This window comes from Streptomyces fuscichromogenes (assembly GCF_014645815.1).
Taxonomy (GTDB): domain Bacteria; phylum Actinomycetota; class Actinomycetes; order Streptomycetales; family Streptomycetaceae; genus Streptomyces; species Streptomyces fuscichromogenes.
This window is the reverse complement of the sequence record NZ_BMML01000042.1, coordinates 1-55,139: the sequence shown is the minus strand read 5'-3', so window position 1 is coordinate 55,139 and position 55,139 is coordinate 1. Positions and strand designations below refer to the sequence as shown.

Genomic DNA, 55,139 nt, shown 5'->3' with positions numbered 1-55,139 from the left:
GACGCCACGGCGATACCGAGCTTCGCGGCCAGCTCGCGGAACGTGAGCGCCTGGGGGCCGCCCTCGTCGAGCAGGAGGAGGGCGGTCTCGGCGATGCGTTCCGGAGTCGCGCGATCGAGGGAGTCGGAGCGGCGGGGCATGCGAGCCATCGTACGGTACGTCGTACCGTACCGAGTACCCCACGGGGTGGCCGGTCGCTCGGAAGGGGTGCACGTGGGGGTGGAGGCGCCGATGGGCAGGAGGCGCGGCCGGCCGGGGAGGGGCGGCGGCCGGGCGGACTCAGTCGGCAACCGCGTCCGGTGGTTTCCGGGCGCCGATCGCCTCGCGGAGGCGTCGTCGGGCGTCGGCCGGGGCGGCCGCGGTGACCAGGGCCTCCGCCGCCGCGCCCGCGACCGGCGGCACGTCCAGGACACGGGGCCGGGCCAGCGGTGCCTCGGTGGCGAGCCGGGCCGCGATGTGGTCGCGCAGCAGCAGATGGTCGTTCTGCAGGGTGCCGCCGCCCAGGACCACCGGCGTCGGGGTGCGCAGCAGCCGCAGCCGGCGGAGCAGCGCGGTCACCATGGCGACGATCTCGTCGCCCAGGCGTTCCACGATGTCCCGCGCCACCGCGTCCCCGTCCTCGGCGGCGGCGAACACCAGCGGTGCCAGACCGTGCAGGGCGGTCACCGGGATCTCCCCGGCGCCGACCGCGAGCGCGACGGCCTCCACGCTGCCCAGGCCGAAGTGGACCGGCAGGTCCCGGCGCAGCCGGGTGGTCCGTCCCCGTCCGTCACCCGCGCGGACCGCGGCGCCCAGACCGGCCCGCGCCACCGCCAGGCCGCCGCCCCAGTCCCCGGTGATGTCGCCGAGGGAGAGGAAGCGGGCCGAGCGGCCCCCGGGATGGACGGCCGCGGCGTTGATGCCGGCGCCGGACACCACCGCCACCCCCCAGCCGCCCGGTGCCCCGGCCCGCAGGACCGCCAGGGTGTCGTTGCGTACGACGGTCCGTCCGGCCACCCCCAGCTCGGTCAGCTGCCGCAGGGCCAGCCGCTCCTGGGCCCGCTGGTCGACGTTGGCGAGGAAGTACGCGCCGGCCGAGACCGGGGCCGTCTGAGGCAGGCCCGCCTCGGCCAGCGCGAACCGGCCGAGCCGGGCGAGCCGTTCGGTGGTGGTCTCCATGCCCTCGGTGTGCGGGCGGGTACCCGCGCCGCGTACCCAGGACAGCAGCCGCCCCTCGGTGTCCGCGAGGACGAGGTCGGTCTTGGAGTTCCCCCCGTCGACGCCCACCACGAGGTCAGGCATCGACGGCCTCGTCGGCGAAGAACCGCGGCAGGTACCGGCGGTTGGCCGCGAGCAGCGCGTCGAGCAGGGCGTCCGCCGTCTCCCATTCGCGGACCAGCGGGTTGGCGACGAGGGCACGCCGGGCCACCGTACGGTCGCCGGTCAGCGCCGCCTCGACGGCCAGGGTCTCGTACGCCGTGACCGCCTGGACCAGGCCCAGCATCTCGGGCGGCAACGGCGGCACGGGCACGGGGCGCGGGCCGCCGGTGTCGACGTCGGCGGCCACCTCGACCACGGCCTCGTCCGGGAGGCCGGCCAGCACGCCGTCGTTGCGGACGTTGACATAGTGGTGGGCGCCGTCGCCGGTGAGCAGACTGGTGACCAGGGCGGCCGCCGCCTCGCTGTAGTACGCCCCGCCGCGCCGTTCGAGCAGCTCCGGCTTGCGGTCCAGCGCGGGGTCCGCGTACAGGTCGAGCAACTCCCGTTCGATGGCGAGAACCTGCTCGGCCCGGTGCGGTCCCTCCTGCTGGGCGCGGAGCTCCTGCCGGGTGCAGTAGAAGTAGTGGAGGTAGTACGAGGGGATCGCGCCGAGGTCGCGCAACGCCCCGGCGGGGATGCGGAGTTCGGCGGCGAGGCCGTCGAGGGCGTCACCGGTCAGGAGTTCCGGCAGCCGGTCCACGCCGTCCACGCAGACCGAGCGGATCCAGGAGAGGTGGTTGAGGCCGGCGTGGCCGAGGCGGACCCGGCCGGGGTCGGTGCCGAGGCGCGCGGCCAGCTGCCGCTGGAACTTGATCGCCACGTTGCACAGTCCGACCGCCCGGTGGCCGGCGTCCAGCAGGGCGCGGGTGACGATGCCGACCGGGTTGGTGAAGTCGACGATCCAGGCGCCGGGCCGGGCCCGGCGCCGTACCTCCTCGGCGATGCCGAGGACCACCGGGACCGTGCGCAGGGCCTTGGCGAAGCCGCCCGGACCGGTCGTCTCCTGGCCGAGCAGGCCGAACCGGTTCGGCAGGGTCTCGTCGACCAGCCGGGCGGCCTGGCCGCCCACGCGCAGCTGGACGAGGACCGCGTCGGCGCCGTCCACCGCCTGTGCCAGGTCGGTCGTGACGGTCAGCCGGCCCGGGAAGCCGTGCCGGGAAAGGATCCGGCGGGCCAGGCCGCCGATGACGGAGAGACGCTCCGCGTCGATGTCGTGCAGGACGAGTTCGCCGGCCGGCAGCAGATCCGCGCGCCGGGCGAAGCCCTCGATCAGTTCGGGTGTGTAGGTACTGCCACCGCCGACAACGGTGATCTTCACTCGTGCTCCCATGAGAGATGCGGGTTCGGACCCTGCGGGCGGTCTAGCCCTTGACGCCGGTGAGCGCGATGCCTTCGACGAAGACCTTCTGCGCCAGGAAGAACAGCACCAGGACGGGCAGCAGGAACATCAGCGAGGCCGCCATCTGGAGCTGGTAGGCGTTCTGGTGGCCGTTCTTGGCGAGCTGGCTGAGGGCGACCGCGAGGGTCTGGCCGGTGTCGCTGTTGCCGGTGTAGAGCAGCGGGTTGTAGAAGTCGTTCCACGCGTAGAGGAAGGCGAACAGGCCCACGGCGGCGATCGCCGGGCGGGCCATCGGGATCAGCACCCGCCACAGGATGCGCAGTTCGCCCGCGCCGTCCACCCGGGCCGCCTCGGTGAACTCCTCCGGGATGGTGAGGAAGAACTGGCGCAGCAGGAAGATGCTGAACGCGTCCCCGAAGAAGGACGGCACGATGAGCGGCTTCAGCGTGCCCACCCAGCCGGCGTGCGCGTACATGACGTACAGCGGCAGGCTGGTGACCTGGGCCGGGATCATCATCGCGGCGAGGACGACCAGGAAGACCGCCTCCCGGCCGCGCCACTTCAGCCGCGCCAGCGCGTAGGCCACCGGCACCGAGGAGACGACGACACCGATCGTGGACAGCCCGGCGTACAGCATGGTGTTGAGCAGGTCACGGCCGAACGGCATGGCCCTGAAGACCTCGCCGAAGTTGCCGAACTCCCAGGGCGAGGGCCACAGCGAGCCGGTGCCTGCCTGGTGCTGGGTCATGAAGGCGGTGAGGACGCCGATCGTCAGCGGCAGCAGGAAGCACAGCGCCACGGCGACGGCGGGCGCGTGCTCGGCGAGCACGTACAGCGCGCGCCGCCCGGCCCGCGGTTTCGTCAGCTGAACAGTGCTCACCGGCCACCGCCCGAGTAGTGCACGAAACGGCGGGAGGCGCGGATGAACACCACGGTCGCCGCGAAGATGACGAGGAACAGCAGCCAGGCCATCGCCGAGGCGTAGCCGGTCTTGAAGTAGCCGAAACCCTGCCGGTACAGCTCGGTCGAGTAGAACAGCAGCGAGTTGGCGGGGTAGCCGATCAGGTCGTTGCTGGAGGAGGTGGCGTTCGCGGAGCTGGAGGCGACGAACGCCTCCGTGAAGTACTGGAACGTGTAGATCATCCCGGTGAGCAGCGCGAAGAAGATCACCGGGGAGATCGCCGGAAGCGTCACACTGCGGAACTTCTGCAGCGTGCCCGCGCCGTCGAGTTCGGCCGCCTCGTACAGCTCGCGGGGCACGTCGAGCATGGCGGCGGAGAAGATGACCATCACGTTGCCGCTCGCCCACAGCGCCATCAGGACCAGGCTGGGCTTGGACCAGGCGGGGTCCGCGAACCAGCCCGGACCGTCGACGCCGACGAGACCCAGCAGCCGGTTCAGCGGGCCGACCGGGTTGAGCAGCACGATGAACGACAGGGCCGCGGCCACCACCGGCACCATCGACGGCAGGAAGAACAGCGTACGGTACACGGCCCGGCCGCGCCTGACCCGGATGATCACCCAGGCGGTGAACATGGCCCAGGCGGTGCGCAGCGGCACCATGACGACGACCATCCACAGGGTGTTGCGCACGGACACCCAGAAGGTGTCGGACTGTTCGAACAGGGCGCGGTAGTTGCGCAGCCCGACGAACTGCACCGGACGGTAGGAGCCGGCCTGGAAGTCGGTGAGCGAGTAGTAGAGCGTCGCCGCCACCGGGTAGAGCACGAAGACGCAGAACCCGACGGCGAACGGGGACAGGAAGGCCAGCACGACCCACCAGCGGGCCCGGCTCGGGCGGCGGCGCCCGCCCCGGGCAGGGCGCGTGCGCGCCGAGCCCGGGGCCTCGCCGACGGGGGCGAGGACGGTCGTCATGACTACTGCCCGCTCTCGGAGTTGAGGTCGTCGATCTTCTTGCCGACCCCCGCGAGACCGCTCGCGACGTCCGTCACCTTGCCCTGCTCGTAGTCGAGCAGGAAGGCCCGCCAGGTGTCCATGTCCTCGATGCCGGCCGGGGTGAGCGTCTTGTAGGTGGAGTTCTTGTTCTCGAAGACGTCGACGAACGGCTTCCAGTGCGGGTCGTCCCGCTGGTCCCAGGCCTTGAGCGCGGCGAACGTGGAGGGGACGTTGTAGACCGTGTCGGCCAGGGTGTTGAGGAACGTGGTGTCGGTGGTGAGCTGCTGGAGCGCGAAGAACGCCTCCTGCTTGTGCTGGGAGCCCGCCGACAGATAGGCGACGGTGCCGAGCGTGCTGCCCGCGCCGTAGGTGCCCGACGATCCGTCCAGGACCGGCATCGGCACCACGCCGTAGTCGAAGTCCTTCTTCTCGGTGGCTATTTCACCGACGTGCCACTCGCCGTCGAACTCCATGGCGGCGGCACCGGTCAGCAGCGGGTTGCCGGCGTCGTCCGCGTGCGGCTGGTAACGGCCCACGAACTTCTGGACATTGGCCGACCCGTAGTAGTCGATCAGGCCCTGGTCCCACTTCAGCAGCTGCTGCCACTTGGCGTCGGACGCGAAGGTGGTCCTGCCGTCCTTGCCGTAGAACTCGGTACCGCTGTGCGCGCCGGTGTAGAGGTACCGGTTGACGTCGTAGTCCGAACGCGGCACGAAGCCGTACGTCTTGATGGAGCCGTCGGAGTTCTTGACCGTCAGTTTCTTCGCGTCGGCGGTCAGTTCGGCGAGCGTCCTCGGCGGTTCGGTGATGCCGGCCGCCTTGAACATCTGCTTGTTGTAGTACAGCGCGAAGGCGTCGGTCAGCAGGGGCAGCGCGCACTGCTTGCCCTGGTAGCGGGTGTAGGCGAGGGTCGCGGCCGGGAAGGTCTTCGCCGCGTCGATCCTGGCCGAGGTCAGGTAGGGGCCGACGTCGGCGACCGTGCCGTTGTAACAGAACTTGGCCACGTTGTCCGGCACCGAGCTGACGAAGACGTCGGGCGGGTCGCCCGCGGCGACCGCCTTGGCGTAGGCGGCGTCGTCCTTGTTGGGCACGAACTTGACGGTCAGCCACGGGTACTTGCTGTGCAGCCGGTTCAGGGTCTCCTTGAACGCGGCCACCTCGTTGGGGAGATGGTTGAACGTCCAGACGGTGACCGTGGTGGCGGCGTGCGAGGCGCCGGGGGTGATGGCGGTGTCGGGCTGGGAGGAGGCGGGGCCGGTGGAGGTGCAGCCTGCCAGCAGCAGGACGCCGGCGGCCGTGACGGCCGCGGCTCCGGTGATAGGTTTGAACACTGATCGTCCTTCCTCGGAGACGGGATTCCCTGGGTGACGGATCGGTCGTCGGTCGACGGGCACGGCAATGCCCGGTGACCCGGAGCGGCGGCGCTGTCCGGCAGGACGGCGTCGCCGCGGTGTCTGTCAGGACAGAGCCGACGGCTCCGCCTGCGGGACGGGAGTGGTGGCGGCGGCGAAGGCGGCCTCCCGGGCCAGCTCCGCCGACATGGTGGTGGCTCCGGTGAGCACGGCGTCCTGGCCGAGGCCGGACGCCACGACCGGCGGGCGGAAGGTGCTGAAGTCGGCCAGATGACGGTCGACCGCCTCCAGCAGCAGATCGCCGTTGGCGCCGATGGCGCCGCCCAGCACGATGAGTGCCGGGTCGATGAGGGGGACCACGCAGGCCACCACGTAGGCGACGCTGCGGGCGGTGTCGTCCACGATCGCCAGCGCGCCGGGGTCGCCGGCGCGGGCGAGTCCGAAGACGGTACGCGGACTGCCGTCGCCGGGCAGGCCCAGCCGCCGCGCCTCGGCGCTGATGTAACGGGCGCCCAGGTGTTCCTGGACCAGGTCCCGGCGCTGCCCGGCCGGTGCGATCATCCGGTCGCTGGGCAGATAGCCGGCCTCACCGGCGACCCCCGTGGCGCCGCGCCGGACCCGTCCGTCCACCACCAGTCCGAGGCCGAGTCCGACCCCGAGGCTGACCAGCACGAAGTCGTCGGTGTCGGTGCCGCGGCCATGGGTGCGCTCGGCCAGCGCCGCGAGGTTGACGTCGTTCTCCAGGACCAGCGGCACCGGGACCGCCCGGCCGAACGCCTCGCCGAGGCCCGCCCCGGCGTCCGGCAGCCCGGCGGCGTACGACAACCGCCGTCCGTCCGGACCGACCGCGGCCGGCAGGCCCGCGACGACCTGGGTGATGTCCGAGAGCTCCCGGCCCACCTGTCCCGCCAGGTCCCCGCACATCTCCAGGACCTGCCCGACGAGGGCGCCGGCACCCTGGTCGCCGTGCTGCTCCGCCTCGGCGCGGGCCCGGACGCGGCCGGTGACGTCGGCAACCGCGGCGCGGATCCTGCGGTGGCCGACGTCGAGGCCGATGGCGAAGGCGCAGTCGGCGTTGACCTCGTACTGGGCGGGTGCCGGGCCCTTGCGGCCGGTCGCCGGACCCACCTCGGTGATCACGCCGCGCTCCAGCAGCAGTCCGACCGCGGCGGCCACGGTGGGCCGGGACAGGGGGATCCGCCCGGCCAGATCGGTGGTCGTGACCGGACCCTCCTCGTCGATCGCCTCCAGAACGGCACGGCCGTTGAGCGAACGCAGCAACCGCTGCGGACCTGCTGGATAACGACGGGTCACGGAGCCCTCGTCCCTCTGTAAGAAAGAAAGTTGCTTATTTATACGCGCGGGCCTGGCCGGAATCAACACCTCCGTGGGAGTACGCTGACCGAAGAGGAGTTTGAACTCTCAAACATTCGCTCGTCATACTCGCTCATCGGAGAACGTCATGCGCGTCGCGATCACCGGATCCACCGGGCTCATCGGTTCCGCCCTCACCCGTTCCCTCCTCGCCGACGGTCACCGGGTGCTGCGTCTGACCCGCGGCCGGACCCCGGCCCCGGCGGCGGACGGGAGCGAGTCGGCGCCCTGGGAGCCCGGTGCCCGGCTGGACCCGGCCGTCCTGGCCGGTGTCGACGCCGTGGTGCACCTCGCCGGTGCGGGGGTCGGCGACCGGCGCTGGACCGCCGCGTACAAGCAGGAGATCAGGCTCAGCCGCCTCCAGGGCACCCGGACCGTCGCCGAGGCCTGCGCCGAGGCCGGCCGGCCGCCCCGGGTGCTGATCTCGGCCTCGGCCACCGGCTACTACGGCGACACCGGCGACCGTGTCGTCACGGAGGCCGACCCGGCCGGCGACGACTTCCTGGCCTCCGTCTGCGTCGGCTGGGAGTCCGCCGCCGCGCCGGCCGAGCGGGCCGGCGTCCGGGTCGTCCACCCGCGTACCGGGCTCGTGGTCTCCGCCGACGGCGGCGCCTGGGGCAGGCTCTTCCCGCTCTTCCGGTTCGGCCTCGGCGGCCGGCTGGGCTCGGGTGACCAGTTCTGGCCGTTCATCTCGCTCCCCGACCACATCGCCGCCCTGCGGCATGCGATCGACCACGACGACATCGCCGGCCCCCTCAACTTCACCGCCCCCGAACCGCTGACGAACCGCGAGATCACCCGTGCGACGGGCCGGATCCTGCACCGGCCCACCGTTGCCGCCGTCCCCGCCTTCGCGCTGCGGGCCGTCCTCGGTGAGTTCTCCGAGGGCATCACGGGCAGCTGCCGTGCCGTTCCGGCCGCTCTGCTGAAATCCGGGTTCACGTTCCGGCAGCCCGGCATCGACGAAGCGCTGCGTGCCGCGCTGTCCCAGGGGCGGCACCTGGCCGCCGGCCCCGGTGGTCGCTCCGGCCTGCCGCGTTAACCTGTCGATATGTGCCCGAACCGTCCGGAAGGGGCCGAACCCGAGTCGCCCCCAGCCGTGGGGGCGTGGGCGAGGACAGTGGCGTTGGCCCTCCGGCAGGCGACGGCGGGCACCGGAGGGCAGGGCGCCCTCCTGCATCGATGGGATGCCGACGCGGGCCGGCTCAACCTGGTGGCGGCGTACGGTGTCGACGCCGAGACGGCACGGCCCTGGGCGGAGCTGCGCCAGGAACAGGACGCGCCGCCGTCCTGCGCACTGCGCCGCGGTGTCCTCGTCCAGATGGCCGAGGACGGCCTCGGGACCGGCGCGGCCGGCACGGTGGCGGTCCCCCTGACCGGGGCCGAGGGGCCCGTCGGCGCGCTCTCGGTGCTGGCGGCTCCCGGAACCGGCGGACCCGACGACGTACAGCTGTCCTTCCTGCACGCGGTGGCGGCCTGGACCGCCGAGTGTCTGGACCGCGCGGAAGGGAGGCCGCCGCACCGGGAGACCCCGGCCGGGCACGGGCGCACGGTCCGGACGGTGGAGCTGACCGCGACGCTCGCCGAGGCCGTGACCGTCCAGGACGTCGTACGGGCCGTCGCACAGCATGTCCTGTCCCCGTTCGGCGCCGCCGGACTGGTCGTCTCCGTGTTCGAGGACGGCAGGCTGACCAGGGTCGGCGAGGTCGGCTACCCGGCGGACTACCTGCGGCGGTTCGAGGGCCCGCTCACCGCCGGGATGCCCGTCGCCGACGTGCTGCGCACCCGCCGGCCGCAGTTCATGGAGTCGCCCGCCCAGATGTACGAGCGCTATCCCGCCGTCACGGACAAGATCATGATGGGGGCCTCGCCGAAGACGGCATGGGCGTTCCTGCCGCTGATCGCCTCCGGCCGCGCGATCGGGGTGTCGGTCCTGTCCTACGACCGGCCGCGCCGTTTCAGCGAGGAGGACCGCGCCCACCTGACCACGCTCAGCGCCCTGGTCGGCCAGGCGCTGGAAAGGGCCCGTCTGTACGACCTGGAGCACGCCCGCGCCGAGGAGCTGCAGAGCGCCCTGCTGCCCCGGACACTGCCGCGGCTGCCCGCCGTCGTCGCCGCCGCCCGGTATCTGCCGGCGGGCCGGGGCGAACAGGTGGGCGGCGACTGGTTCGACGTGATCCCGCTCTCCGGCGACCGGGTCGCCCTGGTGATCGGTGACGTGATGGGCCACGGCATCGCCGAGGCCGCCACCATGGGCCGGCTGCGCACCGCCGTACGCACCCTCGCCGACCTCGACATGGCCCCCGACGAACTGCTGGGCCACCTCAACGATCTGGTCAGCGAACTCGGGGAGGACTTCTACGCCACCTGCCTCTACGCCGTCTACGACCCGGTCGGCCGCACCTGCTGCTACTCCCTGGCCGGGCATCCGCCACCGGTGTTCGTGCATCCGGACGGCACCGTGCAGAGTCCCGTCGTCAGCCCCGATCCGCCGCTCGGCGCCGCCACCCCGCCGTTCGCCGTGCACGAACTCCCGCTCGCGGACGGGACCCTGGTCGTGCTGTGCACCGACGGGCTCATCGAATCCGGCGCCCGGGACGCCGAGGAAGGCCTGGCCGAGCTGTTGCGCGTGCTGGGCCGGGCCGCGGTCCGGCCGGCCCGCCTCACCGGCGCGGACCAGGAGGAGGACGCCCGGGGCCTGGCCGAGCTGTGCGACACGGTCGTCTCGGAGCTGCTGCCGGACCGGGAGCGGACCACCGACGACGCGGCCCTGCTCATCGCCCACACCCGGGCCATACCCGCCGCCGACATCGCCTCCTTCGGCCTGCCCGACGACCCCCGGGCGGCCGGCCAGGCCCGGGAACTCGTCCGCGGCCAGCTCTCCCGGTGGGGCCTGGACGACCTGTCGATGACCACCGAACTCCTGGTGAGCGAGCTGGTCGGCAACGTCGTCCGGCACGCCAAGGGCCCCATGCGGCTACGGCTGCTGCGCAGCCGCATCCTGACCTGCGAGGTCTATGACGGCAGCCTCAGCACCCCGCGCATCCGCCATGCCACCTACACCGACGAGGGCGGCCGCGGCCTCCAGCTGGTCGCCGCGCTGTCCCGGCGCTGGGGCGCCCGCTACCTCAGCGACGCCAAGTGCATCTGGACCGAACAGGACATCCCGAACGGCTCCCATGATCCATCACCGACAGGTCTGAACTGAGATGTCAGGTCCGATCTGTCAATGGTGTATCTACGATGGAATCATGAGTCTCCGCCATGCACTCCTCGGACTCCTCGTCGACCGGCCCGCCAGCGGCTACGACCTGCTGAAGCTGTTCGACACCTCGCTGGCCTTCGTCTGGCCGGCCACCCAGAGCCAGGTGTACGGGGAACTGAACCGCCTCGCGGAGGCCGGGCTGGTCGACGTGTCCGCCGAGGGCCCGCGCCGGCGCAAGGAGTACAGGGTCACGGACGAGGGACTCAGGGAACTGCGGGGGTGGCTGGTCGCCCCGACCCAGCAGCAGTCGCGCCGCAGCGAACTGCTGCTCAAGGTGTTCTTCTTCGACCTGGCGTCGGACGACCAGGCCCGCGCGGTCCTCGCCGAGCGGGCGGAGCTGGCCGGGGCCCACCACCAGCGGCTCGCGGAGCTGAGCACCGAACTTGAGCAGGACGAGGGGCCGTTGACCGCCCATGGCCGGATCGCCCTCGAATACGGCCTGCGCTGGGCCGAGATGGAGCGCGACTGGGCCCGCTGGGCCGCCGAACAGCTCGGCTGAACGCCGTCGGCGGCACACCGGCCGGGACCCGGGGCGGCGCCCTAGTTCACGAACCCCACATGGGCGAGGGCCTGCCGCAGCAGCACCCCGTGGCCGCCGGGCATCTCGCTCTGCAGGGCCTCGGAGACCGCCTCCTGCGGGCTGAACCACACCAGGTCCAGGGCGTCCTGCCGGGGCCGGCAGTCACCGGTGACCGGCACGATGTAGGCCAGCGACACCGCGTGCTGACGCGGGTCGTGGTACGGGGTGACGCCCAGCGTCGGGAAGTACTCGGCCACCGTGAACGGCTGGAGCGAGGCCGGCACCCGGGGCAGCGCCACCGGGCCGAGGTCCTTCTCCAGATGGCGCAGCAGGGCGTCGCGTACCCGCTCGTGGTGCAGGACCCGGCCGGAGACGAGGGTCCGGCTGACCGTTCCGTCCGGGCCGATTCTCAGCAGCAGCCCGATGCTGGTGACTTCGCCGCTGTCGTCGACGCGCACGGGCACGGCCTCCACGTACAGGATCGGCATGCGGGCGCGAGCCATCTCCAGCTCGTCGGAGGACAGCCAACCGGGCGTGGTTTCGGTCATGTCAGACATTGCTTGATCATACTTTCCGGGCGGGGCGCGCGGGTCAGTCGCGGCCGGGGTCGGATGCGGGAAGTCCGTAGAGGCGAAGGGCGTTGTCGCGTCCTGTCCAGGCGGCGATCCGCACCGCGTCGGTCGGGCTCAGTTCGTCTGCGTCCACCCGGTCCTGGAGCAATCCGGCCAGTCCCTGCCGGAAGGACAGTGCGCCGAGGTGGTGGAACTCGGCCACACCATAGGCGTCCGAGCTGTACAGCAGTTTGCGGAACGGAGTGATCTCCGTCGCCTCCGCCAGGACCGCCCCGGCCCGCGCCGGGCCCACGTGGTGCAGCGTGAGACCCACGTCGAGGTACACATGCTCGAACACCGCGGTCAGGTAGGCGGCTTGACGCTGGTAGGGCCAGCAGTGCAGCAGGAGCACCGGGACGGTGCCGACGGTCAGCCGCAGCCAGTCGGTGAGCAGGGCCGGGTCCGCGTGGTGCAGCCGCAGGTCCGAGTCCCCGAAACCGGCGTGGAGCTGGAGCGGCAGCCCCAGACCGACCGCGGTCCACAGCAGATGGCGCATCAGCACCGGGTCCGTCAGTCTGCCGCCCCGGGAGAACCACAGCGCGGCCGCGCGGGTCACCTCGGAGTACGTCGGCCGCGCCGGGTCCAGGGCGAAACCGGTGCGGTAGGCGGCCACCGACTTGACCGCGACCACACCCGGCCGCCGTACCGCCTCCTCGGCCGCCGCCCGGAAGGCGGCCGCGTACCCGGCCGCGTCGATGCCCTGTGCGGCCACCGCCTCGGCGATGCTCTCCAGACGCACCACCTCGTACGCCCGCGCGCCGGCCGCCGCCGCGAGTTCGGCGGGGGAGGTGACCGGGTGCGGGGCGTAGCCGGTGTCCACGCAGAACGTCTCCGTGTGCGCGGCCGTCAGGAACCGGCGGTTGACCTCCTGCCAGCCCAGCTCGGCCCGGCGCGCCAGGTAGTCGGCGGCGGGCGCGTGCCGGTCCAGCCCCAGCAGGGGCGCGCAGTGGCGTCGTACGGCGATGCCGGCCGGGGTGTCGAACGGCGAGACGCCCGGCCAGGCCTCGCCCTCGGTCAGCAGCGACGCGAACTCCGGCTCGGCGAGGTCGGCGGTGACCGCGCCGTGGCAGTGGTGGTCGACGAGGGGGAGCGCGTCGAGGGCTTCCCGGATCGCCCCCGGCATCAGTACTTCCAGCGGTAGGCCGCCGCCACCCCGGCGTCGTCGAGGCCGGCGACCGCCGCCGTCTCGCCTTCGCGGACGGCGATCACCGCGTCGGCGAGGACCGCGCCGAGCGCGGTGCGCAGCACCTCGTCCTCGCGGAACTCCTCGACCGCCTGGGGGAGCGAGGTCGGCAGCCGGCGCACGCCCCGGGCCACCGCCTCGTCCGGGACCAGCCGGGCCGGGTCGTCGGTGACCTCCGCGGGCAGCGACGCGGCCGAGGCGAGCCCGTCGAGTCCGGCGGCGATGGCGCAGCCGAGGGCCAGATACGGGTTGGCGGCCAGGTCGACCGGCTTGATCTCCAGGTTGGCGTCCTGGCTCTGGTGGCCGGCGGTGCCGGTGATGACCCGGATCCCGGTCTCGCGGGTCTCCCGGCCCCAGGCCGTGAACACACCCGCCCACTGCGCGGGCCGGAGCCGCAGATAGCTGGCCGGGCTCGGCGCGGTCACCGCCGTCAGCGCGGGCAGGTGCGCCAGCAGCCCGGCGATGAAGGACTCGGCCGCGGCCGTCATGCCGTACCGGCCGTCGCCCCCGGCGTGCAGGTTCACCCCGTGGCGCCAGAGGGAGAGATGCAGATGGCCGCCGTTGCCGACGCCCCGCTCGGCGACCGCCGGGGCGAAGCTGGCCCGCAGGCCGTGCTTGTGCGAGACCGCGCGGATGGTCTGCCGTACCAGCACGCTCTGGTCGGCCGCCGCCACCGGGTCCAGGGCGCCGGTGGAGAGCTCGAACTGGCCGGGCGCGTACTCGGGATGCAGCTGGGCGACCGGCACCTCCTGCCGCTCGAGGGCCGCGAGCAGGTCGGCGGTGTAGTCGCTCAGCTCGATCTGCCGGGCGGCGCCGTACGCCGGGCCGGAGGTGGCCGGCACGAACTCGTCGGCGGGTGCGGCGGCCCGGCCGAGGGACCACTCGATCTCGATGCCCGCCCGGAAGGTGACGCCGTGCCGCTCCTCCGCGTCGGCGACGACCCGGCGCAGGAAGGTGCGGCTGCACCCGGGGTGCCGGTCGCCCTCCTGGGTCACCCGGTCGACGGGCGCCCAGGCCCAGCCGGGCTGCCCGGCCAGCACCACGAGTCGGTCCAGGTCCGGGTAGAGGCGCAGATCGCCGTCGGGCGAACCGAGGACGTCGGTGCGCACGATCGCGTCGTTGGCCAGGAAGGTGTCGAACACCGGGGACATACCGACGCCCCAGGCCACCGCCGGTTGCAGCCCCTGCCAGGGGACCGTCTTGACCCTGCACACCCCGGCGGTGTCCACATAGGCCAGCACGATCCCGCGCACGCCCTGCGCGGACAGTTCGTGGGCGAGGGCATGGGCCCGGGCGAGATCGCCGGGGCTCCCGCCGGGCACGGGGTCGACCAGGGGTGGCATACGACGTCCTCCTCGACGGGCTCGGATGCACGCGTCCCGGCCAGGGTTTCACGGCGACCGCGCCGAACCGCGCTACCGGCGCGGGTCGGCTCGGCGCTGCCGGCGTGACGAGACGGCCCTGCTCCACCGGGGTGTGCCCCGAGCCGGCCGATCGGCGAGACGGCACTTACCGCATCGGGTTGTCCGGACATAGCATCGGTCCCCGCATGAACACGATGACGCTCTGGCACATATCCGGCTGGGAGTTCGCCGCCCTGGCACTCGCCGCTCTGCTCGTCGGCTTCTCCAAGACCGCCGTCAGCGGGGCCAACACCGTCAGCCTCGCCATCTTCGCCGCGGTCCTTCCGGCCCGCGCCTCCACCGGTGTCCTGCTCCCGTTGCTCATCGCGGGCGACGTGCTGGCCGTCGCGACCTATCGCAGGCACGCGCACTGGCCCACGCTGTGGCGGCTGTTCCCGGCCGTCGCGGGCGGCGTCGTGATCGGCACGCTGTTCCTGGTCTGGGCCGACGACAGCGTGGTACGGACCTCGATCGGCGCGATCCTGCTGCTGATGGCCGGGGTCACGCTGTGGCGGCGCCGCACGGCCGAGCCTCCCGAGGACCCGGACGCGGTCACCACCCGGGCGGGCCGGGTGAAGGCCGGTTCGTACGGCGTGCTCGGCGGCTTCACCACGATGGTCGCCAACGCGGGCGGCCCCGTGATGTCGCTGTACCTGCTGTCGGCAGGCTTCCGGAAACTCGGCTTCCTGGGCACCTCGGCGTTCTTCTTCCTGATCGTGAACCTCTCCAAGGTCCCCTTCAGCGCCGGCCTCGGCCTGATCGACGGCCACTCGCTGCTCCTCGACGCCGCGCTGGTGGCGTTCGTCGTCCCCGGCGCGCTCATCGGCAAGTGGGCCGTGCACCGGATCAACCAGCGGCTGTTCGAGCAGCTGGTCATCGCGGCGACCGTCGTGGGCGGCCTCCAGCTGCTCCTGCGCTGACCGGTCCCGGGCACCGCCGACCGGTCGGGCGGGCCGGGAATGCGACGGCGGGAGGCGTTGTTGGACCGGTCGTGAATGACATGCTCGGATCAAAGATACCGGGTGTGGGCGAAAGGAGGACCTCATGGCACGCAGCACCGCGCGTCCCGTCGTCAAACTGAAGTCGACGGCGGGGACCGGCGTCACCTACGTGACCCGCAAGAACCGCCGGAACGACCCCGACCGGCTGGTCCTGCGCAAGTACGACCCGGTGGCCGGCGCGCACGTCGACTTCCGCGAAGAGCGCTGAAGCCGGACACACCGCCGCCCCAGAGAGGAAACCCCATGAAGGCCCGCATTCATCCCGCGTCCCAGCTCGTGGTCTTCCGCGACCGCGCCGCCGACACGGCGTTCCTGACCCGCTCGACCGCCGGCTCGTCCCGGACGATCGAGTGGGAGGACGGCAACACCTACCCGCTGATCGACGTGGAGATCTCGTCCGCGTCGCACCCCTTCTACACCGGCCGGGCGCGGGTCCTGGACAGCGCCGGCCGAGTGGAGCGTTTCGAGCGCCGGTACGGCCGCACCGCCGCCGCCCGCGGCTGACCGGCCCGGCGACCGACCCGAGGAGAACAGCACGATGAAGGTCCGCAAGTCCCTGCGCTCGCTGAAGGCCAAGCCCGGCGCCCAGGTGGTCCGCCGACGTGGCGTGGTCTACGTGATCAACAAGAAGGACCCCCGCTTCAAGGCCCGCCAGGGCTGACAGAGGTCCCGTTTCACCGCGGCCGCCCGGCATCCCGCCGGGCGGCCGCGGCGCGTCCCGGCACGCCTGCCGCCGGAATCCGGAAGGTGCGAAGACCTCGGGGGGCTTGCGGACCTTGAGGAAACCCGGCCCGTGCGTGGGGCCCGGATGCCGGGCCCCAGGGCGCTGTCGCCCGGGGCGGCCCCGTACGCTCGCTGCATGTCCCCGCATGTCCTGATCCTCGGTGGTACCGCTGAGGCGCGCCGGCTCGCCGCCGAGCTGTCGGGGCGGTCCGGGATCCGTGTCACGACCTCGCTCGCGGGACGGGTCGCGCGGCCGGGCTCGTTGGCCGGTGAGGTGCGGATCGGTGGGTTCGGCGGGGCGGCCGGGCTCGGCGACTGGCTGTGCGAGCACCGCGTGGACGCGCTGGTGGACGCCACCCACCCCTTCGCCGAGACGATCACCGCGAACGCGGCCCGCGCCGCGCGGGCCACCGGCATCCCCTCCGTAGTCCTGCGCCGCCCCGGCTGGCGGCCAGGCCCCGGCGACGACTGGCACCCGGTCCCGTCCCTGGCCGCGGCCGCCGCCGCGCTGCCCCGCTTCGGCCCCCGCGTCTTCCTCACCACCGGCCGCCTGGGCCTGTCCGTCTTCGCCCACCTCGCGGACCGGCACTTCGTCGTACGGTCCGTGGAGCCCCCCGAGCCCCCCATGCCCCGGCGCACCGAGGTGCTGCTGGCGCGCGGGCCGTTCACCGTGGCCGACGAGACCGCGCTGCTGCGCGAGAACCTGATCGACGTCCTGGTCACGAAGGACAGCGGGGGAGCGGCCACGGCCGCCAAACTCACGGCCGCCCGGGAGCTGGCGCTGCCCGTGGTCGTCGTACGGCGGCCCCCGCTGCCGCAGGGGGCGACGGCGGTGCCGGATGTCGCCGGTGTACTGGAACGGCTGGGGCTGGGCCCCGCCTGACCGCCTCGGGCGTCAGGCCGCCCCGGCGGCGGACGTCAGGTCCGCGGCCCGTGCGGACAGCCCGCCGGCCGGGTCCTGGACCGGCAGCCGTCCGGGTACCGCTCAGCCCTCCTTCGGAACCTCCCGGTGGCGGCGCAGCAGATACGTGTCCATGATCCAGCCCTTGCGCTCGCGCGCCTCGGCCCGCAGCCGCTCGATGCGCGGACCGGCCTCGGCGATCGGACCCGAGACCAGGATCTCGTCCGGGGTACCGAGGTAGGCGCCCCAGTAGATGTCGATGTCCTGGTTCGCGTACCGGCGGAAGGCCTGGTGCGCGTCGAGCATCACCACCACGTCGTCCACCCCGTCCGGCAGCCCCTCGGCGAGCCGCCGTCCGGTGGTGATCTGCACCGGCCGGGCCACCCGGTTCAGCCCCGTCCGGTGCCGGGCCGCCAGCGCCGAGACACTGCTGATCCCGGGCACCACGTCGTACGCGAACCGCACCGCGCCCCGGGCCAGTACCTCCTCCAGGATCGCCAACGTGCTGTCGTACAACGACGGATCGCCCCACACCAGGAAGGCACCCGTCTGCTCGGCGCCCAGCTCCTCGCGGATCAGCCGCTCGTAGATGTCCGCACGGGCGGTGCGCCAGTCGCCGACGGCCGGTGAGTACGCCCCGCCGCCCGCGGCCCGGTCCCGCTCCGGGTCCCGCGCCTCGACCAGCCGGTAACCACCGTCCGGTATGTGCGTGTCGAGCATGTCCCGGCGCAGCCGGGTCAGGTCGCTCTTGACCTCGCCCTTGTCGAGGAGGAAGAACACGTCCGTGTCCTTCAGCGCCCGGACCGCCTGGAGGGTGAGCTGGTCGGGGTCGCCCGCGCCGATACCGATGACATGAATCTTTCGCACGCCCCCGAGTCTGCCGCATGCCACTGACAGCGGGTCACCCCGGTGCTACCGGGCGCCGCGCAACCGGGGTGCCTCGGCGACCGCACCGACGCTCCGGCCGCCGCCCTCCACCCGCCCGGCCAGCTCCCGCGCCCACCGCGCGAGCCCGTCGACGTCGATCCCGTACGGCCGCGGCCCGCCGCCTCCGGCCGCCCACTCCTCCACCGCGCCGGCGCCGCGCCGCAGCAGCCGCGCCCCGCCGGTCAGGTTCCCGCGGGCCGCGTGCGTGAGCCCCACCGCCAGCTGGGCCAGCCCCCGCCACAGCGTCCGCTCCGCCTCGGGCCCCGACTTCCAGGCGTCCTCGAACACCTCGTGCGCGTGAAAGGGCTTCCCCGCGTCCAGCAGCGCCTGTGCTTCGACGACCGTCTCCTCCGGGGTCCGTACGACCCCCTCGGGCTGCCGCTCGACGCCCGCCGCGCCGTACGGCAGCGGCCGCCCCAGCCCGTCACGCGGCCGGGCGTTGCGCGCCCGCCCCTCGGTGTCCCGGTCCCGTGCCCCTGTCCCCGCGTCTTCCATACGACCGATTGTCCCTCCCCACCGCCCCGCCCTCTTTCTGCGCGCCGGGGGACGTACGGTAAGGTGCTGTTCGCGCGATCACGCGGTTCACCGCGAGCGAGCGCACCGGGACGTGGCGCAGCTTGGTAGCGCACTTGACTGGGGGTCAAGGGGTCGCAGGTTCAAATCCTGTCGTCCCGACTTTTCGAAGTCGCAGGTCAGGGGCCGTTTCAGAGGAATTCTGAAGCGGCCCCTTGATCATTCTTGGGGACCGCTTGGGGACGGCTTGGGGACCAGGGCGTCTGACGAGGATCGTGACGCACTTCGACCTGGCCAGGGAGCGCCACGGAACGGACGGTAAGGCGCAGGGTTCCGATGACGCATCATGTGGAGTGCGTGGCGTTTCTTGAACCGTTCGCAAAGGCCGCCTGACCTGCGGGTGGCAAAGTCAAGGCCGCGAGAAACGTTGCAACGCGGAGTACTCGGGGTCCGCAGACCAGATGACGCGGAAGAGGCCGGTTCACGTTCGTTGCCGGTCGGCGGGGCCGAAAATCCCAGAGAGCTGCCACTGCTGACGGATGACCTCTGGGTTCTGTAGGCCAATGGGGAGTTCCCGGCGTCCACGGATCCGGAGCGTTCGGCTCGTCTCGTCGTGGAGGACGAGCAGCGGGCCGGGGTGGAGCGCGAAGTTCGCCGGCAGGTTTCCAGAGATGCCGAGGTCGAACGCAAAGGACCTCCCGTGGGGTGACAGCGGTCGGCCGCCGCTACGGGCCGTCCGCCAGTAGGTAGGTCTCTGACCACTGCGAGAGAACTCTGAGGGCGGGCTCCAGCGCTGTGCCAGCCGAAGTGAGGCGGTAGGACACGCGAACCGGTGGCCCTTCGTCGACCTCGCGCGCGACGAGTTCCCTGGCACCGAGTTCGGCGAGGCGGTTGGAGAGCATGCGCTCGCTGATTCCGGGGATCGCGCCGTGCAGGTCGGCGAAGTAGGCGGGGCCCGCAGTGAGTACGGACACGATGGGGCCGGTCCAGCGCTTTCCCAGCAGTTCGAAGGCACGGGTGATGGCTCTGTCCACCTGCAATGGGTGTGGCGTATGACGGGGCGAGATCCGTTTGGTGCGACCGGAAGAGCAAGTGTCGTGCTGTTCGGGGGGTGACTGGCTGTTGCCGACTGTTTGCCCGCCTGGCGCACGCGGAGCGTGAACGTGAGTGTTTGGCTTGTTCGGAAGCATGGAAGGCCGCCGCTGTGATCTTTGGGAGGGAATGGCGCTGCTCAGCGAGTGTCGCGTCAGCCTCTGAAGACCTGTTCGGCCTTGTCGCGCTTGGTGGTGTGAAGTTCCCAGTAGACGGGGGAGATCTGATCGGCCGTGACGCAGGGCTGCCCGTAGAACGTGGGGGTGCCGATCGTTGCGTCGATGCCGATGTGGGCGGCCTGGATGCCGGTGCCGTCGAGTTCCCTGTGCAGGTTGACGGCCCAGTTCCGCAGAGCGGCCATGGCGGCGTCCGTGTTGGCGGTGGGCGGCTGGGGGGTGATGGAGCGGGCGCTGGTGGTGTAGAGGAGGGTGCCGGTTCCTGCCTCGCGCATTGCGGGTAGTACGGCCTTGGTGGCGGTGATCGCTCCGTAGAGCTGGAACTCGATCTCGTTCTGGATGTGGGACGGTTCGATGTCGGCCGGGGTGGCCGGGGCGGTGGGCCTGCGTGTGTCGGCCGGGGAGTACTCCAGGACGTTGATGCCGTCGAAGTGGTCTGTGGCGTTCTTGAGTGCCTGGGTGAGGGCGTCGCGGTCGAGGACGTCGGCGGGGAAGGCGGTGGCGGTGATGCCTTCGGATGTGAGGGTGGTGACGAGGTCGCCGAGCTTGTCGGGGCTGCGGGAGATGAGGGCGACGTCATGGCCCTGGGCGCCGAAGGTGCGGGCGATGGCCAGGCCCAGTTGGGGGCCGGCTCCGACGATGGCGATGCTGCTCACAGCGATCCTTTCGTGAAACGGGGTGGGAAGCGTCGGGTGATGAGGCGCTTGAGCCTTGTCGGCGGCGAGGGGGCCCTGCGCTTCGGGCTGGTCTCTCTTGCTCGGGTCGGGTTCCCGGCAGGTCCGGGCCGTTGAGTGCGCGGAGGGTCACCACCAACGGGGTTCGGGCGGGGTCCGGACGCGTCGCATGGGTGCGGGGCCGGATGCGGGCAGGACCGTCGGTGCCTCTGGGGTGTAGCCCTGCCGACCGTCCTGGAAGACCTCTTTGAGCATCGGCATGATGGCCGCTGCCAGGGAGACGCCGTTGGCCGCCTGCACCCTTTCCAGCAGGTCGGTGGTCATGTCGAGGTCCTCGGCGGTGAGGTCCTTGCCGTCGCGCATGCGGATCAGAGCGTCCCTGAAGGCTTCGGCGAGCTGTGCCGAGCGGCGGTCCGACGAGAGTGGGCCGGCCTGCGGGGGGTGGCCGGCTGACGGGTCGTTGGCTTCTGCCATGTCTGCTTCTCCTGCGAGTGGTGGTCGGCGAGGGCGGTCGCGGAGCTGGTTCGTCCGTGTTCATTCCGCCGTGGGTCCTGCCGGAACGCCGAGCTCCTTGCGGATGGCGGGGGGCGATCTCGGTGGCGAGGAGCTCGATGGAGTCGTGGACCATCGGGGCGGGCATGCCGCCGGAGTCGACCTGGCCGAGGAACCGGTCGAGGCCGAACAACGCGTGTTCGGTGAGGATCTTGTCGATGACCTCCCGGGGGCTTCCGGGGAAGTCCTGCCGACGTGGAAGTGGGTGTAGAGGTGGGTGGAGACGGCCAGTTCGAGGCGCTCGGCGCAGTGGCCGGTCTCGGCGGCGACGGTACGGAAAGAGGGATGGGGGAGGGGGCGGCGGCCCCGGGGCAGTTGCCGATCGGTGCCGCCGGAGGAGGAGTCGGGCCGGTCAGAAGGCGTGCGGCCCGAAGCGGCCCCACATCACGGTGGCTGTGACGATCAGGAGTACCGCGTCGAAGGCGATCCCCGAGGGCTCCTTGCGGCGGGCATGGAAGCCCATCGCCAGGATCATGATCACCGCGATGCCCGTGGCGGCCAGCGGTGTCAGTACGGTCGCGATGTCCAGGGCGCCCGGGAGGATCAGCCCGAGGGCCGCGGCGAACTCGGCGGTGCCGATCAGACGCACAGTCACGGGCGGGACATCGTTCACCCAGGGCAGCTGCGGGCTGAGCTGCTCACGGGACCTGGTGGTCTTGAGGACGCCGGAGGCGGCGAACACCACGGCCAGCAGGCCCTGAAGGACCCAAAGGAACATGTTCATCGGAGCGGAGGGGCTTTCTCTTCGGTCGCGCCGCGGCGCTCGCACGCCGCGGCGCGATCAGGGGGCCGGCGGGAGAAGCCGGTGCGGTCAGCCCTTGAAGACGATCTCGGCCTGGTCGCGCTTGGTGGTGTGCAGGTCCCAGTAGACGGGGGAGATGCCCTCCGGCTGGACCACCAACTGGCCCGGGATGAGGGACACGGCGATCGAGACGTCGATGCCGATGTGGGCGGCCTGGATGCCGGTGCCGTCGAGTTCCTTGTGCAGGTTGACCGCCCAGTTGCGCAGCGCCGCGGCGGCGGCGTTGACGTTGCCGACCACTGGCAGGGGGTCGAGGGAGCCGGCGCCGGTGGTGTAGAGCAGGGTGCCGGTGCCTGCCTCGCGCATCGCGGGCAGGACGGCCCTGGTCGCGGCGATCGCCCCGTACAGCTGGAACTCGATCTCGTGCTGGATGTCCGGGTAGTCGCTCTCGGCCGGCGTGGTCAGGACGACCTGGCCGAACGTCCCCAGCGGGGAGTACTCCAGGACGTCGATGCCGCCGAAGCGCTGGGCGGCGTCCGTCAGCGCCTGGGTGAGGGCGTCGCGGTCGAGGACGTCGGCCGGGAAGGCGGCGGCGGTGATGCCCTCCGCGGTCAGCTTGCCGACGAGGTCGTCGAGCTTGTCGCGGTTGCGGGAGACGAGGGCGACGTCGTGGCCCTGGGCGCCGAAGGTGCGGGCGATGGCCAGGCCCAGCTGGGGGCCGGCTCCGACGATGGCGATGCTGCTCACAGCGATCCTTTCGCAGGCCTCCACGAAGAGAGGCAGCAGATATGGATAGCCCTATCCGAATCTAGATCCGGATAGGGCTTACCGGTTCGATGCGTTCACCGTACCACGGGAAATGGATAGGGCATTCCGATTGCTAGACTGGCCGTATGACTCCAGGCGCCCAGCACCCCGACGACACCGCCGCCCAGCCGCTGCGCAGCGACGCCGAGCGCAACCGCGGCAGGATCATCGCGGCAGCGCGCAAGGTGTTCGCGCGCGACGGGCTGAACGCCTCCATGGCCTCGGTGGCCCGTGAGGCGGTTGTCGGGATCGCCACGATCTTCCGCCACTTCCCGGCCAAGGAGGACCTGGTCGCCGCCGTTTTCGCCGACCGTATGGACGCCTACGCCGACGCGGTCGCCGTCGCCCTGGACGACCCCGACCCCTGGCACGGCTTCGTCGGCTACATCGAGGCCGCCTGCGCGATGCAGGCCGCCGACTACGGCTTCGCCGACGTGCTGACCACGACCTTCCCCACCGCCAAGGCGCTGGAGACCCGTCGCAACGAGGCGTACGAGGGCATGGTGCGGCTCATCGGCCGCGCCAAGGAATCGGGCAGGTTGCGCGAGGACTTCGACCCCTCCGACCTGGTGCTGCTCCACATGGCGAACGCAGGCGTCGTGAATGCCACCGGAGAGGCCGCGCCCGACGCCTGGCGCCGCGTCGTGGCGCTGTTCGTCCAGTCCTTCGAGGCCCCCGCCCGGGGTCCGCTGCCCGCCTCGCCCGAGCACGAGGCCCTCTACAAGGCCATGCTCCGCGCCGCACCGACCAGCCCCGCGGCTCCTGCCCCCGACAGGACGAGCTGACCTCGGACCGGATCCGGATCCGGACCCGGATCCGGATCCGGCCTGCCGTGACAGTGGCGCAGAGTGTCTCGGCCGCTGCCGTCGGGTACGAGGCGGCGGGGTCGTCCTGGTGTCCCGTGGTCGATCCGGCCTTGTCGGCACGACGGTCCGGCCTGGCCGAGGAGGCTGCCGCCGGTGGCGTCGACGAACGCTCCGGTGATCCGGCGAGCCTGGTCGGTGGCGAGGAACGTGACGACGTCGGCGACCTCCTCGGGCTCGCCGACACGCATGTACGCCGACAGCTCGGACATCCGCTCGCGGGCCTCGGGGGTCTTGAAGACCGCGTTCCCGCTGTCCGTGATCCCTGGGGCCACCGTGTTGACGGTGATTCCCCGAGGAGCGAGGTGACGGGCGAAGTGGCGTGAGAGCTGTTCGAGGGCGCGTTTGTCATCGCGTAGACCAATGACGAGGGGTTGGCGACCCGGGTCGGGCCGGACGAGATGTTGATGACGCGCCCTCCGTCGGGGATCAGCCCGAGGGCCTGCTGGGTGATGAGGAACGGCGCCCTGGTGTTGACCGCGAACAGCTTGTCGAACCCGGCTCACGTGCCTATGAAGGGCTGCGCTTCCTCTCCGGCTGGTCGGCGAATCGGCAGGACGGCCCCGCGTCCGACAGCGCCGCCTGACGGGTACGACCTCCGTCCATACCCGTACGGGGAAATGAAGGAGAGCCCGGAAGGAATGGGAACTCCGATTTTCGGCATGCCCTCCCGGGATTTCCTCCAAGCCGGGGACTAATCCTTCCTACCTTCGTTGTCGAATTCCGTGCCAAGCTTCCAGAGCACGATTCACACGATCCTTTTCCAGGAGTAATACCCTCATGTCCTCCACCTCCCGTCCCACGGTCGCCGTCGCCTTCCATTCCGGCTACGGGCACACCGCCGTCCTGGCCGAGGCCGTGGCTCGCGGTGCCGCCGAAGCCGGTGCCGAGGTGATCTCCGTCGCCGTGGACACCATCACCGAGGAGCAGTGGGCGCAGCTGGACGCCGCCGACGCGATCGTCTTCGGCGCGCCCACCTACATGGGCACGGCGTCCGCCGCCTTCCATGCCTTCGCCGAGACCAGCAGCAAGCGCTGGTACACCCAGACCTGGGCCGACAAGATCGCCGCCGGATTCACCAACTCCGGTGCCAAGAACGGCGACAAGTCCTCCACCCTCGGCTACTTCTTCACGATGGCCGCCCAGCACGGCATGCACTGGATCAGCCTCGGCGTACAGCCCGGCTGGGCCTCCACCACGGGCAGCGAGGACGACGTCAACCGCCTCGGTTATTTCGTCGGCGCGGGCGCCCAGACCCCGGTCGACGCGGGCCCGGAGGCCGTCCACAAGTCCGACATCGCCACTGCCGAGGGCCTCGGCGCCCGCGTCGCCCGGCAGACCGCGTTCTTCCTGGCGGGCCGCGCCGTGCTGGCCGCCTGAGACACCGACCGCAGATCATCGAGGAGCACCCCCATGTCCGATTCCCCGAACGTCGCTCTCGTCCGCCGACTCTACGACTCCGGCATGGCCCCGGACGTGGTCGCCGACGTCCTCGACCCCGACATCGTCTGGGACATCACCCCCGGCTTCCCCCATGGCGGCGTCTACAAGACCTGGGCGAGCGCAGGGGCCGACTTCTTCGGTCGGCTCGCGCCCCGCTTCACCTCCTTCGGCGCGGTGGCCGAGGAGTTCTACGACGCCGGAGACCACGTCTTCGTCCGCGGCCACTACCACGCGGTTGCCAAGTCCGGCGCCGAGTCGGACGCCCGCTTCATCCACCTGTGGACGGTGAGCGGCGGCAGGCTCACCCACCTGATCCAGGCCGCCGACAGCCACGTCGTCCAGCTGGCCGCGAACGACAACTGACCACTCTCGCCCCACCCCAGGGAGAAACCCGTGGCGAAGATCCTCTTCCTCGTCACCGCCGCCGACCACTGGACCCTGGCCGACGGGTTCGAGCGGCCCGCCGGCTTCTGGGCCGAAGAGGCCGTCGGTCCGTACGGCGTCTTCAAGGAGGCCGGCTACGAGATCGCGGCGGCCACCCCGGGCGGCGTCCCGCCGACCGCCGACGCGCTCAGCCTGACCCCCGGCTTCAACGGCGGCGAGGAGGGCGCGGAGAAGATGCGGACCGCGCTGCGGGAGGCCACCGAGCTGGCCGACCCGATCCGCATCGAGGACGTGAACATCGACGACTACGACGCCCTGTTCGTCCCCGGCGGCTGGGGCCCGATGGAGGATCTCGCCGACGACCCCGCCACCGGCGGACTGCTCAACGCCCGGCTCGCCTCCGGCAAGATCGTGCCGCTGGTGTGCCACGGCCCGGCCGCCCTGCTGTCCACCGTGGACGCCGACGGCAAGTCCCCCTTCGCCGGCTACCGCCTGACCGGACTGTCCAACTCCGAGGAGATCCAGAACGGCCTCGCCGACCGGGCGAAGTGGCTGCTCCAGGACCGCCTCGTCTCGGACGTGGGCGCGGACCACCGCAAGGGCGAGGAGAACTTCGCCCCCCTCGAAGCGGACCGCACCCTCCTCACCGGCCAGAACCCCGCCTCGGCGGTCGCGCTCGCCCACGAGGTCGTCAAGGTTCTCGGCTGACGACACCCCGCTCGGCCACTTCACGGTGGAGATCACCTTCGACTCGGCGACCCGGGTCAGCTTCGGGGTGACCGGCGGTGCCATCAAGGGCCGGAAGCAGACGATGGAGTACACCACCACCCGGCTCCGCGACGGCCTCTTCGTCGTGCGCTGGACCGAGCCCGACGCCGGTGATCATGTCACCCACATCGAGGACTGCACCGAGGGCACCTGCATGGCCAGCTCCGTCATCGGCGGCCAGTTCGTCCAGCTGCACGGCAGGTGGAGCCGCGTCCGCTGAACCAGGGAGAGATCCCTCCCCCTGACAACGCCGCACTCCGGTGCCAGGGTGAGGGCATGAGCCACGATCCGCACCGCCATGATCTGGGGGAGTTCCTCAAGGCGCGCCGCGCCGAGCTCGACCCGGCCGCCGTCGGCCTGCCCGACGGCGGCCCGCGGCGTGTCGTGGGCCTGCGCCGTGAGGAGGTCGCCGTACTGGCGGCCATCAGCACCGACTACTACGCCCGCCTCGAACAGGGCCGCATCCAGCCCTCGCCGTCCGTACTGGAGTCCCTGGCCCGGGTCCTGCGCCTGGACGACGACCAGCGTGCCTATCTGTACGAGCTCGCGGCCAAGGAGGAGTTCCGTCCGCCGCGCCGCCGGCCGCGCCCCAGGACCCAGCCGCAGTTGCAGCGGATGCTCGACGACATGGCGCACACCCCGGCCTTCGTGATCGGACCGCGCACCGAGATCGTCGCCTGGAACGCCATGGGCGCCGCCCTGATCACCGACTTCGGACAGATCCCCGAGAAGCAGCGCTACTACATCAGGCTGCTCATCACCGATCCCGCGATGCGCGAGCTGTACGCGGACTGGGAGGGCGTCACCCGGCTGGCCATCGCCCAGCTGCGGATGCACAACACGAGTAACCCCGGGGACCCGCAGCTCGCCGCTCTGGTGGGCGAACTCTCGGTCCGGGACGACCAGTTCCGGCAATGGTGGGGCGCCCATCACGTCGCCGTCCGGGACACCGGGAGCAAGCATCTGCGCCATCCCGTCGTGGGGGACCTGCATCTCGACTGGAACGCCGTCACCTGGGCGGCCGACCCCGACCTGCAGATCATCGTCTGGACCGCCGAATCCGGCACTCCCACCCACGACAGCCTGCGCATGCTGGCGTCCTGGGCCGCGGACCCGAGCCACACGGTCAGGAGCAGCTCCGCCTGACGGCCGTCGGCTGTTCCCCGCAAAAGCTGTTCCCTTCGCCGCCCTGCCCTCCATCGGTCAGCGGACGCGGTCGTCGAACCAGGCGACGGCGACCTCGGGGTGCTCGCTGAAGTGGCTGTAGCCGTCGAAGCGACGCGAGGTGCCGTAGATCCAGTGCATCTTCCTGTCCTCGACGGGGATGGCGTCGTGGACGGCCTGCACCGCCTCCGGGGTGGTCATCACGTCGTCATGCACCTGCCCGACCAGCGTGGGCACGGTGATGGCGGAGGCGTACTTCGCGGGCGACTGCTCGGCCAGGTGGAAGCCGGTGCGCAAAAGGACGGCCTGGTCGAGGCGGTCGTAGCCGCCCTCGAAGCCGATGACGTCGCGGTACTCGGTCAGGCCGATGGTGCAGATGCCGCCGTTGCCGCCGAAGCGGTCCCAGCCCGGCAGATGGCCGGGTAACCGTAGCGGTTGCCGGGCGAGAAGTGGTTGTGGATGACCAGCCGGTCGGGGTCCGCCGGGATGAACCACCCTTTGAGAGGCACGCCGTCCATCGACGGGAATGTCACGTCCTCGTAGGCCGGCCCCAGTTCGGAGGGGCGGCGCAGCAGGGGCGCGCGGCGGCCGTCGGTGGTGCCCTCCGTCCACTGCCCGACATCCGTTGGAGGCCAGCTCGGCGAAATCGACCTCGGTCATGGTGCGCTCCTGTTGTCCCGGCCCAACGCGCGCGGAAGGCGAGTCTCGTGTGTCCGCACACCGGAGGATAGGGCCGCGATAGGATTCCATGGCCGGATGTCAAGAGTGCCTTCTGAATGCCTGCCACTGTTCACCCGAGCGGCGATTTTCCCAGGTCGCCGCGTTTTCCGCATCCATTGTTCGCTCTGTGCTGGAAAGGAGGGGGAGGGATTCCTCCCGGGGAAGAACCTCTCCCTCCCGAAAAGAGCACGGGGAGTTTTGGGCGGTGATTCCGCGGTCAGATCGTCGCGGTGTCGATCACGAATCGGTAGCGCACATCGCTGTTCGGTACCCGCTCGTACGCTTCGTTGATCTGGTCGGCGCTGATCACCTCGATCTCGGCACCGAAGCTGTGCGCCGCACAGAAGTCGAGCCTCTCTGCCCAGCAGTTCCGCTTCGGACCGAGTAATTCCGCAGAGCGGGGTCCCGGTCAAGACCCGTTGCACGGCGTCTGCCGCCGTGCAACGGACACGTACGCACGACAGCACGGCCGGTATCAAGGAGGGACTGGACCAGGCGGGCTCGTCCGCGGAGAGCGGACGAGCCCGCCTGGTCCAGTCCGCGTACCTTCCGCCGGCCGTCGGTCGCAGGAAGGCGCGCGCACTGGAGGTCACGACGGGGCACGCGGTCCCGTCCGGTTCACGGAGCGCGAGCATGTATCGATCAGTGGTGTTCGTCCACGGCACGGGAGTGAGGGGAGCCAAGTTCGCCGCCACGCTGGAGAAGGTCCGCAAGGGGTTCGCGGAAGGCGGCGCACTCCATCTGGACGTACAGGGCTGCTACTGGGCGGACTCGCACGGCGCGCGGCTGCGCCTTGGCGGGGTGTCAGTCCCCGGTTACGCCAGGACGGGGGGAGGCCGGCGCGAGGCCGCCACTGCCCGGGAGGCCGACCGCTGGGCCGTGCTGTACGCCGACCCCTGGCACGAACTGCGCCTGCTGCGCCTTGGCGCGGAGGCCGAACAGGCTGACGAGGACGCGTTCCTGGAACAGGCCGAGGACTACCGGCCCTCCCCACAGACTGCGGAACTGCTGCGGGCGGCCGAGCTGGAAGAGTACTTCGCCCAGGCGCTGGCCGCCCTCCGGCACAGTGCAGAGCTGGCCGCCGCGGCGACCACGGTGGGAGCCGGCGGATTCGCACACCGCAGCGCGGTAGCGCGCGGTCTGGTCGCCTTCACGGTCACTGCCGCCCGGCGGCAGGACGGTCCCGACACCCCGGCCGAGAAGCGCGACACCCTGCTCTCCTTCGTTCGCGGCGACCTCGACGCCCAGGACAAGGGCGGGGCATCGGCGCTCCTCACCGTCACGCGGGAGATCGCCTCGCCTCTCGCGGCCTGGTACGGACGGCGCCACCGCGGCGAAGCGGAGGACGCGGCAACACCGCTCGCCGGTGACATCCTGCGCTACCAGGTGCACGGAGCCGCCCTCCGCGAGCAGATCGCGGATACCGTCGCCAAGGCTCCCGGCGGCGCGGTCACTCTCCTCGGCCACAGCCTCGGCGGGGTGGCCTGTCTGGAGACGATGGTTGAACGCGGTGCCGGCAAAGTGGACCAGCTGATCACCGTCGGCAGCCAGGGGCCGTACTTCCACGAGATCGACGCGCTCGCCACGCTTCCCGCCGGCCACAAGCTCCCGGACGCGTTCCCGGCGCGCTGGCTGAACGTATACGACCCGAACGACTTCCTCTCGTACGCGGCCGAGGGCGTCTTCACCGACCGGGTCCAAGACCTGTGCGTCGAAGGCGGCGAGCCGTTCCCCGAATCCCACGGTGCCTACTGGGTGTCTCGCACCTTCTGGGAGTCGGTGGTCCAGTGGATTGGCTGACGCCGGGCCCTGTGGCGCCCCACCTGGTCAGGGCGGTCCTGGTGGCCGTCGAACAAGATTCCCACGACTCCCACGACTCACTGGCGGGCCCGGCCGCCGACGTGCTGCGCCTCGCCCGCCACCTGCTGGACAAGGGGGTCCCGGCCGGCAACATCAGCCTCCTGATCACCCCACGTGACGAGGCACGGGCCGAGACGGAGAGGGAAGCCGAGAAGCTCGGTCTGCCGTTCGCACCGGCGTCACTGAAGAACGTCGTGGACAACACGCCCGGCCGGCCCGAGCAGAGCCGCTGCGAGGTCCTGATCCTCTTCTGGAGCGGCCACGGCGCCATGACCGACAGCAGCCCGCCCGAACGGATCCTCTACGTCGAGGACGCCACCGCCCAGCAACCCTGGGCGCTCTCTCTGGCACAGCTGTGCTTCTTCCTCCGGCAGCGCGTCAACCAGTCCCTGCAACGGCAGGTGCTGCTGATCGACACCTGCGCCTGGTACCTCGATGCGGCGGACGGGCAGCCGATGCTCATCCCTCTTCCGACCGCGGGGCGAGCGGCTCGTCGACCCGTCGAGCAATTCGTGCTGTGCGCGTCCCGGGACGGGCAGGGCGCCCTCAACCACCCCGGCAGGGCGGCCAGCGAGTTCGCCGAAGTGGTCCTCGCCGCCCTGGCCGAGGACCCCTCGGGTGTTCCGCCGGACATCGGGCACCTCACCCAGAGGGTGGAGAACCACTTCAACGAGCGCAACAGCGACTACACCCGGCAGACGCCGGTCACTCTCTACCGGCGCTCGCCGAACGGCTCCGAGCGGGACATCAGCAGTGGGCTGACCGACGCGCGTCCGCAGTTGCCGGCGGCTCCCGCCCACCTGCGTCCGGCCGTCGGCGAACTGCACGAGAGGTCCCGCCTGCTGATCGGCAGGTTCCTCGACTCGTCCCCGGGGATCTCGGCTGTCGAAGGCGCGGGCCTCATCGACGTGCCGTTCCGCACCCTGACCCGGAACACCGGTCATCCGCCGGGCGCCGCCTACGAGTCGGTCGTGCGGTTCTACAACCACCTGCCCCGCGGGTGTCTCGTCGTCACGGGTCAGGCTGGTTCCGGCAAGACGTTCCTCGCAGCCCATCTCGTGGATCTGCTGCTGAGGCAGCGCCGGCCCCGCACCTCGGAGTCGGAACCGGCCTGGCACCCCGTACCCGTACTGATCCCCCTCTACCACTGGAAGCCGCCGAGCCGGCTCCAGCCCGACGGGACGCGCAGCTACGAGGATGATCTGCTGCGCTATTTCGAGAACTGGCTCGCTGACGAACTGGTGGTGCAGCAACTCTGCACGCACGGGCGCACAGCGCGGGCCCTGGTACACGGCCGATGGGTACTTCCCGTCCTCGATGGCCTGGACGAGGCCCACGGCGCCGCCGGCGGCACAACTGCCCAGTCGCCTGCCCGAAGACGCGCCGGGAACAGCCCCGCAGATTCCATGCCGTCGGCCCGCGACCCGGATCAGGTCACCCAGCTGGTGACCGCGATCAACCGGTACACGCTGCGGGAGGACTCCCCGGTCATTGTCACCACGCGGGACGCTCAGGATGATGAGTCACCGGCGGCACGGCTTCAGGGATGCGTGGTGGAGATGGAGCGACTGTCCGTGAACGACATCGAGACGTCCCTGCGCACTGCCTTCCCCGGCTACCTGAACGCCCCCGAGTGGGCCGACGTGCGCCACGATCTGTCCCCGCAGGGCGCCCGTGTCGTAGCCCACCGCCTGGACACACCATGGAAACTCGTGCTGGCCATCCGGGCGCTGCACTCTCCCGATCCGGTCGTGCACCCGCACGAACTGGCCGAGCAGGGGCATGGCGTCGAAGAGGCGCTGCACGAGAGGCTCCTTGCGGCATTCGTTCCGGCAGCGTGCGTGGAGCAGGTGGCCGAGCCGCCCCGGTGGACCGACCCCGCCGTCGTGACCCCGTGGCTGGCCCGGCTCGCCCGACACCTGGAGAGCAGGGACTCCGGCGACCTCACTCTCAACGGGCTCTGGCCTATGGCTGGTAGTGGACGGGTCAAGGCGGTCCAGGCGGTCGTGCACGGTCTGGCGGTTGTGTTCTTTGCCCTGGCCTGCGTGCTCGCGGTCGCGGGTGGCCCGGGCAAGGGCGCGTACGCCTGGGAGGCGCTCGCGGATTCCCCGGCCTTGTCAGGCCGCGCCGCCTTCCGCTTCTGGGGCACGTGCGGTTTTGGAGTCGTCCTGGCGGGGGCGGCCGTCTTCACCGCTTGCATGCCGTATTCCATGATCCCGAAGGTGGTCCGCCGCACCCGCGGGCTCCGTCTGCGGCGGGCCAGGAAAGACACGAAGACCCGTCTCAGGCGCATCCTCTCCGGTTGCGAGATCGGTAGCGCAATCGGAACGGGCTTCGGTCTCAGCACCTTTCTGCTCTTCGGTCCCTGGCCCGGGATCATCGTCGGCTGTGCCGTGGGCATCCCGCTGGGCTGGCTGATGGAGGCCAAGGTGGGGCTGGACCGTACCCTCAGCGGCAACTTCGCGCCGGAGTTCTACTGGGTGTGCGAGTGCGCGGCGGCGCTGCTCGGCGGCGTGGCCGGAGCGGTCGCCTTCACGTTCGCGGGCGGCGGTACGTGGGCCGGTGCCGTGTTCGGCGCCGCCGTCGGGTATTTCGGGTCGTTCGCCATCGGACTCATCGCCTGGCTCCGCTACGTCGTGGCGATGTCCCTGATGAAAGGCCAAGGCCTACTGCCGTGGAAGATGGCTGCCTTCCTGGACTGGGCACACCGGGTCGGCATTCTGCGGGTCCAGGGGGTCTCGTGGCAGTTCCGCCACGCCGAACTGCGCAGTTGGCTCGCCGAGTGGCCCGACCCGGACGAAACCCCGTCCGGCGGTGGCCCACGCCGGGCGCGCCGGTTCCTGCCCACTCCCTGGTAGGCGCACCCCGACGACGCCCCGCACCCTGGCGACGGCGGCGCGCCGCCACGCAGCCAGACGGCCGGCCCAGCACGTTCCAGGGCCGGGCCGCGGGACCGTGGAAGACCTTGACGCCGTCGAAGCGCCCTGGTTCGTCGGCGGTTCCTCTTTGCGCCTACGACGTCGCATCCGGGACACCGGTGCGTGAGGGCGCGAGCCCGCTCGGCGAACGTGCCGGTCGGATTCTCCGATGCGTCGTTCTGACCGGAGTTCGCTTCGGCGGGCCTTTCCCGGACGGGGCTCCGCCACCGCCCGGGAGGCGCAGGCCCTGGCCGGGCGTACGTACGCCGCGTACGCGTCGGCCAACCGCACCTGCGGGATCGGCACGAGCCGGGCGACCGGGCGGCCGTACCGGCATCTGCTGGAATTCGTAGGGGAGTTGACCCGCCCGCGCTGAGATCAGGCCCCCGGGCTCTCCTCGGCGTGCCCGCTCCCGCCGCGCCCCCGTACCGCCCGGGGCGATCCGCCGAGCTCCCGGCGGCATGCCTTGTTGAACGCCTGGAGGTCGGGGATGCCGACGGCGGCCGCGACCGCCGCGATGGACAGGGTCGACTCGCACAGCAGATGGCGGGCGCGCTCCAGCCGGCGGTGGCGGATGTAGGAGACGACCGTGTCGCCGGTCTCGGCGCGGAAGAGCCGGATGAGGTGGTTGTGGGAGATCCCGGCGGTCCGGGCGATCCCGGGGACGGTCAGCGGATCCGCGAGCTGCGACTCGATGTGCGTGACCGCGGCCGTGAACGCCGGATGCGGTCCGGTCCGCGGGGGCGGGGGAGTGAGGTGGGCGATCCGCCACAGGGCGGACCAGGTCTCGGCGGTGACCCGGCCGGGTTCGGTGGGGGCGGCGGCGATGGCCTGCAGCAGCGCCGCGTTGAGAGCCGGCAGCCCCGCCCCGGCGTCCTGCAGCACCGGGAGGGAGCGCGCGGCGCCGGTGCTCGGCATGAGCAGGTGGGCGTAGAGGTGCTCCGAGCGGTCCTGGTGGTAGTGGTACCGGACGGTCGTGGCCGGCGGTACCAGGCTCACCCGGCCGGGCCGGATCGGGTACGGCGTGTCCCCGACGGTCAGGTCCGCGGCATAGCCGTAGACGTGCAGCTGCCACAGGTCGGGAAGGCGGAACACGTCGGTATGCCCGGCCGGACCGTGCACGCCGACACCGACGTTGACGACCTGCGGCGGTGTGTCCAGATGAACCGTCACCGTGCGCATGGTGAGAAACTACCAGTAGTGGGTGACTGCGGCCCACGCGTGGACGGAGCACCCTCTCCTACTTTTGACGCATGGCAACCAGTGACTGCTTGTTGACTTCGGTGCAGATGGCGCGCTTTGTCGCGCACGGCGCACTGCGCATGGACGCGGTCGTCCCGAAGGACATGAACGCCGAGGCGTTCGGCGTCCTCGCCGCGGGGATCCCCGCCGTGCCCTACGGCGTACCCGTGGCCGAGGCGTACCCGGAGGGCTCGTTCCCCCGCCGCATCCTCGGACTCCCCGAGGTGGCGGGAGCCCTGCGCAGTCTCGTCGGACCCGATCCGACGGTCGACCACCACTTCGTGCACGTCCGCGAGCCCCGCGGGGGCAGCGCCCAGCCGCTGCACGGCGACGCGATCATCGACGTACGGCCGGACGCGTTCGACGTCCAGCTGATGTACTACCCGCAGGACGTGACCCCGGAGATGGGCGGCACGCTGAGCGTGCCGGGATCCCATCTGCGGCGGATCAACGAGACCGACATCGGGCGGTACCAGAACCTGCGCGGACAGAGCCGGCTGGTGTGCCCCGCCGGTACGGTCGTGCTCCTGCACCACGGGATCTGGCACGGCGGCCGGCGCAACGACAGCGATGTCGTGCGCTACATGTTCAAGATCCGCCTCAATCCGACCGTGCGGCAGCGGCTGCTGTGGGACACCGCCGACCTCCACGACCCGGGCGTGGCCGAGGAGTTGCAGCGCACCTTCCCCTGGTACGAGCCCGCCACGGCCCGGCTGGAGACGTACAACCGGATCATGCTGTGGCGCGCCCTGACCGGCGACGATTCCTTCGACCTCGAGTACTGGGCGACCCGGGTCGCCAACCGTCCGGGCAGGAGTGCCGTATGACCGCCGTCCGCCAGCAGGTCCTGGTGCTCTACCTCGGCACCTCCGCCCTCGACGCCGAAGTCGTCGGCTGGTCCGTCTACGACGGCACCGGGCTCACCTCGCCGACCACCGGGGACAGCGACGAACCGCCCTACCGGACGGGCGTCGACGCCCTTCGGGACGGGTGGCGGCTGTTCCAGGCGGCACAGCTGATCCCGCCCTACCCGGGACACGAGTACGACACGTCGTTCCTGAAGCACGAGTTCCTCTTCGAGAAGCTCGTGACCACGACCGAGGGGTGACCACGACCGAGGGGTGACCACGACCGAGGGGTGGCCCCGGACGCCGACGGCGGACAGATGCCGCAGCACCTGAGGCCACCTTCCACCCGGTGATTCTCGACCACCATCGGTACCCGTCCTGGCCGGCAGGTCGGCGGACCAGGTCGCGGTGATGGTCCGTGACTCTCCCGGGAGCAGCTACGGAGCAGCCACAGGTAGAGCCGAAGCTCCCGCCGCCGGAGACGATCCCGACCCCTGGGAGACGTCCGTGACCTCGCACCCGCCCGCACCCAGACCTCCGCACCACCGGTTCACCCGGCCCGCCCTCGCCGCCGCCGTCTCCGGCCGAGTACCTGCCCCACGGACTGCGGCCGTTCACCGGATCCGAGCTGATGGCGGGCGAGGGCCGGGGCGTGTGGTGGGAGTTCGACGGGGCGGAGGAGACCGCGGGGGCCCTGCGGCTCGCCTTCGCGGACGCGCTGACCGGCCTGCGGACGGTGCTCTGCTACCGGACCGTCCCCGGAACCGATGTGATCCTGCGCTGGGCCGAGTTCACCGCCACCACCGAACTCCGCCTGGAGCGCCTCGACTCCGCAGCCGTCACGGTCCCCGTCACGGGACCGGCCCGGCTCACCTACCTCGCCGGTCAGTGGTCGCAGGAGTTCCAGCGCACCCAACTCGACCTCACCCGAGGCACGTTCGGCATCGGCAGTCTGCAGGGTGTGGCCGGTCACGCCTACGCGCCCCGGCTCGCCGTGCAGGACGGCGAGGCCACGTACGGTGTCGCCCTCGAATGGCCGGGCAACCGGCACATCACGGCGGAGGCCGAGCCGGGCGGGACCGTCCGGGTCCGGGCCGGCCGGGTCCCGCACGAGGGCGCGGTACGCCTGACGCCCGGGGAGACCCTCGCGACACCCCGGCTCGCCTGCGCCTTCAGCCCGGCCGGACTCGACGGCCTGTCCCGGATCTGGCACCGCTACGAACGCCGCCTCGCCGGCGACCGGCTGCACCGCCCCCGCAAGGTGCTCTACAACTCCTGGGAGGCCACCGGCTTCGACGTCGACGCCGCCGGGCAGCTGGAGCCGGCGAAGGCGGCCGCGGACATCGGGGCCGAGCTGTTCGTGGTGGACGACGGCTGGTTCACCGGCCGCGCCGACGACACCGGGGGACTGGGCGACCGGTACCCGGACCCGGCGGCGTTCCCGCGGGGCTTCGACCGTTTCGTGGCGGAAGTCCGCGCCCTCGGCCTGGACTTCGGCCTCTGGGCGGAGCCGGAGGCGGTCAGCCCCGGCAGCCGGCTGTACGCCGAACACCCCGAGTGGGTCTACCGCGTGGACGGCCGCCCGGCCCGCCTGGTCCGCAACCGACTGCTGCTCGACCTGGGCCGGACCGACGTCCAGGACTTCGTCATCGGCACCCTCGACCGGTTGCTCGGCGCCTACGGCATCGGCTGTCCGAAGTGGGACATGAACCGCCCGCCCACCGAACGCGGCCGCCCCGGCGCGGGCCCGGCCGACCTGGACGCCGAGCACGTCGCCGGATACCTGCGGGTCCTCGACCACCTGCGCGCCGCCCACCCCGACGTCACCGTCGAGGGCTGCGCGGGCGGCGGCGGACGGATCGAGCACGCCACCCTCGCCCGCACCGACGTCGTCTGGCCCAGCGACAACACCGCGCCCCTGGACCGGCTGCGCATCCGGCACGGCTTCCTGCACGCCCACGCGCCGCACGTCATGAGCTCCTGGGGCACCGACGCCCCCGGCATCTTCGACCCGCGCCCGCGCAGCCTCGCCTTCCGCTTCGTCAACGCCATGTGCGGCGTCCTCCGGATCGGCGCCGACCTGCGCGCCTGGACCCCGCAGCAGCGGGCCGGGGCCGCCCGCTGGATCGCCCGGTACAAGGAGGTACGCGACGTCGTCCACCACGGCGAGGCCCGGCTGCTCGGCACACCGGACGAGCCCACCTGCGGCGTGCAGTTCGACGCCGGGACCGGACCGTCGTCGCCGCCCTCTCCACCGGCCGCCTCGGCGGCGCGCCGCTGCTGCCCGGCCGCCCCGACCGGCTCCGGCTGCGCGGCCTGGACCCGGCGGCCCGCTACCGGGACACCGCGACCGGAACGCCGTACGGCGGAGCCCATCTGCTCCACCACGGCCTGCCGTTCGCGTGGACTGCCGAGCACGACGCCGACCTGGTGGTGCTGAGACGCCTGTAGGACGCATATGTTTCCAGCAGCTCACCCACCAAGGAGCCCGATGGACCAGTCCGTACGACGGTACGGTGCCCGTTTCACCGGCCGTACCGCCGTGGTGACCGGCGCCGCCTCCGGTATCGGAGCCGCCACCGCCGCCCGCCTCGCCGGGGAGGGCGCCGCCGTCGTGCTCGCCGACATCGCCGACGAACGCGGCCGGGCCGTGGCCGACGGGATCGAGAAGGACGGCGGCCGGGCGAGGTACGTGCACGCCGACGTCGCCGCGGAGGACGACTGGGCGCGGATCATGACCGCCGCCCACGCCTTCGGCCCGGTCGACGTGCTCGTCAGCAACGCCTGCACCGTCGAGGTCGTACCGGCCCACGAGCTGACCCTGGCGTCCTGGCAGCGGCAGCTCGCCGTCAACCTCACCGGCAGCTTCCTCGGCGTGCAGGCGGTCCTGCCCGACCTGCGGGCGCGGCACGGCGCCGTGGCGCTCACCTCGTCGGTGCACGCCCGTGCGGGCATCCCCGGCCACCCCGCCTACGCCGCGGCCAAGGGCGGCCTGCTCTCCCTGTGCGGGCAGCTCGCGGTCGAGTACGGCCCCGAGGTGCGCGTCAACGCGGTGCTCCCCGGGCCCATCCTGACCGGGGCCTGGAACCGGGTGCCGGCCGGGGAACGGGAACGCAGCATCGCCCAGACGGCCGCCCGCCGCTTCGGCACCCCCGAGGAGGTGGCCGCCGCGATCGCGTTCCTCTGCGCCGACGAGGCCTCCTACATCACCGGGTCCAGTCTCGTCGTGGACGGCGGCTGGAGCGTCGTGAAGGCCTCCGCATGAAGCCCCTCGAACAGAAAGGCTGTACGACATGACGCCCTACGCCCGCCGCGGTGTGCACGGCCAGACCGTGGAGGCCCTGGCGCGCCGCATCCTCGGCGGCGAGATCCCGGAAGGGGCCACGCTCGACCTGGTGGCGTTGCAGAGCGAACTCGACGTCAGCCTCACCGCCCTGCGCGAGTCCCTCAAGGTGCTCGCCGCCAAGGGCATGGTCGACGCCCGCCAGAAGCGCGGCACCTTCGTACGGGCCCGCGCGGACTGGAACCTGCTCGACGCCGACGTGCTGCGCTGGCAGTTCGAGGGTGGCCGGACGACCGGCGCGCAGTGGTCGCTGCTGCGCAACCTCGCCGAGGTCCGCGCCATCATCGAACCGGCCGCCGTCCGGCTCGCCGCCGAGCGCCGCACCGAGGCCGACCTGTTGCTGCTGGAGACGGCCGTGGAGGCGATGGCGCGGGAGGACACCGACCCGGGTCACGCCGTCGACGCCGACCTCGCCTTCCACCGCGCCCTGCTCGCCGCCACCCACAACGAACTGCTCGAACGTATGGAGATGGTGATCGAGTCGGGGCTGGCCCACCGCGACCGGATCGTGCACAGCTCCCCGCACAGCGAGGACCCCGTCCCCGCCCACCGCGCCGTCCTGGACGCCGTACGCGACCGCGACCCCCAGGCGGCCGAGACCGCCATGCGGGCCCTGCTCGACCAGGCGGGCCGCGACCTGGCACGCATCGACCACCCCGAGGACGGGACGGGACCGGACCGGGCGACGGGGGCCGAGGACACGAAAGGCAGCGACGGCCAGTGAAGATCGACCGGATAGAGACCTTCCTCGTCCCGCCGCGCTGGCTGTTCTGCCGCGTCGAGACCGACGACGGGGTGGTCGGCTGGGGCGAGCCCGTCGTCGAGGGCCGCGCCGAGGTCGTCCGCGCGGCCGTCGACGTCCTCGCCGAATACCTGCTGGGCCAGGACCCGCTGCGCATCCAGGACCACTGGCAGGTGCTCACCAAGGGCGGCTTCTACCGGGGCGGCCCGGTGCTGTCGAGCGCCGTCGCGGGCCTCGACCAGGCCCTGTGGGACATCGCGGGCAAGACCTACGGCGCGCCTGTGCACGCTCTGCTGGGCGGTCCGGTGCGCGACCGGGCGAGGGTCTACGCCTGGGTCGGCGGCGACGAACCCACCCAGCTGGCCGAGCAGATATCGGCCCAGGTCGAGGCGGGTTTCACCGCAGTGAAGATGAACGCCGCCGGGGCCACCTCGCCGCTGGCCACGGTGGCGGAGACGGCGGCCGTGGTCGCCCGGGTGAGCGCGGCCCGGGAGGCCCTCGGCCCGTACCGGGACGTCGCCGTCGACTGCCACGGCCGCTTCACCGCCGCGAGCGCCCGCCGCGTCCTCACCGAACTGGCCCCGCTGCACCCGCTGTTCGTGGAGGAGCCGGTCCTTCCCGAACACGGCCACCTGCTGCCCGGCCTGGTCGCCGCCAGCCCGGTGCCGCTGGCCACCGGCGAACGCCTGTACTCCCGCGCGGAGTTCCTGCCCGCCCTCGCCGCCGGCATCGCGGTCGCCCAGCCCGACCTCTCGCACGCCGGCGGCATCTCCGAGGTGCACCGCATCGCCTCGCTCGCCGAGACCTACGGCGCCCAGCTCGCCCCGCACTGCCCGCTCGGCCCCATCGCCCTCGCGGCCGGCCTCCAAGTCGCCTTCGCCGCACCGAACTTCCTCATCCAGGAACAGAGCCGCGGCATCCACTACAACAAGGACGCCGACCTCCTCTCCTACCTCGTCGACCCCGAGCCCTTCCGCTTCGTCGACGGACACGCGCACCGCGGCGACGCCCCCGGGCTCGGCATCACCCTCGACGAGGCGGCCGTACGCGCGGCCGACCGCACCGGACACCGGTGGCGCAACCCGGTGTGGCGGCACGCCGACGGCTCGTTCGCGGAGTGGTGAGCGTGCCGCTCGACGTCGTGACCGACCTCGCGCACGGCGGCCGCTGGACCTCCCTGCGGCACGGCGGCCGCGAGTGGCCTGTGGCGGCCCGACCGCCCCGAACGCCGGCACGTGGCACCGGGCGACGCGTTCGTGGACGCGGGCGGGCTGGAGGAGTGCGTCCCCACCGTCCGCGGCACCCCCGACCACGGGGACGCCTGGTCCCGGCCCTGGACGCGGGACGGGGACGCGGAGACGGTCCGCTGCGACCGCTTCACCCTGACCCGCACACGGCGCGGTACGGCCGACGGCGTGGTGGCCGACCCCGGCTTTCGCTTCGTCTGGGCCGCCCACGCGCTGCTGGACCTCTCCGGCGAGGCCGTCCTGCGGGCCCGGGAGGGGGCGCCCACCCGGCTGTTCCCGGAGGCGGCGCCCCTGCTGGACGGTCCCTGGCCGGACGGCGCCCGCTGGGTGGCGGGCAGCTGGCCCGCGCCCCTGGGGCTGCGGCTCGACCGGTTCGGGCCGGACGACGGCACGGCGGTCGGCGCCGTGGTGGACGGCGGCCGCTGCTGTGCGCACGACGGCCCGGACCGGCTCGCCCTGGCCGTCGAGGCGGAGGGACAACCGCTGTCCGTCGCCCTGTGGCGCAACCTCGGCGGCTTCCCCGCCGACCGGCCCTGCCGCAGTACGGGCGTCGAGCCGATGCTCGGCCGCGTCTTCGACCTCGACGACGCGGGCCCGGACGACGCCGCCCGCGTCCCCGCCTCGGGCGAGGTCCGCCGGCGGCTCACCGTCGGCGCCGACTGCCCCTGCCCCCGCTGACCATGGAAGGAGCCCCGCTCGTGGATCTGCGAGCCGCCCTCGCCGCCCGTCGCCTGCTCGCCGTCGTGCGCGGCGGCGACCCGGTCGCCGCCCTGCGCACCGTGCTGGCCCTGGCCGAGGAGGGCATCGAGCTGATCGAGGTGTCGCTCAGCGGCGCCGACGCCCTCACCGTCATCGCCCGGGCCCACCGGGAACTCGGCCCCGGCCGACCGCTGGGCGCCGGCACGGTGCTGACCGCCGCCGACGCGCGGGCCACCCACCGCGCGGGCGCCACCTTCGCCGTCACCCCCGGCCTCGGCGCCGGCGCCGACACCGCGCGGCAGCTCGGCATGCCGGTCCTGGCGGGCGTGCTGACCCCCACCGACGTGATCGCGGCGCAGGCCCGCGGCGCGGCCGCCCTGAAACTCTTCCCGGCCGCCGAGGCCGGCGGAGCGGCCTACCTGAAGGCGCTGCGCGGACCGTTCCCCGACGCCGCGTTCGTCCCGGTCGGCGGCGTCGACGTGCCGGCCGCACGGGCCTGCCTGGCCGCCGGAGCGACCGCCGTCGGCGTCGGCTCCCCGCTCGTCGGCGACGCCGCGGACGGCGGCAGCCTCACCGCCCTGCGCGACCGGGCCCGCGCGTTCCGGGCCGCCGTACCCGAGGAGGGACCGGCATGACGGCCTCCTGGTGTCCGGCCCCGGGGCCGGTCGTCTGCCTCGGCGAGACCATGGCCGCCCTCGCCCCCGACCCGCCCCGGCCGCTGGCGGACGCCGAGCAACTGCGGCTGTCCGTCGCGGGGGCGGAGTCCAACGTGGCCATGTACCTCGCCGACCACGGCGTCCCGGCCCGCTGGCTCTCGGCCGTCGGCGACGATCCGCTGGGCCGCCGGGTGCGCGCCGCGGTGGCCGCCGCCGGGGTCGACGTGACGCATGTGCGCACCGACCCGCGCCGCCCCACCGGCCTGCTCCTCAAGAACCCGGGCCCCACCGGAACCCGCGTCCACTACTACCGCACCGGCTCGGCCGCCTCGGCCCTCGGCCCCGGCCTGCTCGACGGCGAACCCCTGAACTCCGCCGCCCTGCTGCACCTCACCGGCATCACCCCCGCGCTCTCCGCGTCCTGCCGCGCCCTGGTGACCCGGGCCCTCGACCCGCCCGCCGCCGAACGGCCGTACGCCATAAGCTTCGACGTCAACCACCGGGCCGCGCTGTGGCCCGACGGCACCGCGCCCGTGGTGCTGCGCGCCCTCGCCGACCGGGCCGACATCGTTTTCGTGGGCCTCGACGAGGCACAGGAGCTGTGGGGCGGCGACCTGACCGTCACCGGCCTGCGGGACCTGCTGCCCGGCCCGCGGATCCTCGTCGTCAAGGACGGCGGCCGGGCCGCGACCGCCGTGACCGCGAACGGCGCGTGCACGGTGCCCGCGCTGCGCACGGCCGTGGTGGAACCGGTCGGCGCGGGCGACGCGTTCGCGGCCGGCTTCCTGGCCGGGCTGCTGCGCGCCGAGCCGCTGCCGCGGGCCCTGCGGCTCGGCCACCTCACCGCCGTCTCCGCGCTCAAGGTGACGGGGGACCACGGTCCGCTGCCCGGCGGGACGGACATCGCCCGGCTCCTCGAACTCCCGGACGGGGACTGGCAGCGGTACGGCGACGGCCCGGGATGCGGGCCGAAAACGGTCGGCCGTGTGTTCGCTCCGTAGTCACCGACGAAAAAACACGTGGACCGAGCGACCCTCGTCGCGGGAGACTTCCCCTACCTGACCTGCCGATACCAGGCCGTCGCTGACCATGCGGCGGCCGACTCGGCATGCCGTGCGACGACTACACAGGGTTGAGATGACATCCTCTGTCGATTTACCTGCGACGGGACCCCGCAAGGGCGCCGTCATGCTCGCGCTTCGTTACTACGGACGGGAGCTGGCCCGGCTCAAGTGGCTCACGCTGCCCGGGACGCTGCTGCCCGCGCTGGGCAACATCGGAATCAACTACGTGGCACCGCTGGTCGTGGCCAAGCTGGTCGGCCGGATCGCCGACGGCCACGGACTCGGCTTCGGCACCGCACTGCCGTACGTCCTCGGCTTCGGCGGTGTCCTGCTGCTCGCGGAGGTGCTCTGGCGGATCGGTCTGCACTGTCTGAACCGTCTGGACGCCCTGGGCATCGAGCGGTTGTACGTCATCGGCATGGACGAACTCTTCGCCAAGGACGCCGCGTTCTTCCACGACAACTTCGCCGGCTCGCTCACCAAGCGGGTGCTGAGCTTCGCCACCCGCTTCGAGGAGTTCGCGGACACGCTGACCTTCAACATCGTCGGCAGTTTCGTGCCGCTGGCGTTCGGGTCGGTGGTGCTGTGGCGCTATGAACCGCTCCTGGTCGTCGGACTGCTGACGATGATCGCGATCACCGGTGTGTGCGTGGTGCCGCTGATCCGCCGCCGGCAGCGGCTGGTCGCCCAGCGCGAGGAGGCCATCGCCCGGGTGTCCGGGCATGTCGCGGACAGCCTGATGAACATGGACACGGTCCGGGCGTTCGCCGCGGAGGAGCGGGAGGCCGCCGAACACCGGTCGCGGGTGGCCGAGTCACGGCGGCGTCAGCTGCGCTCGTGGGACTACGGCAACCTGCGCATCGACACCTTCGTCGCCCCGATGTCGGTGGCGACCAACGCGCTGGGGCTGCTGCTCGCGGTCGCGCTGGCCGGTGGCGGGCACGGCGTGGAGGCGGTCGTGGTCGCCTTCACGTACTACTCCAACGCGACCCGGATCATGTTCGAGTTCAACCAGATCTACCGGCGCATGGAGAGCTCCATGACGGAGGCGGCCCAGTTCACCGAAGTGCTGCTGGACCCGCCGACCGTCGTCGACCCGGAGGTTCCGGAACCGCTCGCGCCGCAGACCGCCGGCGTCCGCTTCGAGAAGGTCTCCTTCACCCACGCGGGTGCGAAACCACTGTTCGAAGGACTTGAACTGGACGTGCCCGGCGGGTCGAAGTTCGGATTCGTCGGGAGGTCGGGCGGCGGCAAGACCACGCTCACCCGGCTGCTGCTGAGGATGACCGACATCGACGCCGGGCGGATCATGATCGGCGGCCAGGACATCAGCCGGCTGCGCCAGGCCGATCTGCGCGGCCAGATCGCCTACGTCCCGCAGGACCCGGCGATGTTCCACCGCACCCTGCGGGAGAACATCGCCTTCGCCCGGCCGGGCGCCACCGACGCCGAGATCCGGCTGGCCGCCGAGGCCGCGCACGTCACCGAGTTCGCCGACGCGCTGCCGGACGGGTTCGACACCATGGTGGGGGAGCGCGGCGTCAAGCTCTCCGGCGGCCAGCGCCAGCGGGTCGCCCTGGCCCGGGCGATCCTGCGGGACGCCCCGATCCTGCTCCTGGACGAGGCGACCAGCGCGCTGGACTCGGAGAGCGAGATCCTGGTCCAGGAGGCGCTCTGGCGGCTCATGGAGGGCCGCACGGCGCTGGTGGTGGCCCACCGCCTGAGCACGGTCGCCTCGATGGACCGCCTGGTGGTCCTGGACCGCGGCCGGATCGTCGAACAGGGCACCCACCACGAACTGCTCGCCGCCGAGGGCGCCTACGCCAAGCTGTGGCAGCACCAGTCGGGCGGGTTCCTGGACGAGGGGCCGGCGGCGCGGGCCGAAGTCCATTAGGCGCTTCACCGGAGGTGCCGGGGGTGCCGGGGGTGCGTTGTCGGTCGGCTGCGGGATCGTCGTGGCTGGTCGCGCAGTTCCCCGCGTCCCTTGCGGGCGCTGGAGACCGGACGTGGGCGGATGGTAGACAGGTGATCATGAATGACCTGTCTGCCCTCGCCCGCCCGGCGGTTCCGCGATGACCGCCGGGATCGACACCCCCGACCACCGGGGCCGCACCGGTCTCGACCGCGCCGGAATCGGCCTGACCGGCAACCCGCGCGTGAAGGTGCGGGAGGTGGAACTCCTGTCCAGCAACTGGTACGTCGAGCGGGCCACCACCTTCGACATCCAGCACTCCGACGGCACCTGGCACACCGAGCGGCGCGAGACCCACGACCGCGGCAACGGCGCCACGCTCCTGCTCTACGACACGGACCGCGAAACCGTCCTCCTCACCCGCCAGTTCCGCTTTCCCGCGTACGTCAACGGCCACCCCGACGGCATGCTGGTCGAGACCCCGGCGGGACTCCTGGACGACGCGGCCGAGCACCCGGAGCACGCGGTCCGCCGCGAGGTGGTCGAGGAGACCGGGCACACCGTCGGCGAGGTGGAGCACGTCTTCGACGTCTACATGAGCCCGGGTTCGGTCACCGAACGGATCTCCTTCTACGCGGCCGCCTACACCCCCGCCACCCGCACCCACGAGGGCGGTGGCCTGGCCGAGGAGGGCGAGGACATCGAGATCCTCGAACTCCCCTTCCGGCGCGCCCTGGAGATGATCCGCACCGGCGAGATCGCCGATGCCAAGACCATCATGCTGCTCCAATGGGCTGCGCTGGACGGCCCGTTCGCCCGCGACTGACCGCAGCCCCGCGCCCCGGCGCTACGCGTCCTGCCGCGGCTCCCGTACGACGGCGGTCTCGCCCGGTGCCACGGTGACCGTGCCGTCGGTCGGCTTGCCGGACAGCAGTTCCACCGACCCGGCCGCGACCGGGACTTCGGCGCCCTGCCCGGCGTGGTCGATCACGAACACGTAGTCCGCGTCCGCACCGCGCCGCACGACGACCTCCACACCCGCCGGGGCGGTGCGGCCCGCGGCCACCCCCGCCTCGGCGCGGATCCGGCCGAGCAGCCCCGCCAGGGTCTCCGCGTCCGGGAGCGTCGCCACGTACCAGGCGGTGCCCGCGCCGTAGCCGTGCCGGGTCACCGCCGGCACCCCGGCCAGCGGTCCGTCGGCGTACGACGTCACCGCCGTCGCGCCGGCCAGCCCCACCCGCTCCGACCAGAGCGAACCCGTGCCGCCCTCGCTCAGCGCCACCCGCTCCCCGGGCAGCAGCGGGAACAGCTCGTCGGTGCGCACGCCCAGCAGCTCACGGAAGGCGCCCGGGTAACCGCCCAGCCGCACATGGCAGTTCTCGTCCACCGCGCCGCTGTGGAAGCCGATGGCGAGGCTGCCGCCGGCCTCCGCGAAGGCGGTCAGGTTCGCCGCGCCCGTGTCGTCCACCAGGTACAGGCTCGGGGCCAGCACCACCTTGTACGCCGACAGATCCGCGTCCGGGCGGACGAAGTCCACCGCCACGCCCGTCCGCCACAGCGGTTCGTACCAGGCGCGCACGACCTCCAGGTAGCGCAGCTGCTCGCTCGGCTGCGAGGGCAGCTCCACGGCCCAGCGGGCGTCCCAGTCCCAGACGACGGCCACCTCGGCCGTGCCGGTGCTGCCGCGCACCTCGGCGAGCGCCTGGAGATCGGCGCCCAGCCGGACCACGTCACGCCAGATCTGGCTGTCGGTCCCGGCGTGCGGCAGCATCGCCGAGTGCCACTGCTCGGCACCCGCCTTCGCCGCCCGCCACTGGAAGTAGCAGATGCCGTCCGCGCCGTGCGCCACGTGCGCGAGCGCGTTGCGGCGCAACTCGCCCGCCGTCTTGGCCCGGTTGACGGGCTGCCAGTTGACGGCGCCGGTCGAGTGCTCCATCAGCAGCCACGGCCCACCCGCCAGCGACCGCATCAGATCACCACTCAGCGCGATGTCGATCTGCGACTCCGGGTCGGCCGACATCAGGTAGTGGTCGTTGGCCACCACGTCCAGCTCCGGTGCCCAGCGCCAGTAGTCGAGGGCGTCGAAGTTGTGCATCACCATGAAGTTGGTGGTGGCGGGGATCGTGGGCGCCGCCTCGCGGAACACGTCCCGCTCCGCCGTGTACAGCGACAGCAGCTCGTCCGAGCAGAACCGCCGCCAGTCCAGCTGGTGCGTCGGGTTGGGGACCGCGCCGGTCGCGCGGGGCGGCAGGATCTCCTCCCAGTCGTAGTACCACTGGCTCCAGAAGGTGGTGCCCCAGGCGTGGTTGAGGGCGGCCAGGTCGTCGCCGTACCGGGCGCGCAGCCAGCGGCGGAAGGAGGCCGCGCTGGTGTCGCAGTAGCAGGCCGCGTTGTGGCAGCCGTACTCGTTGTGGACGTGCCACATCCTGACGGCCGGGTGGCTCGCGTACCGGTCGGCGATCGCGCCCGTGATCCGCAGCGCGGCCGCGCGGTAGGCGGGGCTGCTCGGGCAGAACGTCTGGCGGCTGCCGTACGACAGGGCGCGGCCGTCGTGGTCCACCGGGAGCGCCTCGGGGTGGGCCCGGAAGAACCAGGCCGGCGGGGCGGCCGTCGGGGAGGCGAGGTCGGCGGCGATGCCGTTCTCGTGCAGCAGACCGAGGATCCTGTCCATGCGCGAGAAGTCGTACACGCCCTCGGAGGGCTCCATCAGCGCCCACGAGAAGATGCCGACGCTCACCATGTTCACGCCCGCCTCGCGCATCAGGCGGACATCCTCGGCCCACACCTCCTCGGGCCACTGTTCGGGGTTGTAGTCGCCGCCGTAGGCGATGCCGGGGACGGAGAGGGTGCGGTTGCTCATCGGTTGACTCCGGTAACTCCGGTGAGAAGGCGGCGGGTCGTCTCCACGCCCCACTGGTCCAGGGAGAGCAGCCGGTCGCTGGAGGCGACCAGGCCGCCGACGGCCGCCACGTGCGCCGCCCAGCGCGCACGGGTCTCCACGGCGGGGCGGGCCATCAGGCAGTCGGGGTCGTTGACCCAGAGGCGGTCGTGCTGCCACTGGCGGCCGACCCCGGTGAACTCGGCCGGGTCCTGGCCGGGTTGGCTGAAGTCGTCGGCCTCGGGGCGGCGGTGCGGAGCGGTGTCCGGGCTGACCCGCATCGCGTCGAACAGGCCGATCGAGGGCAGGATCGGCGCGCCGCAGCCGAGCAGGTAGGCGTCCGCGCCGATCGCGTCCCGGATCAGGCCGATGCCCAGCCGGTAGGCGGTCAGCGCGTCCGCGCCCGAGTGCCGTACGCCGTCCATCGCGCCCGCGTAGAGGAAGTCGGCCTTGAAGTAGTCGTAGCCCTCGGCGCGCAGCGTCGTGTAGACGTCGGTGAGGTAGGCCGCGGCGGCCGGGTGGGTGGTGTCCAGGACGTACAGCACGTGACCCCAGTTGCGGCCCGCGCGCAGCGGGCTGCCGTCGGGGTCGCGGACCAGCCAGTCCGGGTAGGTCTCGGCGAGGTCGCTGGCCGGGTCGACCAGGAAGGGCGCCGTCCAGATGCCCGCCCGGCGGCCGCGGGCGCGGATGGCGTCCGCGATGCCCCGCCGGGAGCGGAAGCGGCCGGAGAGGGTCAGCCAGTCGCCCAGCGCGCTCTGGTAGCCGTCGTCGATCTGCACCACGTCGATCGGCAGGTCGAGGGTGTCCATCGCCCGCAGGTTCTCGTGGATGTCGTCCTCGGTGACGGCCGTGAAGTACTCGTACCAGGAGCACCAGACGGTGGGCGCGGGGCGGGGCGCCGGCAGGGCCAGGGCGCCGGCCCAGTCGGCCAGCACGGACTGGATGCCCGTGCCGGTCCACTCCTTGACCGGGCCGTCGGCCTCGACCTCGGCGACCCCGGCCGCCACGGTCAGCCGGATCGAGGGAACCTCGTGCAGTGGGTCGGCCGCCGCCCAGAGCCGGACCGGTGAACCGTCTCCCGGGTCGAGCGCCAGCAGGCCCTCGCCCTGGAAGGCCCCGGCGGGGACGGCACGGCCGGGGCGGTAGCAGACGGTCGCCCAGTTGGCGTTCGTCGGACGGTACGGGACCGTGCCGAGGGCGTAGGTGCCGCTCGGCGACCAGGACTGCCAGCCCTCCTCGTGGACCCGGGCGGTGCGGGTGTCCACGGGCACGGAGGTGACCGGGGTGAACGGGTTGTGCACGAGGTTCTCTTTCGGACGGGGCCGGATCAGCCCTTGGCGGAGCCCAGGGTCAGACCGCTGACGAACTGCTTCTGGAGCGCGAAGTACACGAGCAGCGTCGGGATCGCGGTCAGCAGGGAACCGGCGGCGACCAGGTTCGGGTCGGTGAAGTACTGACCGGAGAGGTTGTTCAGCGCCGAGGTGATCGGCATGTTCTCACCGGTCGAGATCAGCACCAGGGCCCAGAAGAAGTCGTTGTAGATCCAGATCGACAACAGGGTCGCCAGGGCCGCCATCGCCGGCTTGCACAGCGGCAGCGTGATCTGCCAGTACAGCCGCCACACCGAGGCGCCGTCCACCAGCGCGGCCTCGGTCAGCTCGTGCGGCAGCGAACGCATGTAGTTGCTGAGCACGAACGCGCAGAACCCGGACTGGAACGCCACATGGATCAGCACCAGGCCGAGCGCCGAGTCGTACAGCTTGCCGCTCGCGGTGATGCCCGGCAGGTTCGTCAGCAGGTACATCCGGTACAGCGGGGTGATGATGACCTGCTGCGGCAGCAGGTTGCCGGCCGTGAAGACCAGCAGCAGGAAGAGGTTGACCCGGAAGTCGAAGCGGGCGACGTAGAACGCGACCATCGACGACAGGAACAGCGTGAGCAGCACGGCCGGGACCGCGATGACCAGCGTGTTCATGAAGTAGTGGGTCATGTCCGACTGCTCGAACGCGTTCTTGAAGTTGTCGAAGTTCAGCGTGTGCGGCCAGGACACGTAACCGCGGTTGCTGGTCTCGCTGTACGGGCGCAGTGCCGAGAAGATCGCCCACAGCAGCGGGGCGAGCCAGGCCAGGGCCGTCAGCGCCAGGAACGTGTGCAGCAGGACGCGGGCCGGGCGGATCGGGTTGCGCTGCTTGGGCAGCGCGCTCACGGTGCTCATGCGCGCCGCTCCTTCCGGAAGGTCGCGATCAGGTAGGGAATGATCACGATCAGGGAGATGAACAGCAGCACCACCGCGATCGCCGAGCCGTAACCGATACGGCTGGACTCGCCGATGATGTTGTTGGTCACCAGGATGGAGAGCAACTCGGTGCCCTGCGCGCCCTTGTTGAAGACGAAGACCAGGTCGAAGGCGCGCAGCGACTCGATGATGGTCACGACCAGGACGATGGTGTTGGTCGGGCGGAGCGTCGGGAAGATGACGTTCTTGAACGTCTGCCACTCGTTGGCGCCGTCGAGGGCCGAGGCCTCGCGCAGCGACGGGTCGACGCTCTTCAGACCGGCCAGGTACAGGATCATCATGTAGCCGGTGTGCCGCCAGGACGCGGCGACCAGGACCGCCCACAGGTTGAGGTTCGGGTCACCGATCCAGTCGATGTAGTGGCCCGGCTTGTTGGCGCCGATGAGGCTGTTGATCAGGCCGGTGTCCGGGTTGTAGATCAGCTGCCAGACGAACCCGATGCACGCAAGCGAGATGACGACGGGGAGGAAGAACGCCGTCTGGTAGACCCGGCTGAACCGGATCTTCTTGTCCAGCTGCACGGCCAGGAACAGGCCGAACGGGGTCGGGAGCAGGATGAGGACGACGAACCAGATGACGTTGTGCTGGACGGCGGGCCAGAACTGCGGGTTGTCGTTGAAGAGTTGCTGGAAGTTGTCGAGTCCGACCCACTTGATGGAGTCGAAGCCGATGCCGTCCCAGGAGGTGAAGGCGAGGAGGATCGAGGCGAGGGCGGTCACCCAGACGAGGAGTACATGCAGAACCGTCGGTACGCCGGCCATGAAGGCGAGCGTGATGCGGTCACGGCGGGTCAGCAGACGCTTGTGCCCCTGCTGGACCCGCTTCTTCCCGGACGCGCGCCCAGGAGGCGGCACGGCGGCCGCCTCCTGGGACTTCGTGGTGGTGTCAGTCGTCATTCAGCAGGCTCACTCGGACGCGAAGATGGTCTTCTTCTGGCGCTCGATGGACGAGAGCAGGCTGTCGACGCCCTTCGGGTTCTGCAGGAACTTCTGCAGACCCGGCTGCATCACCGTGGAGGTGAAGTCCGGACGGGAGTCGCGGTCCATGAACTGGGTGAGGCTCTTGGCGCCGCCGATCATGTCGAACGCCTTCTTCTGCAGCGTCGAGTAGGCGGCGGTGGAGGCCTTGCTGGAGGCGGCGACCACGCTCGGGTCCGTCTTCAGGTAGGTCTCCTCGGCGGCCGGGGTGCCGAGGTACTCCAGCAGCTTCACGACACCGTCGTGGTTCTTCGGGGACTTGCTCACCATGAAGCCGTCGGTGGGCGCCTCCACGGTGTCCTGGCCGTACGCGGAGTTGATCTCCGGGAACGGGAAGAAGTCGAGGTCCGCGAGGTCCGAGGCGTTGGTGAACTGCTGGGCCACGAAGGTGCCCAGGAGGTACATGCCGGCCTTCTTCGACACCAGCGTCTGGGCGGCGTCCTGCCAGGTGCGGCCCATGAAGCCGTCCTGGTGGTAGGGGAGGAGCTCGGCCCAGTGGTCGAAGACGTCCTTCACCTTGGAGTCGGTCCAGGCCGCCTTGCCCGCCATCAGCTCGACGTGGAAGTCGTAGCCGTTGAGGCGGAAGTTGATCTGGTCGAAGGTGCCCATCGCCGGCCAGGCGTCCTTGTCGCCGAAGGCGATCGGGACCAGGCCGTCCTTCTTCATCTGCTTGCACAGCGCGACCAGTTCGTCCCACGTGGTGGGAACCGTGTAGCCCTTCGCCTGGAAGACGCTCTTGCGGTAGAAGACCGCCCAGGGGTACGTCGTCAGCGGCACGAAGTAGTACTTGCCGTCCGCGCCCTTGCTGAGCTTCTTCATCGCGTCGGGGAAGTTGGCCCCGATCTTCTCCCACACGTCGTCGATCGGGGAGGCGAGGCCCTTGGCCGCGAAGAACTGCATCCGGTAGCCGGCGAACCAGTTGAACACGTCGTCCGGCGTGCCCTGCAGATACGAGTTGATCTGCTCCTGGAAGGTGTTGTGGTCCTTGGTGTTCACCTTGACGGTGACGCCGGACGACTTCTTGAAGGCGTCGTAGACGGACTGGTACGCCTTCTTCGGCACGGCGTCGGACGCGTTGGAGCCGAGGCTGACGGTCTTCGAGTCCGAGCCGGAGGACCCGCTGCCTCCGCAGGCGGACAGCAGGGGTATGCCGGCACCGGCGAGCAGCGCGGCCGAACCGGCACCGCGGATGACGTTACGGCGGCTCGGACCCGGCACGTGAAGACCGGACGGGGAGATGCGCATGGCGGCTCCTGGGTAACAGGGTTCGGCAAGGGGAAGAGCTGATCTTCGAAAGGTCCCGAAACCGATCAGAAACCAACTCGGCCGAACATCGTGGGCGCAATAACAGCCGCTTGTCCGCTCATGCGTCAATAGCCTGCGTCTCTCTCGCCCGTCTCTTGCCCGAAACGTAATCGACATGGTCGCCTGCCGGTTTGTTGAACGGAGCGGAACGACGGAGCCCCCACGGGACAAACTCCGTGGGGGCTCGTGTGCGGGCGTGTTGGTTTCGGGTCGCGGGACCAGCGGTTTAACCCGCGGCAACCGGACCGGCACGGCTCGTTCTACGGCCGTACGAGCAGCTGGAAGTCGAAGGCGTACCGGGACGCCCGGTAGACATGGCTGCCGTACTCCACCGGCCGACCGGTGTCGTCGTACGCCGTGCGCTGCATGGTCAGCAGGGCGGCGCCCTCCTTCTCGTCGAGCCGGACGGCCTCCTCGGCGGTGGCGCTGCGGGCGCCCACCGTCTGCCGGGCGCTGTGCAGGGTGATGCCCGCCGTGCGCATCATCCGGTAGAGGCCGGTCGACTCCAGCCGTTCCGTGTCGAGGTCGATCAGGGCGGCCGGCAGGTAGTTGCACAGGAACGCCACCGGCTGGCCGTGCGTGCAGCGCAGCCGCTCCAGGACGACCACCTCCGCGCCCTCGGCGATCCCGAGCGCGGCGGCCACCTCGGCGCTCGCCGGGATCCGCTCGTTGCGCAGCACCCGGGTGGTCGGGCCCTGTCCGGCCGACTCCAGGTCGTCGTAGAGGCTGCTCAGCTCCAGCGGCCGCTTGACCTGGCTGTGCACCACCTGGGTGCCCACGCCCCGGCGGCGTACGAGGAGGCCCTTGTCGACGAGGGACTGGATGGCCTGGCGGACCGTGGGCCGGGACAGGCCGAGCCGTACCGACAGGTCGATCTCGTTGCCCAGAAGGTTGCCCGGGGCGAGCACTCCGTGCTCTATGGCCTCCTCCAGTTGCTGGGCGAGCTGGTAGTAGAGCGGCACCGGACTGCCACGGTCCAGGGCGAAGTCCAGGGCGTCGAGTGCCGAGACGGTCGCGGTGCGGGTGGAATCACCGGTTCGGGCCACCGGGACACCTCCTTCCGGGGGTCGGGGGAATCAGAGATGGCGGCGGCGGTCGGCGACCTGCCGGTCGTACGCCTCGCGGGCGCGTACGGCGGCCTCGCGCCCGGCGGTCTCGGCGACCGGCACGTCCCACCAGGCCTCGGCGGGGGGCGCGGTGGGCGCCGGGTCCGTCTCCACGTACACACACGTCGGCCGGTCGCTCGCGCGGGCCGCCGCGAGTGCCTCGCGCAGCTCCCGCACGGTCTTGGCGCGCAGCACCTCCATGCCGAGGCTGGCCGCGTTGGCGGCGAGGTCGACGGGCAGCGGCGCCCCGCCGAAGGTGCCGTCGGCCGAGCGGAACCGGTAGGCGGTGCCGAACCGCTCGCCGCCCACCGACTCGGAGAGGCCGCCGATCGAGGCGTACCCGTGGTTCTGGATGAGGACCAGGTTGACCGGCAGGCCCTCCTGGACGGCGGTGACGATCTCGGTGGGCATCATCAGGTAGGTGCCGTCGCCGACCAGCGACCAGACCGTGACGTCCGGGGCCGCCTGCTGGACGCCGATACCGGCCGGGATCTCGTAGCCCATGCAGGAGTAGCCGTACTCCAGGTGGTACTGGCGCGGCGAGCGGGCCCGCCACAGCTTGTGCAGGTCGCCCGGGAGCGAGCCGGCCGCGTTGATGACAACGTCGTCATCCCCGACGACCGCGTCCAGGGCACCGAGCACCTGGGTCTGGGTCGGCACGGCGTCCTCGTCGTCCGCGCGGTAGGCCGCCTCGACGACGGCGTCCCAGCGCTCCTTGCCCGCCCGGTACCCGGCCTCGTGGTCCGCAGTGACCCGGTACCCGGCCAGCGCCTCCGTGAGGGCCGTGAGCCCCGCCCGCGCGTCGCAGACGAGGGTCCGCGCGGCCAGCTTGTGGGCGTCGAACCCGGTGATGTTCAGGTTCAGGAAGCCGACGTCCGGGTTCTGGAAGAGGGTGCCGGAGGCCGTGGTGAAGTCCGTGTACCGGGTGCCGACACCGATGACCAGGTCGGCGGTACGGGCCACGTCGTCGGCGACGGCGGTCCCGGTGTGCCCGATCCCGCCCAGGTCGGCCGGGTGGTCGTGGCGCAGTGCGCCCTTGCCCGCCTGGGTCGAGGCGACGGGGATGCCCGTGGCCTCCACAAGGGCCCTCAGGGCGTCTTCCGCGCGGCTGTGGTGGACTCCGCCGCCCGCCACGATCAGGGGGTGCCGAGCGGCCCGTACGGCGCGTACGGCGGCGGCCAGCTCCACGGGGTCGGGGGCCGGCCGCCGGACCCGCCAGACGCGCTCGGCGAAGAACTCCTCCGGCCAGTCGTACGCCTCGGCCTGGACGTCCTGGGGGAGGGCCAGGGTGACCGCGCCGGTCTCGGCCGGGTCGGCGAGGACCCGCATGGCGTTGAGGGCGGAGGGGATCAGCGCCTCGGGCCGGGTGATCCGGTCGAAGTAGCGGGAGACCGGGCGCAGGGTGTCGTTGACGGAGACGTCGAACTCGGTCGGGTGCTCCAGCTGCTGCAGCAGCGGGTCGGGCGCGTGGCTCGCGAAGTAGTCGCCGGGGAGCAGCAGCACGGGGAGCCGGTTGATGGTGGCGAGGGCGGCGCCGGTCACCAGGTTGGTGGCCCCCGGGCCGATGGACGTGGTCACCGCCTGCGCCGAGAGCCGGTCCAGCTGGCGGGCGTGGCCGACCGCCGCGTGCACCATCGCCTGCTCGTTGCGCCCCTGGTGGTACGGCATGACGTCGCCGTACTCCAGGAGTGCCTGGCCGATCCCCGCCACGTTGCCGTGGCCGAAGATGCCCCAGGTGCCGGCGATGAGCCGGTGCCGGACGCCGTCGCGCTCGGTGTACTGGGCGGACAGGAACCGCACCAGCGCCTGGGCGACGGTCAGGCGGGTGGTCGGCTGACTCATGGGGGACCTCATTCGGACGGGGTGGCGTACAGGGGGAGACGGGCGTCGGCCGGTGTCGGCCCCGGCGTCCGCGGGCCGTGCCGGACGCCGGGGCGCTCCGCGCGCGCCAGGGGTAGGCCCGGCGGAAGCGGGTAGGCATCGCCTTCGGAACGGCCCGTCGCGACGCGGCCGGAGGCCTGTGCTGGCGGCTCGGTCATGCGGGGCTCCTCGCGGGTGGGCTGATGCCCCTCAGGTGTAGATCGGGGCAGGTCGCGCTGTCAATGGTTTGTACTTACATTCGGACCTGAGTGTGAAATGATGTCTTAACAAAGTATTGACAGCGGGCCGCACAGGGACTTGTATCCCGTCCCAACGCAAAGCAGTGACCCGGACCACCTCCGTCGGCCCGGGTCCACGGATCGTCGAGATCCGTTCCTTTCCCCCGTAGCACAGTGAGGTGCAGGAAAGATGGACCGCTCTTCCCACTCCCGTTCGCGCAGGCTGGCCCCGATGGTGGCAGTCGCCGCGGCGGCAGCCCTGACCCTCGCCGGCTGCTCCAGCAGTTCCGGAGGTAAGAAGTCCGAGGACACCGG

Annotated in this window: 54 protein-coding genes, 1 tRNA gene and 3 pseudogenes (1 of these 58 running past the window's edge); 29 read left to right on the top strand and 29 right to left on the bottom strand. The window is 71.7% G+C overall.

The annotated features are described in order from the left end of the window. The 7 genes from IEZ11_RS47095 to IEZ11_RS47065 all read right to left on the bottom strand — a co-directional run. Positions 1–140, bottom strand: partial view of a TetR/AcrR family transcriptional regulator gene (locus IEZ11_RS47095; protein ID WP_189269256.1) — the start only. The gene continues 553 nt to the left of window position 1, outside the view; only the first 140 of its 693 coding nucleotides appear in the window; its start codon is at positions 138–140; its stop codon lies beyond the left edge, outside the window. 139 nt (positions 141–279) lie between these two features. Beyond that, positions 280–1,281 (bottom strand): N-acetylglucosamine kinase, encoded by a 1,002-nt coding sequence (locus IEZ11_RS47090; protein WP_189269255.1) that lies wholly within the window; start codon positions 1,279–1,281, stop codon positions 280–282. After that, the gene (locus IEZ11_RS47085; protein ID WP_189269254.1) at positions 1,274–2,557 is read right to left on the bottom strand and encodes a 6-phospho-beta-glucosidase; all 1,284 of its coding nucleotides are present in this window, start codon (positions 2,555–2,557) and stop codon (positions 1,274–1,276) included. The genes IEZ11_RS47090 and IEZ11_RS47085 overlap by 8 nt, the downstream gene beginning before the upstream one ends. 43 nt (positions 2,558–2,600) lie before the next feature. Beyond that, on the bottom strand, positions 2,601–3,458 hold the full coding sequence (locus tag IEZ11_RS47080; RefSeq protein ID WP_229713831.1) for a carbohydrate ABC transporter permease: 858 nt from the start codon (positions 3,456–3,458) through the stop codon (positions 2,601–2,603). Beyond that, the gene (locus tag IEZ11_RS47075; protein ID WP_189269253.1) at positions 3,455–4,453 is read right to left on the bottom strand and encodes a carbohydrate ABC transporter permease; all 999 of its coding nucleotides are present in this window, start codon (positions 4,451–4,453) and stop codon (positions 3,455–3,457) included. The genes IEZ11_RS47080 and IEZ11_RS47075 overlap by 4 nt, the downstream gene beginning before the upstream one ends. Positions 4,454–4,455: 2 nt before the next feature. Continuing rightward, positions 4,456–5,805: an ABC transporter substrate-binding protein gene (locus tag IEZ11_RS47070; protein WP_189269252.1), complete on the bottom strand. Its 1,350-nt coding sequence runs from the start codon at positions 5,803–5,805 to the stop codon at positions 4,456–4,458. A 126-nt stretch (positions 5,806–5,931) separates the two neighbouring features. Beyond that, positions 5,932–7,140 (bottom strand): ROK family transcriptional regulator, encoded by a 1,209-nt coding sequence (locus IEZ11_RS47065; protein WP_189269251.1) that lies wholly within the window; start codon positions 7,138–7,140, stop codon positions 5,932–5,934. Positions 7,141–7,288: 148 nt separating this feature from the next. On the opposite strand from IEZ11_RS47065, the gene IEZ11_RS47060 reads away from it, so the two are divergent. The 3 genes from IEZ11_RS47060 to IEZ11_RS47050 all read left to right on the top strand — a co-directional run bounded on the left by IEZ11_RS47060 (position 7,289) and on the right by IEZ11_RS47050 (position 10,964). Then, positions 7,289–8,242, top strand: a complete 954-nt coding sequence (locus IEZ11_RS47060) for a TIGR01777 family oxidoreductase (RefSeq protein ID WP_189269250.1) — start codon at positions 7,289–7,291, stop codon at positions 8,240–8,242. A gap of 78 nt (positions 8,243–8,320) precedes the next feature. After that, entirely contained in the window at positions 8,321–10,408 is a 2,088-nt protein-coding gene (locus tag IEZ11_RS47055; protein WP_229713824.1) for an ATP-binding SpoIIE family protein phosphatase, read from the top strand. Between the two features lie 43 nt (positions 10,409–10,451). Then, positions 10,452–10,964, top strand: coding sequence for a PadR family transcriptional regulator (locus tag IEZ11_RS47050; RefSeq protein ID WP_189269248.1), 513 nt, complete (start codon positions 10,452–10,454; stop codon positions 10,962–10,964). Between the two features lie 41 nt (positions 10,965–11,005). On the opposite strand, the gene IEZ11_RS47045 is transcribed toward IEZ11_RS47050, so the two are convergent. The 3 genes from IEZ11_RS47045 to IEZ11_RS47035 are packed head-to-tail and all read right to left on the bottom strand — an operon-like array spanning position 11,006 to position 14,122. Continuing rightward, positions 11,006–11,533, bottom strand: coding sequence for an NUDIX hydrolase family protein (locus IEZ11_RS47045; RefSeq protein ID WP_189269260.1), 528 nt, complete (start codon positions 11,531–11,533; stop codon positions 11,006–11,008). 43 nt (positions 11,534–11,576) lie between these two features. Then, a complete protein-coding gene (locus IEZ11_RS47040; RefSeq protein ID WP_189269247.1) occupies positions 11,577–12,719 on the bottom strand; it encodes an amidohydrolase family protein in 1,143 nt (380 codons plus the stop codon). Continuing rightward, positions 12,719–14,122, bottom strand: a complete 1,404-nt coding sequence (locus IEZ11_RS47035) for a glutamine synthetase family protein (protein ID WP_189269246.1) — start codon at positions 14,120–14,122, stop codon at positions 12,719–12,721. Before IEZ11_RS47035 ends, IEZ11_RS47040 begins: the two co-directional genes overlap by 1 nt. A gap of 206 nt (positions 14,123–14,328) precedes the next feature. On the opposite strand from IEZ11_RS47035, the gene IEZ11_RS47030 reads away from it, so the two are divergent. The 5 genes from IEZ11_RS47030 to IEZ11_RS47010 all read left to right on the top strand — a co-directional run bounded on the left by IEZ11_RS47030 (position 14,329) and on the right by IEZ11_RS47010 (position 16,789). Beyond that, positions 14,329–15,102, top strand: coding sequence for a sulfite exporter TauE/SafE family protein (locus tag IEZ11_RS47030; protein WP_189269245.1), 774 nt, complete (start codon positions 14,329–14,331; stop codon positions 15,100–15,102). A gap of 124 nt (positions 15,103–15,226) precedes the next feature. Beyond that, complete coding sequence (rpmG, locus tag IEZ11_RS47025; RefSeq protein WP_189269244.1) at positions 15,227–15,391, top strand: 50S ribosomal protein L33; 165 nt, start codon at positions 15,227–15,229, stop codon at positions 15,389–15,391. A gap of 35 nt (positions 15,392–15,426) precedes the next feature. Beyond that, the gene (locus tag IEZ11_RS47020) at positions 15,427–15,687 is read left to right on the top strand and encodes a type B 50S ribosomal protein L31 (protein WP_189269243.1); all 261 of its coding nucleotides are present in this window, start codon (positions 15,427–15,429) and stop codon (positions 15,685–15,687) included. 34 nt (positions 15,688–15,721) lie between these two features. Next, positions 15,722–15,844, top strand: a complete 123-nt coding sequence (ykgO, locus tag IEZ11_RS47015) for a type B 50S ribosomal protein L36 (protein WP_046728129.1) — start codon at positions 15,722–15,724, stop codon at positions 15,842–15,844. Positions 15,845–16,042: 198 nt separating this feature from the next. Beyond that, positions 16,043–16,789: a cobalt-precorrin-6A reductase gene (locus IEZ11_RS47010; protein ID WP_189269242.1), complete on the top strand. Its 747-nt coding sequence runs from the start codon at positions 16,043–16,045 to the stop codon at positions 16,787–16,789. Between the two features lie 102 nt (positions 16,790–16,891). On the opposite strand, the gene cobF is transcribed toward IEZ11_RS47010, so the two are convergent. Then, positions 16,892–17,674, bottom strand: coding sequence for a precorrin-6A synthase (deacetylating) (gene cobF / locus IEZ11_RS47005; RefSeq protein WP_189269241.1), 783 nt, complete (start codon positions 17,672–17,674; stop codon positions 16,892–16,894). A gap of 45 nt (positions 17,675–17,719) precedes the next feature. Further along, positions 17,720–18,229 (bottom strand): DUF309 domain-containing protein, encoded by a 510-nt coding sequence (locus IEZ11_RS47000; RefSeq protein ID WP_189269240.1) that lies wholly within the window; start codon positions 18,227–18,229, stop codon positions 17,720–17,722. A 106-nt stretch (positions 18,230–18,335) separates the two neighbouring features. Between IEZ11_RS47000 and IEZ11_RS46995 the strand changes: the two genes are divergently transcribed. Next, a tRNA-Pro gene (locus IEZ11_RS46995) sits at positions 18,336–18,409 on the top strand. Between the two features lie 563 nt (positions 18,410–18,972). Here the strand turns inward: IEZ11_RS46995 and IEZ11_RS46990 are convergent. From IEZ11_RS46990 to IEZ11_RS46970, 5 genes are all read right to left on the bottom strand, one after another. Continuing rightward, positions 18,973–19,281 (bottom strand): winged helix-turn-helix transcriptional regulator, encoded by a 309-nt coding sequence (locus tag IEZ11_RS46990; RefSeq protein ID WP_308426600.1) that lies wholly within the window; start codon positions 19,279–19,281, stop codon positions 18,973–18,975. A gap of 212 nt (positions 19,282–19,493) precedes the next feature. Continuing rightward, positions 19,494–20,171 (bottom strand): SDR family NAD(P)-dependent oxidoreductase, encoded by a 678-nt coding sequence (locus IEZ11_RS46985; protein ID WP_189269238.1) that lies wholly within the window; start codon positions 20,169–20,171, stop codon positions 19,494–19,496. A 147-nt stretch (positions 20,172–20,318) separates the two neighbouring features. Then, positions 20,319–20,663: a hypothetical protein gene (locus tag IEZ11_RS46980; protein WP_189269237.1), complete on the bottom strand. Its 345-nt coding sequence runs from the start codon at positions 20,661–20,663 to the stop codon at positions 20,319–20,321. Between the two features lie 430 nt (positions 20,664–21,093). Beyond that, complete coding sequence (locus IEZ11_RS46975) at positions 21,094–21,465, bottom strand: DoxX family protein (RefSeq protein ID WP_189269236.1); 372 nt, start codon at positions 21,463–21,465, stop codon at positions 21,094–21,096. 87 nt (positions 21,466–21,552) lie between these two features. Beyond that, positions 21,553–22,230, bottom strand: coding sequence for an SDR family NAD(P)-dependent oxidoreductase (locus IEZ11_RS46970; protein ID WP_189269235.1), 678 nt, complete (start codon positions 22,228–22,230; stop codon positions 21,553–21,555). Between the two features lie 146 nt (positions 22,231–22,376). On the opposite strand from IEZ11_RS46970, the gene IEZ11_RS46965 reads away from it, so the two are divergent. Beyond that, a complete protein-coding gene (locus tag IEZ11_RS46965; RefSeq protein WP_189269234.1) occupies positions 22,377–23,075 on the top strand; it encodes a TetR/AcrR family transcriptional regulator in 699 nt (232 codons plus the stop codon). On the opposite strand, the gene IEZ11_RS52795 is transcribed toward IEZ11_RS46965, so the two are convergent. Continuing rightward, positions 23,009–23,659 (bottom strand): SDR family NAD(P)-dependent oxidoreductase, encoded by a 651-nt coding sequence (locus IEZ11_RS52795; protein WP_444544946.1) that lies wholly within the window; start codon positions 23,657–23,659, stop codon positions 23,009–23,011. The genes IEZ11_RS46965 and IEZ11_RS52795 overlap by 67 nt on opposite strands. Positions 23,660–23,933: 274 nt before the next feature. Here IEZ11_RS52795 and IEZ11_RS46955 point away from each other — a divergent pair, with 274 nt between their 5' ends. The 5 genes and pseudogenes from IEZ11_RS46955 to IEZ11_RS46935 all read left to right on the top strand — a co-directional run bounded on the left by IEZ11_RS46955 (position 23,934) and on the right by IEZ11_RS46935 (position 26,894). Next, positions 23,934–24,533, top strand: coding sequence for a flavodoxin family protein (locus IEZ11_RS46955; RefSeq protein ID WP_189269233.1), 600 nt, complete (start codon positions 23,934–23,936; stop codon positions 24,531–24,533). 33 nt (positions 24,534–24,566) lie between these two features. Continuing rightward, positions 24,567–24,959 carry a nuclear transport factor 2 family protein gene (locus IEZ11_RS46950; RefSeq protein ID WP_189269232.1) on the top strand — a complete coding sequence of 131 codons (393 nt, stop codon included), beginning with the start codon at positions 24,567–24,569 and terminating at the stop codon, positions 24,957–24,959. Between the two features lie 30 nt (positions 24,960–24,989). Then, positions 24,990–25,688 (top strand): type 1 glutamine amidotransferase domain-containing protein, encoded by a 699-nt coding sequence (locus IEZ11_RS46945; protein WP_189269231.1) that lies wholly within the window; start codon positions 24,990–24,992, stop codon positions 25,686–25,688. Positions 25,689–25,710: 22 nt separating this feature from the next. Beyond that, positions 25,711–25,968: pseudogene (locus IEZ11_RS46940) on the top strand (MoaF-related domain-containing protein); the annotation flags it as partial. Between the two features lie 56 nt (positions 25,969–26,024). After that, on the top strand, positions 26,025–26,894 hold the full coding sequence (locus IEZ11_RS46935; protein ID WP_189269229.1) for a helix-turn-helix transcriptional regulator: 870 nt from the start codon (positions 26,025–26,027) through the stop codon (positions 26,892–26,894). A gap of 57 nt (positions 26,895–26,951) precedes the next feature. Here the strand turns inward: IEZ11_RS46935 and IEZ11_RS46930 are convergent, their stop codons facing one another. Beyond that, positions 26,952–27,407 carry a hypothetical protein gene (locus IEZ11_RS46930; protein WP_229713823.1) on the bottom strand — a complete coding sequence of 152 codons (456 nt, stop codon included), beginning with the start codon at positions 27,405–27,407 and terminating at the stop codon, positions 26,952–26,954. A gap of 442 nt (positions 27,408–27,849) precedes the next feature. Next, a pseudogene (locus IEZ11_RS46925) lies at positions 27,850–27,990 on the bottom strand (alcohol dehydrogenase); the annotation flags it as partial. A gap of 275 nt (positions 27,991–28,265) precedes the next feature. Here IEZ11_RS46925 and IEZ11_RS46920 point away from each other — a divergent pair. From IEZ11_RS46920 to IEZ11_RS46910, 3 genes are all read left to right on the top strand, one after another. Continuing rightward, the gene (locus tag IEZ11_RS46920) at positions 28,266–29,432 is read left to right on the top strand and encodes a lipase family protein (RefSeq protein WP_189269228.1); all 1,167 of its coding nucleotides are present in this window, start codon (positions 28,266–28,268) and stop codon (positions 29,430–29,432) included. An 11-nt stretch (positions 29,433–29,443) separates the two neighbouring features. Then, on the top strand, positions 29,444–32,350 hold the full coding sequence (locus IEZ11_RS46915) for an NACHT domain-containing protein (RefSeq protein WP_189269227.1): 2,907 nt from the start codon (positions 29,444–29,446) through the stop codon (positions 32,348–32,350). Between the two features lie 229 nt (positions 32,351–32,579). Continuing rightward, on the top strand, positions 32,580–32,786 hold the full coding sequence (locus tag IEZ11_RS46910) for a hypothetical protein (RefSeq protein WP_189269226.1): 207 nt from the start codon (positions 32,580–32,582) through the stop codon (positions 32,784–32,786). Positions 32,787–32,788: 2 nt separating this feature from the next. On the opposite strand, the gene IEZ11_RS46905 is transcribed toward IEZ11_RS46910, so the two are convergent. Continuing rightward, positions 32,789–33,592 (bottom strand): AraC family transcriptional regulator, encoded by an 804-nt coding sequence (locus tag IEZ11_RS46905; RefSeq protein ID WP_189269225.1) that lies wholly within the window; start codon positions 33,590–33,592, stop codon positions 32,789–32,791. Positions 33,593–33,663: 71 nt separating this feature from the next. Here IEZ11_RS46905 and IEZ11_RS46900 point away from each other — a divergent pair, with 71 nt between their 5' ends. The 11 genes and pseudogenes from IEZ11_RS46900 (at position 33,664) to IEZ11_RS46850 (ending at position 44,989) form a co-directional block, all read left to right on the top strand. After that, positions 33,664–34,479: a phytanoyl-CoA dioxygenase family protein gene (locus IEZ11_RS46900; RefSeq protein ID WP_189269224.1), complete on the top strand. Its 816-nt coding sequence runs from the start codon at positions 33,664–33,666 to the stop codon at positions 34,477–34,479. Then, entirely contained in the window at positions 34,476–34,760 is a 285-nt protein-coding gene (locus IEZ11_RS46895; protein WP_189269223.1) for a hypothetical protein, read from the top strand. Before IEZ11_RS46900 ends, IEZ11_RS46895 begins: the two co-directional genes overlap by 4 nt. Before the next feature lie 317 nt (positions 34,761–35,077). Next, positions 35,078–36,951, top strand: a pseudogene (locus IEZ11_RS46890) (alpha-galactosidase); the annotation flags it as partial. 40 nt (positions 36,952–36,991) lie between these two features. Next, a complete protein-coding gene (locus IEZ11_RS46885) occupies positions 36,992–37,765 on the top strand; it encodes an SDR family NAD(P)-dependent oxidoreductase (protein WP_189269222.1) in 774 nt (257 codons plus the stop codon). A gap of 28 nt (positions 37,766–37,793) precedes the next feature. Next, positions 37,794–38,567, top strand: coding sequence for a FadR/GntR family transcriptional regulator (locus tag IEZ11_RS46880; RefSeq protein ID WP_189269221.1), 774 nt, complete (start codon positions 37,794–37,796; stop codon positions 38,565–38,567). Further along, positions 38,564–39,709: a galactonate dehydratase gene (gene dgoD, locus IEZ11_RS46875; RefSeq protein WP_189269220.1), complete on the top strand. Its 1,146-nt coding sequence runs from the start codon at positions 38,564–38,566 to the stop codon at positions 39,707–39,709. Before IEZ11_RS46880 ends, dgoD begins: the two co-directional genes overlap by 4 nt. A gap of 111 nt (positions 39,710–39,820) precedes the next feature. Continuing rightward, the gene (locus IEZ11_RS46870; protein ID WP_308426599.1) at positions 39,821–40,510 is read left to right on the top strand and encodes a hypothetical protein; all 690 of its coding nucleotides are present in this window, start codon (positions 39,821–39,823) and stop codon (positions 40,508–40,510) included. 20 nt (positions 40,511–40,530) lie between these two features. Continuing rightward, complete coding sequence (locus tag IEZ11_RS46865) at positions 40,531–41,166, top strand: bifunctional 4-hydroxy-2-oxoglutarate aldolase/2-dehydro-3-deoxy-phosphogluconate aldolase (protein ID WP_189269219.1); 636 nt, start codon at positions 40,531–40,533, stop codon at positions 41,164–41,166. Then, positions 41,163–42,188 carry a sugar kinase gene (locus IEZ11_RS46860; RefSeq protein ID WP_189269218.1) on the top strand — a complete coding sequence of 342 codons (1,026 nt, stop codon included), beginning with the start codon at positions 41,163–41,165 and terminating at the stop codon, positions 42,186–42,188. The genes IEZ11_RS46865 and IEZ11_RS46860 overlap by 4 nt, the downstream gene beginning before the upstream one ends. A 187-nt stretch (positions 42,189–42,375) precedes the next feature. Next, positions 42,376–44,145 (top strand): ABC transporter ATP-binding protein, encoded by a 1,770-nt coding sequence (locus IEZ11_RS46855; RefSeq protein ID WP_189269217.1) that lies wholly within the window; start codon positions 42,376–42,378, stop codon positions 44,143–44,145. Between the two features lie 178 nt (positions 44,146–44,323). Next, the gene (locus tag IEZ11_RS46850; protein ID WP_189269216.1) at positions 44,324–44,989 is read left to right on the top strand and encodes an NUDIX domain-containing protein; all 666 of its coding nucleotides are present in this window, start codon (positions 44,324–44,326) and stop codon (positions 44,987–44,989) included. 21 nt (positions 44,990–45,010) lie between these two features. Here IEZ11_RS46850 and IEZ11_RS46845 read toward each other — a convergent pair whose 3' ends face one another. The 8 genes from IEZ11_RS46845 to IEZ11_RS46810 all read right to left on the bottom strand — a co-directional run bounded on the left by IEZ11_RS46845 (position 45,011) and on the right by IEZ11_RS46810 (position 54,764). Further along, positions 45,011–47,023 carry a beta-galactosidase gene (locus tag IEZ11_RS46845; RefSeq protein ID WP_189269215.1) on the bottom strand — a complete coding sequence of 671 codons (2,013 nt, stop codon included), beginning with the start codon at positions 47,021–47,023 and terminating at the stop codon, positions 45,011–45,013. Continuing rightward, positions 47,020–48,342, bottom strand: a complete 1,323-nt coding sequence (locus IEZ11_RS46840; protein ID WP_189269214.1) for a glycoside hydrolase family 36 protein — start codon at positions 48,340–48,342, stop codon at positions 47,020–47,022. Before IEZ11_RS46840 ends, IEZ11_RS46845 begins: the two co-directional genes overlap by 4 nt. A 26-nt stretch (positions 48,343–48,368) precedes the next feature. Beyond that, the gene (locus IEZ11_RS46835; RefSeq protein WP_189269213.1) at positions 48,369–49,256 is read right to left on the bottom strand and encodes a carbohydrate ABC transporter permease; all 888 of its coding nucleotides are present in this window, start codon (positions 49,254–49,256) and stop codon (positions 48,369–48,371) included. Next, positions 49,253–50,233, bottom strand: coding sequence for a carbohydrate ABC transporter permease (locus IEZ11_RS46830; RefSeq protein WP_189269212.1), 981 nt, complete (start codon positions 50,231–50,233; stop codon positions 49,253–49,255). Before IEZ11_RS46830 ends, IEZ11_RS46835 begins: the two co-directional genes overlap by 4 nt. A 9-nt stretch (positions 50,234–50,242) precedes the next feature. Beyond that, on the bottom strand, positions 50,243–51,559 hold the full coding sequence (locus tag IEZ11_RS46825) for an ABC transporter substrate-binding protein (protein WP_189269211.1): 1,317 nt from the start codon (positions 51,557–51,559) through the stop codon (positions 50,243–50,245). Positions 51,560–51,879: 320 nt separating this feature from the next. Further along, positions 51,880–52,665, bottom strand: a complete 786-nt coding sequence (locus IEZ11_RS46820; protein WP_189269210.1) for a GntR family transcriptional regulator — start codon at positions 52,663–52,665, stop codon at positions 51,880–51,882. Positions 52,666–52,695: 30 nt separating this feature from the next. After that, a complete protein-coding gene (iolD, locus tag IEZ11_RS46815) occupies positions 52,696–54,567 on the bottom strand; it encodes a 3D-(3,5/4)-trihydroxycyclohexane-1,2-dione acylhydrolase (decyclizing) (RefSeq protein ID WP_189269209.1) in 1,872 nt (623 codons plus the stop codon). Positions 54,568–54,575: 8 nt separating this feature from the next. Beyond that, entirely contained in the window at positions 54,576–54,764 is a 189-nt protein-coding gene (locus IEZ11_RS46810) for a hypothetical protein (RefSeq protein WP_189269208.1), read from the bottom strand. Between the last annotated feature and the right edge of the window lie 375 nt (positions 54,765–55,139).

What these genes read in the sequence shown, in the direction of transcription:
- IEZ11_RS47090 (WP_189269255.1), bottom strand. Translation starts at nt 1,281, where the DNA reads ATGCCTGACCTCGTGGTGGGCGTCGACGGGGGGAACTCCAAGACCGAC.
- IEZ11_RS47075 (WP_189269253.1), bottom strand. Translation starts at nt 4,453, where the DNA reads ATGACGACCGTCCTCGCCCCCGTCGGCGAGGCCCCGGGCTCGGCGCGC.
- IEZ11_RS47060 (WP_189269250.1), top strand. Translation starts at nt 7,289, where the DNA reads ATGCGCGTCGCGATCACCGGATCCACCGGGCTCATCGGTTCCGCCCTC.
- IEZ11_RS47050 (WP_189269248.1), top strand. Translation starts at nt 10,452, where the DNA reads ATGAGTCTCCGCCATGCACTCCTCGGACTCCTCGTCGACCGGCCCGCC.
- IEZ11_RS47045 (WP_189269260.1), bottom strand. Translation starts at nt 11,533, where the DNA reads ATGACCGAAACCACGCCCGGTTGGCTGTCCTCCGACGAGCTGGAGATG.
- IEZ11_RS47040 (WP_189269247.1), bottom strand. Translation starts at nt 12,719, where the DNA reads ATGCCGGGGGCGATCCGGGAAGCCCTCGACGCGCTCCCCCTCGTCGAC.
- IEZ11_RS47035 (WP_189269246.1), bottom strand. Translation starts at nt 14,122, where the DNA reads ATGCCACCCCTGGTCGACCCCGTGCCCGGCGGGAGCCCCGGCGATCTC.
- IEZ11_RS47030 (WP_189269245.1), top strand. Translation starts at nt 14,329, where the DNA reads ATGAACACGATGACGCTCTGGCACATATCCGGCTGGGAGTTCGCCGCC.
- rpmG (WP_189269244.1), top strand. Translation starts at nt 15,227, where the DNA reads ATGGCACGCAGCACCGCGCGTCCCGTCGTCAAACTGAAGTCGACGGCG.
- IEZ11_RS47020 (WP_189269243.1), top strand. Translation starts at nt 15,427, where the DNA reads ATGAAGGCCCGCATTCATCCCGCGTCCCAGCTCGTGGTCTTCCGCGAC.
- ykgO (WP_046728129.1), top strand. Translation starts at nt 15,722, where the DNA reads ATGAAGGTCCGCAAGTCCCTGCGCTCGCTGAAGGCCAAGCCCGGCGCC.
- IEZ11_RS47010 (WP_189269242.1), top strand. Translation starts at nt 16,043, where the DNA reads ATGTCCCCGCATGTCCTGATCCTCGGTGGTACCGCTGAGGCGCGCCGG.
- IEZ11_RS47000 (WP_189269240.1), bottom strand. Translation starts at nt 18,229, where the DNA reads ATGGAAGACGCGGGGACAGGGGCACGGGACCGGGACACCGAGGGGCGG.
- IEZ11_RS46980 (WP_189269237.1), bottom strand. Translation starts at nt 20,663, where the DNA reads ATGGCAGAAGCCAACGACCCGTCAGCCGGCCACCCCCCGCAGGCCGGC.
- IEZ11_RS46975 (WP_189269236.1), bottom strand. Translation starts at nt 21,465, where the DNA reads ATGAACATGTTCCTTTGGGTCCTTCAGGGCCTGCTGGCCGTGGTGTTC.
- IEZ11_RS46965 (WP_189269234.1), top strand. Translation starts at nt 22,377, where the DNA reads ATGACTCCAGGCGCCCAGCACCCCGACGACACCGCCGCCCAGCCGCTG.
- IEZ11_RS46955 (WP_189269233.1), top strand. Translation starts at nt 23,934, where the DNA reads ATGTCCTCCACCTCCCGTCCCACGGTCGCCGTCGCCTTCCATTCCGGC.
- IEZ11_RS46950 (WP_189269232.1), top strand. Translation starts at nt 24,567, where the DNA reads ATGTCCGATTCCCCGAACGTCGCTCTCGTCCGCCGACTCTACGACTCC.
- IEZ11_RS46935 (WP_189269229.1), top strand. Translation starts at nt 26,025, where the DNA reads ATGAGCCACGATCCGCACCGCCATGATCTGGGGGAGTTCCTCAAGGCG.
- IEZ11_RS46920 (WP_189269228.1), top strand. Translation starts at nt 28,266, where the DNA reads ATGTATCGATCAGTGGTGTTCGTCCACGGCACGGGAGTGAGGGGAGCC.
- IEZ11_RS46910 (WP_189269226.1), top strand. Translation starts at nt 32,580, where the DNA reads ATGCGTCGTTCTGACCGGAGTTCGCTTCGGCGGGCCTTTCCCGGACGG.
- IEZ11_RS46905 (WP_189269225.1), bottom strand. Translation starts at nt 33,592, where the DNA reads ATGCGCACGGTGACGGTTCATCTGGACACACCGCCGCAGGTCGTCAAC.
- IEZ11_RS46900 (WP_189269224.1), top strand. Translation starts at nt 33,664, where the DNA reads ATGGCAACCAGTGACTGCTTGTTGACTTCGGTGCAGATGGCGCGCTTT.
- IEZ11_RS46895 (WP_189269223.1), top strand. Translation starts at nt 34,476, where the DNA reads ATGACCGCCGTCCGCCAGCAGGTCCTGGTGCTCTACCTCGGCACCTCC.
- IEZ11_RS46885 (WP_189269222.1), top strand. Translation starts at nt 36,992, where the DNA reads ATGGACCAGTCCGTACGACGGTACGGTGCCCGTTTCACCGGCCGTACC.
- IEZ11_RS46880 (WP_189269221.1), top strand. Translation starts at nt 37,794, where the DNA reads ATGACGCCCTACGCCCGCCGCGGTGTGCACGGCCAGACCGTGGAGGCC.
- IEZ11_RS46860 (WP_189269218.1), top strand. Translation starts at nt 41,163, where the DNA reads ATGACGGCCTCCTGGTGTCCGGCCCCGGGGCCGGTCGTCTGCCTCGGC.
- IEZ11_RS46855 (WP_189269217.1), top strand. Translation starts at nt 42,376, where the DNA reads ATGCTCGCGCTTCGTTACTACGGACGGGAGCTGGCCCGGCTCAAGTGG.
- IEZ11_RS46850 (WP_189269216.1), top strand. Translation starts at nt 44,324, where the DNA reads ATGACCGCCGGGATCGACACCCCCGACCACCGGGGCCGCACCGGTCTC.
- IEZ11_RS46845 (WP_189269215.1), bottom strand. Translation starts at nt 47,023, where the DNA reads ATGAGCAACCGCACCCTCTCCGTCCCCGGCATCGCCTACGGCGGCGAC.
- IEZ11_RS46835 (WP_189269213.1), bottom strand. Translation starts at nt 49,256, where the DNA reads ATGAGCACCGTGAGCGCGCTGCCCAAGCAGCGCAACCCGATCCGCCCG.
- IEZ11_RS46830 (WP_189269212.1), bottom strand. Translation starts at nt 50,233, where the DNA reads ATGACGACTGACACCACCACGAAGTCCCAGGAGGCGGCCGCCGTGCCG.
- IEZ11_RS46825 (WP_189269211.1), bottom strand. Translation starts at nt 51,559, where the DNA reads ATGCGCATCTCCCCGTCCGGTCTTCACGTGCCGGGTCCGAGCCGCCGT.
- iolD (WP_189269209.1), bottom strand. Translation starts at nt 54,567, where the DNA reads ATGAGTCAGCCGACCACCCGCCTGACCGTCGCCCAGGCGCTGGTGCGG.
- IEZ11_RS46810 (WP_189269208.1), bottom strand. Translation starts at nt 54,764, where the DNA reads ATGACCGAGCCGCCAGCACAGGCCTCCGGCCGCGTCGCGACGGGCCGT.